This window comes from Phenylobacterium sp. (genome assembly GCF_041913825.1).
In the GTDB taxonomy this organism is placed as follows: Bacteria; Pseudomonadota; Alphaproteobacteria; order Caulobacterales; family Caulobacteraceae; genus Phenylobacterium.
This window is the reverse complement of sequence record NZ_JAYSEO010000009.1, coordinates 113,631-167,893: the sequence shown is the minus strand read 5'-3', so window position 1 is coordinate 167,893 and position 54,263 is coordinate 113,631. Positions and strand designations below refer to the sequence as shown.

General features: G+C 72.2%; 53 protein-coding genes (2 of these 53 cut by a window edge). 19 read left to right on the top strand and 34 right to left on the bottom strand.

The features are described 5' to 3' along the window. A protein-coding gene (locus ACE3Q8_RS09610; RefSeq protein WP_374470056.1) for a substrate-binding domain-containing protein crosses the window boundary here: on the bottom strand, window positions 1-996 show its 5' portion. It extends 81 nt beyond the left edge of the window; the window shows 996 of its 1,077 coding nt (coding positions 1-996); the start codon lies at window positions 994-996; the stop codon falls past the left edge of the window. Between the two features lie 87 nt (window positions 997-1,083). Beyond that, entirely contained in the window at window positions 1,084-1,863 is a 780-nt protein-coding gene (locus ACE3Q8_RS09605) for an ion channel (protein ID WP_374470055.1), read from the bottom strand. A gap of 125 nt (window positions 1,864-1,988) precedes the next feature. Here ACE3Q8_RS09605 and ACE3Q8_RS09600 point away from each other — a divergent pair, with 125 nt between their 5' ends. The 3 genes from ACE3Q8_RS09600 to ACE3Q8_RS09590 all read left to right on the top strand — a co-directional run bounded on the left by ACE3Q8_RS09600 (window position 1,989) and on the right by ACE3Q8_RS09590 (window position 4,940). Next, window positions 1,989-2,177, top strand: coding sequence for a DUF3008 family protein (locus ACE3Q8_RS09600; RefSeq protein ID WP_374470054.1), 189 nt, complete (start codon window positions 1,989-1,991; stop codon window positions 2,175-2,177). An 82-nt stretch (window positions 2,178-2,259) separates the two neighbouring features. Next, window positions 2,260-3,867: an MFS transporter gene (locus ACE3Q8_RS09595; protein ID WP_374470053.1), complete on the top strand. Its 1,608-nt coding sequence runs from the start codon at window positions 2,260-2,262 to the stop codon at window positions 3,865-3,867. Continuing rightward, complete coding sequence (locus ACE3Q8_RS09590; protein WP_374470052.1) at window positions 3,864-4,940, top strand: HlyD family secretion protein; 1,077 nt, start codon at window positions 3,864-3,866, stop codon at window positions 4,938-4,940. Before ACE3Q8_RS09595 ends, ACE3Q8_RS09590 begins: the two co-directional genes overlap by 4 nt. Before the next feature lie 6 nt (window positions 4,941-4,946). Here ACE3Q8_RS09590 and ACE3Q8_RS09585 read toward each other — a convergent pair whose 3' ends face one another. Both ACE3Q8_RS09585 and ACE3Q8_RS09580 read right to left on the bottom strand, forming a co-directional pair. Next, a complete protein-coding gene (locus ACE3Q8_RS09585; protein WP_374470051.1) occupies window positions 4,947-6,020 on the bottom strand; it encodes an acyl-CoA dehydrogenase family protein in 1,074 nt (357 codons plus the stop codon). After that, window positions 6,017-7,186: an acyl-CoA dehydrogenase family protein gene (locus ACE3Q8_RS09580; RefSeq protein ID WP_374470050.1), complete on the bottom strand. Its 1,170-nt coding sequence runs from the start codon at window positions 7,184-7,186 to the stop codon at window positions 6,017-6,019. Before ACE3Q8_RS09580 ends, ACE3Q8_RS09585 begins: the two co-directional genes overlap by 4 nt. A 120-nt stretch (window positions 7,187-7,306) precedes the next feature. Here ACE3Q8_RS09580 and ACE3Q8_RS09575 point away from each other — a divergent pair, with 120 nt between their 5' ends. The 3 genes from ACE3Q8_RS09575 (at window position 7,307) to ACE3Q8_RS09565 (ending at window position 12,991) form a co-directional block, all read left to right on the top strand. Continuing rightward, complete coding sequence (locus tag ACE3Q8_RS09575) at window positions 7,307-8,623, top strand: sorbosone dehydrogenase family protein (protein WP_374470049.1); 1,317 nt, start codon at window positions 7,307-7,309, stop codon at window positions 8,621-8,623. 114 nt (window positions 8,624-8,737) lie between these two features. Continuing rightward, on the top strand, window positions 8,738-10,543 hold the full coding sequence (locus ACE3Q8_RS09570) for a PAS domain-containing protein (protein WP_374470048.1): 1,806 nt from the start codon (window positions 8,738-8,740) through the stop codon (window positions 10,541-10,543). A gap of 63 nt (window positions 10,544-10,606) precedes the next feature. Further along, window positions 10,607-12,991, top strand: coding sequence for a penicillin acylase family protein (locus ACE3Q8_RS09565; protein WP_374470047.1), 2,385 nt, complete (start codon window positions 10,607-10,609; stop codon window positions 12,989-12,991). A gap of 25 nt (window positions 12,992-13,016) precedes the next feature. On the opposite strand, the gene ACE3Q8_RS09560 is transcribed toward ACE3Q8_RS09565, so the two are convergent. The 5 genes from ACE3Q8_RS09560 to ACE3Q8_RS09540 all read right to left on the bottom strand — a co-directional run bounded on the left by ACE3Q8_RS09560 (window position 13,017) and on the right by ACE3Q8_RS09540 (window position 19,187). Further along, complete coding sequence (locus tag ACE3Q8_RS09560; RefSeq protein ID WP_374470046.1) at window positions 13,017-15,575, bottom strand: TonB-dependent receptor; 2,559 nt, start codon at window positions 15,573-15,575, stop codon at window positions 13,017-13,019. Window positions 15,576-15,691: 116 nt separating this feature from the next. Continuing rightward, window positions 15,692-16,384: an SDR family NAD(P)-dependent oxidoreductase gene (locus ACE3Q8_RS09555; protein ID WP_374470045.1), complete on the bottom strand. Its 693-nt coding sequence runs from the start codon at window positions 16,382-16,384 to the stop codon at window positions 15,692-15,694. A 75-nt stretch (window positions 16,385-16,459) separates the two neighbouring features. After that, entirely contained in the window at window positions 16,460-17,632 is a 1,173-nt protein-coding gene (locus tag ACE3Q8_RS09550) for an acetyl-CoA C-acetyltransferase (protein WP_374470044.1), read from the bottom strand. A gap of 101 nt (window positions 17,633-17,733) precedes the next feature. Next, window positions 17,734-18,231: a GAF domain-containing protein gene (locus tag ACE3Q8_RS09545; protein ID WP_374470043.1), complete on the bottom strand. Its 498-nt coding sequence runs from the start codon at window positions 18,229-18,231 to the stop codon at window positions 17,734-17,736. 32 nt (window positions 18,232-18,263) lie between these two features. Beyond that, complete coding sequence (locus ACE3Q8_RS09540) at window positions 18,264-19,187, bottom strand: response regulator (protein WP_374470042.1); 924 nt, start codon at window positions 19,185-19,187, stop codon at window positions 18,264-18,266. A gap of 159 nt (window positions 19,188-19,346) precedes the next feature. On the opposite strand from ACE3Q8_RS09540, the gene ACE3Q8_RS09535 reads away from it, so the two are divergent. Next, window positions 19,347-21,338: a prolyl oligopeptidase family serine peptidase gene (locus ACE3Q8_RS09535; RefSeq protein ID WP_374470040.1), complete on the top strand. Its 1,992-nt coding sequence runs from the start codon at window positions 19,347-19,349 to the stop codon at window positions 21,336-21,338. A 4-nt stretch (window positions 21,339-21,342) separates the two neighbouring features. Here the strand turns inward: ACE3Q8_RS09535 and ACE3Q8_RS09530 are convergent, their stop codons facing one another. From ACE3Q8_RS09530 to ACE3Q8_RS09515, 4 genes are read right to left on the bottom strand one after another with little or no spacing between them, the layout of a single operon-like run. Then, window positions 21,343-23,148, bottom strand: coding sequence for an ATP-binding protein (locus ACE3Q8_RS09530; RefSeq protein ID WP_374470039.1), 1,806 nt, complete (start codon window positions 23,146-23,148; stop codon window positions 21,343-21,345). Window positions 23,149-23,199: 51 nt separating this feature from the next. Then, the gene (locus tag ACE3Q8_RS09525) at window positions 23,200-23,703 is read right to left on the bottom strand and encodes a hypothetical protein (protein WP_374470038.1); all 504 of its coding nucleotides are present in this window, start codon (window positions 23,701-23,703) and stop codon (window positions 23,200-23,202) included. Window positions 23,704-23,761: 58 nt separating this feature from the next. Beyond that, on the bottom strand, window positions 23,762-24,070 hold the full coding sequence (locus ACE3Q8_RS09520; RefSeq protein ID WP_374470037.1) for a hypothetical protein: 309 nt from the start codon (window positions 24,068-24,070) through the stop codon (window positions 23,762-23,764). Between the two features lie 24 nt (window positions 24,071-24,094). Next, window positions 24,095-25,714 (bottom strand): MBL fold metallo-hydrolase RNA specificity domain-containing protein, encoded by a 1,620-nt coding sequence (locus tag ACE3Q8_RS09515; protein ID WP_374470036.1) that lies wholly within the window; start codon window positions 25,712-25,714, stop codon window positions 24,095-24,097. 93 nt (window positions 25,715-25,807) lie between these two features. On the opposite strand from ACE3Q8_RS09515, the gene ACE3Q8_RS09510 reads away from it, so the two are divergent. Continuing rightward, a complete protein-coding gene (locus ACE3Q8_RS09510; protein ID WP_374470035.1) occupies window positions 25,808-26,416 on the top strand; it encodes an NAD(P)H-dependent oxidoreductase in 609 nt (202 codons plus the stop codon). A gap of 79 nt (window positions 26,417-26,495) precedes the next feature. Next, window positions 26,496-27,149, top strand: a complete 654-nt coding sequence (locus ACE3Q8_RS09505; RefSeq protein ID WP_374470034.1) for a helix-turn-helix domain-containing protein — start codon at window positions 26,496-26,498, stop codon at window positions 27,147-27,149. Here the strand turns inward: ACE3Q8_RS09505 and ACE3Q8_RS09500 are convergent. Next, the gene (locus ACE3Q8_RS09500) at window positions 27,146-27,481 is read right to left on the bottom strand and encodes a cytochrome c (protein WP_374470033.1); all 336 of its coding nucleotides are present in this window, start codon (window positions 27,479-27,481) and stop codon (window positions 27,146-27,148) included. The two genes, ACE3Q8_RS09505 and ACE3Q8_RS09500, sit on opposite strands and share 4 nt — an antisense overlap. Window positions 27,482-27,590: 109 nt before the next feature. Between ACE3Q8_RS09500 and ACE3Q8_RS09495 the strand changes: the two genes are divergently transcribed. The 6 genes from ACE3Q8_RS09495 to ACE3Q8_RS09470 are packed head-to-tail and all read left to right on the top strand — an operon-like array spanning window position 27,591 to window position 32,697. Then, entirely contained in the window at window positions 27,591-28,493 is a 903-nt protein-coding gene (locus ACE3Q8_RS09495) for a universal stress protein (protein WP_374470032.1), read from the top strand. After that, a complete protein-coding gene (locus ACE3Q8_RS09490) occupies window positions 28,469-29,575 on the top strand; it encodes an AI-2E family transporter (protein WP_374470031.1) in 1,107 nt (368 codons plus the stop codon). The genes ACE3Q8_RS09495 and ACE3Q8_RS09490 overlap by 25 nt, the downstream gene beginning before the upstream one ends. Beyond that, on the top strand, window positions 29,572-30,129 hold the full coding sequence (locus ACE3Q8_RS09485) for a DUF308 domain-containing protein (protein WP_374470030.1): 558 nt from the start codon (window positions 29,572-29,574) through the stop codon (window positions 30,127-30,129). Before ACE3Q8_RS09490 ends, ACE3Q8_RS09485 begins: the two co-directional genes overlap by 4 nt. A gap of 45 nt (window positions 30,130-30,174) precedes the next feature. Beyond that, window positions 30,175-31,659, top strand: coding sequence for a PAS domain S-box protein (locus ACE3Q8_RS09480; protein WP_374470029.1), 1,485 nt, complete (start codon window positions 30,175-30,177; stop codon window positions 31,657-31,659). Continuing rightward, entirely contained in the window at window positions 31,652-32,257 is a 606-nt protein-coding gene (fixJ, locus tag ACE3Q8_RS09475; protein ID WP_374470028.1) for a response regulator FixJ, read from the top strand. The genes ACE3Q8_RS09480 and fixJ overlap by 8 nt, the downstream gene beginning before the upstream one ends. A 53-nt stretch (window positions 32,258-32,310) precedes the next feature. After that, entirely contained in the window at window positions 32,311-32,697 is a 387-nt protein-coding gene (locus ACE3Q8_RS09470) for a response regulator transcription factor (protein WP_374470027.1), read from the top strand. Here ACE3Q8_RS09470 and ACE3Q8_RS09465 read toward each other — a convergent pair. The 11 genes from ACE3Q8_RS09465 to ccoN all read right to left on the bottom strand — a co-directional run bounded on the left by ACE3Q8_RS09465 (window position 32,694) and on the right by ccoN (window position 42,746). Beyond that, window positions 32,694-33,263, bottom strand: coding sequence for an NAD(P)H-dependent oxidoreductase (locus ACE3Q8_RS09465; RefSeq protein WP_374470026.1), 570 nt, complete (start codon window positions 33,261-33,263; stop codon window positions 32,694-32,696). The two genes, ACE3Q8_RS09470 and ACE3Q8_RS09465, sit on opposite strands and share 4 nt — an antisense overlap. Next, window positions 33,263-33,445, bottom strand: a complete 183-nt coding sequence (locus tag ACE3Q8_RS09460; RefSeq protein WP_374470025.1) for a hypothetical protein — start codon at window positions 33,443-33,445, stop codon at window positions 33,263-33,265. Before ACE3Q8_RS09460 ends, ACE3Q8_RS09465 begins: the two co-directional genes overlap by 1 nt. 68 nt (window positions 33,446-33,513) lie before the next feature. Next, window positions 33,514-34,890, bottom strand: coding sequence for an oxygen-independent coproporphyrinogen III oxidase (gene hemN / locus ACE3Q8_RS09455; protein ID WP_374470024.1), 1,377 nt, complete (start codon window positions 34,888-34,890; stop codon window positions 33,514-33,516). A 43-nt stretch (window positions 34,891-34,933) separates the two neighbouring features. After that, the gene (gene ccoS / locus ACE3Q8_RS09450) at window positions 34,934-35,095 is read right to left on the bottom strand and encodes a cbb3-type cytochrome oxidase assembly protein CcoS (RefSeq protein ID WP_374470023.1); all 162 of its coding nucleotides are present in this window, start codon (window positions 35,093-35,095) and stop codon (window positions 34,934-34,936) included. After that, window positions 35,092-37,260: a heavy metal translocating P-type ATPase gene (locus ACE3Q8_RS09445; protein ID WP_374470080.1), complete on the bottom strand. Its 2,169-nt coding sequence runs from the start codon at window positions 37,258-37,260 to the stop codon at window positions 35,092-35,094. The genes ccoS and ACE3Q8_RS09445 overlap by 4 nt, the downstream gene beginning before the upstream one ends. Then, on the bottom strand, window positions 37,257-37,751 hold the full coding sequence (locus tag ACE3Q8_RS09440; protein ID WP_374470022.1) for a FixH family protein: 495 nt from the start codon (window positions 37,749-37,751) through the stop codon (window positions 37,257-37,259). Before ACE3Q8_RS09440 ends, ACE3Q8_RS09445 begins: the two co-directional genes overlap by 4 nt. Then, a complete protein-coding gene (ccoG, locus tag ACE3Q8_RS09435) occupies window positions 37,748-39,244 on the bottom strand; it encodes a cytochrome c oxidase accessory protein CcoG (RefSeq protein ID WP_374470021.1) in 1,497 nt (498 codons plus the stop codon). The genes ACE3Q8_RS09440 and ccoG overlap by 4 nt, the downstream gene beginning before the upstream one ends. Further along, window positions 39,241-40,173 (bottom strand): cytochrome-c oxidase, cbb3-type subunit III, encoded by a 933-nt coding sequence (gene ccoP / locus ACE3Q8_RS09430; protein ID WP_374470020.1) that lies wholly within the window; start codon window positions 40,171-40,173, stop codon window positions 39,241-39,243. Before ccoP ends, ccoG begins: the two co-directional genes overlap by 4 nt. After that, complete coding sequence (locus ACE3Q8_RS09425; protein WP_374470019.1) at window positions 40,166-40,339, bottom strand: cbb3-type cytochrome c oxidase subunit 3; 174 nt, start codon at window positions 40,337-40,339, stop codon at window positions 40,166-40,168. Before ACE3Q8_RS09425 ends, ccoP begins: the two co-directional genes overlap by 8 nt. Continuing rightward, entirely contained in the window at window positions 40,336-41,073 is a 738-nt protein-coding gene (ccoO, locus tag ACE3Q8_RS09420; protein ID WP_374470018.1) for a cytochrome-c oxidase, cbb3-type subunit II, read from the bottom strand. Before ccoO ends, ACE3Q8_RS09425 begins: the two co-directional genes overlap by 4 nt. An 11-nt stretch (window positions 41,074-41,084) precedes the next feature. Beyond that, a complete protein-coding gene (gene ccoN / locus ACE3Q8_RS09415; protein WP_374470017.1) occupies window positions 41,085-42,746 on the bottom strand; it encodes a cytochrome-c oxidase, cbb3-type subunit I in 1,662 nt (553 codons plus the stop codon). Between the two features lie 133 nt (window positions 42,747-42,879). Between ccoN and ACE3Q8_RS09410 the strand changes: the two genes are divergently transcribed. After that, entirely contained in the window at window positions 42,880-43,146 is a 267-nt protein-coding gene (locus ACE3Q8_RS09410; RefSeq protein WP_374470016.1) for a hypothetical protein, read from the top strand. A gap of 28 nt (window positions 43,147-43,174) precedes the next feature. On the opposite strand, the gene ACE3Q8_RS09405 is transcribed toward ACE3Q8_RS09410, so the two are convergent. After that, window positions 43,175-43,561 (bottom strand): c-type cytochrome, encoded by a 387-nt coding sequence (locus tag ACE3Q8_RS09405; protein WP_374470015.1) that lies wholly within the window; start codon window positions 43,559-43,561, stop codon window positions 43,175-43,177. 5 nt (window positions 43,562-43,566) lie between these two features. After that, window positions 43,567-44,016, bottom strand: a complete 450-nt coding sequence (locus ACE3Q8_RS09400; protein WP_374470014.1) for a host attachment protein — start codon at window positions 44,014-44,016, stop codon at window positions 43,567-43,569. 171 nt (window positions 44,017-44,187) lie between these two features. On the opposite strand from ACE3Q8_RS09400, the gene ACE3Q8_RS09395 reads away from it, so the two are divergent. After that, window positions 44,188-45,042, top strand: coding sequence for a universal stress protein (locus tag ACE3Q8_RS09395; RefSeq protein WP_374470013.1), 855 nt, complete (start codon window positions 44,188-44,190; stop codon window positions 45,040-45,042). Here the strand turns inward: ACE3Q8_RS09395 and ACE3Q8_RS09390 are convergent. Next, window positions 45,032-46,036: a zinc-dependent alcohol dehydrogenase family protein gene (locus ACE3Q8_RS09390; RefSeq protein ID WP_374470012.1), complete on the bottom strand. Its 1,005-nt coding sequence runs from the start codon at window positions 46,034-46,036 to the stop codon at window positions 45,032-45,034. The genes ACE3Q8_RS09395 and ACE3Q8_RS09390 overlap by 11 nt on opposite strands. A 92-nt stretch (window positions 46,037-46,128) precedes the next feature. Between ACE3Q8_RS09390 and ACE3Q8_RS09385 the strand changes: the two genes are divergently transcribed. After that, window positions 46,129-48,798, top strand: coding sequence for a GNAT family N-acetyltransferase (locus tag ACE3Q8_RS09385; protein ID WP_374470011.1), 2,670 nt, complete (start codon window positions 46,129-46,131; stop codon window positions 48,796-48,798). A 45-nt stretch (window positions 48,799-48,843) separates the two neighbouring features. Here the strand turns inward: ACE3Q8_RS09385 and ACE3Q8_RS09380 are convergent, their stop codons facing one another. Then, window positions 48,844-49,713, bottom strand: coding sequence for an alpha/beta fold hydrolase (locus ACE3Q8_RS09380; protein WP_374470010.1), 870 nt, complete (start codon window positions 49,711-49,713; stop codon window positions 48,844-48,846). A 404-nt stretch (window positions 49,714-50,117) separates the two neighbouring features. Next, window positions 50,118-50,513, bottom strand: coding sequence for a hypothetical protein (locus tag ACE3Q8_RS09375; protein WP_374470009.1), 396 nt, complete (start codon window positions 50,511-50,513; stop codon window positions 50,118-50,120). On the opposite strand from ACE3Q8_RS09375, the gene ACE3Q8_RS09370 reads away from it, so the two are divergent. Beyond that, entirely contained in the window at window positions 50,512-50,910 is a 399-nt protein-coding gene (locus tag ACE3Q8_RS09370; RefSeq protein WP_374470008.1) for a hypothetical protein, read from the top strand. The genes ACE3Q8_RS09375 and ACE3Q8_RS09370 overlap by 2 nt on opposite strands. Here the strand turns inward: ACE3Q8_RS09370 and ACE3Q8_RS09365 are convergent. From ACE3Q8_RS09365 to ACE3Q8_RS09350, 4 genes are all read right to left on the bottom strand, one after another. Then, window positions 50,874-52,595: an MFS transporter gene (locus tag ACE3Q8_RS09365; protein WP_374470007.1), complete on the bottom strand. Its 1,722-nt coding sequence runs from the start codon at window positions 52,593-52,595 to the stop codon at window positions 50,874-50,876. The two genes, ACE3Q8_RS09370 and ACE3Q8_RS09365, sit on opposite strands and share 37 nt — an antisense overlap. Window positions 52,596-52,713: 118 nt before the next feature. Further along, window positions 52,714-53,223, bottom strand: coding sequence for a PaaI family thioesterase (locus ACE3Q8_RS09360; protein WP_374470006.1), 510 nt, complete (start codon window positions 53,221-53,223; stop codon window positions 52,714-52,716). After that, window positions 53,220-53,813, bottom strand: a complete 594-nt coding sequence (locus tag ACE3Q8_RS09355) for a TetR/AcrR family transcriptional regulator (protein WP_374470005.1) — start codon at window positions 53,811-53,813, stop codon at window positions 53,220-53,222. The genes ACE3Q8_RS09360 and ACE3Q8_RS09355 overlap by 4 nt, the downstream gene beginning before the upstream one ends. A 2-nt stretch (window positions 53,814-53,815) precedes the next feature. Beyond that, window positions 53,816-54,263 carry the 3' portion of an HlyD family secretion protein gene (locus ACE3Q8_RS09350; protein WP_374470004.1) on the bottom strand. 686 nt of this gene lie beyond the right edge of the window, so the window shows 448 of its 1,134 coding nt (coding positions 687-1,134); its start codon lies beyond the right edge, outside the window — the gene reads right to left on this strand; it ends in the stop codon at window positions 53,816-53,818.

The window sequence follows — 54,263 nt, the reverse complement described above, 5'->3', positions numbered from 1 at the left end:
CAGGCCGCGGTCCTGCAGGTAGCCGCCACGTCCAGCGGCCGCGTCGGACACGAAGGCCGTCACGTACTCGCGCAGCCCGGGCGTCACGCCGACGTTGGCCTTCTTCACGTAGATGTAGAGCGAGCGCGACAGCGGGTACTCGCCGCTGGAGATCGCCTCGAAGCTCGGCGCAACCCCCTCGACGGTGGCGGCCTTCACCTTGTCCATGTTGTTCTCGAGGAAGGAGTAGCCGAACACGCCGACAGCGTTCGGGGTCTTCTCGAGGGTCTGGACGATGGCGTTGTCGTTCTCGCCGGCGTCGACCCAGGCCCCGTCGCGGCGCAAGGTGTGGGACTTGGCCTTGAACTCGTCCTCGTTGCTCTTCTTCAGGGCGGCCATGGCCGGGACCTTCTCGGCGCCCTTCTCCATGGCGAGCTCGACGAAGGCGTCACGGGTGCCCGAGGTCGGGGGCGGGCCATAGGCCAGGATGCGCTCGTTCGGCAGGCCGGGCGCCACGGCGCTCCAGTTGGCGGCGGTGTTCTGGGCGAAGCCCGAGCCCTGCGGCAGCTCGGCGGCCAGCGCACGGTAGATCTGCTCACGGGTCAGGTTGAAGGTCGGCGCACCCTTGGCATTGGCGACCACGATGCCGTCGAAGCCGATCTTCAGCTCCACGATGTCGGTCACGCCGTTCGCCTGGCAGGCCTCGAACTCGGACTTCTTCATGGCCCGCGAGGCGGTGGCGATGTCCGGGTAGCCGGCGCCCGTGCCCGAGCAGAACAGCTTGATGCCGCCGCCGGTGCCCAGGCTCTCGACCTTGGCCGCCGTGCCGCCGGTGGTGCGGGCCACCGTCTCGGCCACGCGCGTGGCGAACGGGAAGACGGTGGACGAGCCCGCGGCCCAGACCTGGTTGCGGGCGCTGCCGCCGCCGCTGACCTGGCCTTCGGCCTTCTGGGCGGATTGCTGGCCGCAGGCGGTGAGCGCGACCGCCGCGGCGGTGAGGAGGAGAGTGAGTCGCATGGCTTGCTCCGGTTGTCCGGCCGCCGCTAACACCGGCATGTGACACTCCTGTGAAAATCCCTCCGCAGCGCTGGGGATTGGAGCGGCTCAGACCTCGTCGTTCGGGATGTTGAGCAGCACGCCGCACGCCTTGCAGTGCACCGCGTCCGGATCGTGCCGCATGAGTCCGCAGGAGGGGCAGGTGAAGCTCACCTTGTTGGGTCGGATCAGCGTCTGCGCCAGCCGCACGAAGAGGGTGATGCCGCAGAGCATGATGACGATGGTCAGCAGCTTGCCCCAGGCGCCCGGCAGGGTGATGTCGCCGAAGCCGGTGGTCGTGAGCGTGGTCACCGTGAAGTAGAGCGCGTCCACATAGCCGCTGATGCCGGGATGCTCGCGCGCGAAGCTGGCGTAGACGAACCCTGTGGCCACGAAGACGAAGGTGACCAGGGTGGCGAGCGTCTTGGTCGTCTCCTCCCAGCGGGTGTTGTCGAACCGCCGACCGACCGTCTCCCAGAAGAACTCGGAGTGGAAGAGCGACCACAGCCTGAGCACCCGCAGGAAGGCCAGGTTGAACAGCCAGTAGGGGAACAGCAGGGTGACCAGCACGAATAGGTCGATCCACAGGATCGGGCGCAGGAACCAGCGGCTGAGGCTCGGCGTGGCCAGCGCCCGCGCGCCGACGTCCAGCGCCAGCACGAAGGCCACCACATAGTCGACGATCAGGAAGACCGGGTACCCGCGCAGGAACGGGGCGGCGATGAAGAAGCTGATCAGCAGCAGGTCGATGACGATGACCCAGTAGCGGAAGCGGACCGCCTGGGGTGAGGCGCCATGGTAGAGCTCGCGCAGCCGCCCGCGCAGCCCCCGGTGGGCGGGCTCCTGCATGGCGGCGCTCGATGGGGTCAACGGCTGGTTCTCTCCCTCGCCCGCGGCATGAACCGCCGGGCCCTCGGCGGAGTTTCCGTCCCGGGCTGCGCAGTCATCGCGCAGCGCGCCTAGGAGGACAACCCATGCCCGCGAAATCCGCCGCCCAGCAGAAGGCCGCCGGCGCGGCGCTTTCGGCCAAGCGCGGCGATACGCCCAAGTCCAAGCTTAAGGGGCCCTCGAAGCACATGGCCGAGTCCATGAGCGAGACGGAGCTGGAGAAGATGGCCTCGACCAAGCGCAAGGGGAAGCCGGAGCACGCCGCGAAGAGCTGAAGCTTCTCAATTGTAAGTGGCGCGAACCGGGCGCTGCCCCCGGGGTTCAGGCAGAGCCTCCACCGCCACAGCCGAGCCCCGCTTGACCTCGCCCGCCCCACCCGCGCCGCCGGATGCGCCGCCCTACGACTGGCGCAAGGGCGTGGTGGCGGCCGCCATGTCGGTCCTGGTGGGCGTGACCCAGGGACTGGGCATCAACCTCGTCACCGCCAACCTGCCCGCGATCCAGGGGGCGCTGGGCGCCACGCCGGTCGAGGGCGCCTGGATCGTGGCCGCCTATATGGCCACCAGCGTCAGCGCCTCGGTCCTGCTGGTGAAGTTCCGCTTCCAGTTCGGCCTGCGGCTGTTCGCGGACCTCGGGCTCGGCCTGTTCATCGTCGTCACCGCCGCCCACCTGTTCGCCAACACCCTGGGCTCGGCCATAGCGGTCCGCGCCGCCCAGGGGATCGCCGCCGCCCCCCTCGCCTCCCTCAGCCTGTTCTACATGATGGGCGCCTTCCCGCCCGAGAAGCGCACCACGGGCGTGGCGCTCGGCATCGCGGCGAGCCAGCTCGGCGTGCCGCTGTCGCGGGTCATCTCGCCGGAGCTGCTGCAGATCGGCCAGTGGCACGGGCTCTACCTGCTCGAGCTCGGCCTGGCGTTGATCTGCTTCGCGGGCGTCGCCGCCTTCCGGCTGCCGCCCGTGCCCCAGGCCCTGAGGTTCGAGCGGGCCGACTTCGTGAGCTTCGCCCTGTTCGCACCGGGCCTGGGCCTGCTCGCCATCGTGCTCAGCCTCGGCCGGTTCGTCTGGTGGACGGAGGCGCCCTGGCTCGGCGTGTGCCTGGCGCTCTCCATCGTCTTTCTGGCGGCGGCCAACCTGTTCGACCTCCACCGCAAGCAGCCGCTGGTGGACGTGCGCTGGCTGAGCACGGCGGAGATGGTGCGGTTCGCGGTGGCCATCGTGCTGTTCCGGATCGCGCTGTCGGAGCAGACGGTCGGCGCGGTCGGCTTCTTCACGACGCTCGGCCTGGCCAACGAGCAGATGGCGACGCTGTTCTGGATCGTGCTGGCCTGCACGGTCGCCGGCTTCCTCACCGCCGCGCTGACGCTCAATCCCGAGCGGCCGCTCACTCCGCTGATGATCGCGCTGGTCATGATCATCGTCGCGGCGTGGACCGACGCCCACTCCACCGCCCAGACCCGGCCCGAGCAGATGTACCTGACCCAAGGCATGCTGGCCTTCGCCGGCGCGCTCTTCCTGCCGCCCGCCATGCTGTTCGGGATCAGCCGGGCGCTGGCCACGGGCTTCCAGCGCCTGGCCAGCTACGTGATGGTGTTCAGCGCCGGCCAGGCGCTCGGCGGGCTCGCCGGTACGGCGCTGCTCGGCACCTTCGTCACCTGGCGGGAGAAGTATCACTCGAACCTGCTGACCCAGGGCGTGACCCTCGGCGACCCCGAAGTGGTGCTACGCCTCCGCCAGCTTTCCGCCGCCTACGGTCGGGTGATCGCCGACCCGCAGTTGCGCTCGGCCGAGGCGCTGGCGCTGCTCCAGCAGCAGGCGACCCGGGAGGCCTACGTCCGCGCCTACAACGACGCCTTCGCCCTGGTGGCCGTCCTGGCCGCCCTGACGCTCGCCTGGATGCTGCTGCTCCGCGCCCGCGCCGTCCTCGAGCGACGCCGCGCCGTCACCGCCAACGAGGCCCCTGCATGACCGACGCCCCGCCAGATCCCGCTCCGGCCGCCCCCGCGCCGCGCCGCCGCTCGCGCGCGCTGATCCCGGTGACGGTCATGGCGGCGCTGGGCGTGCTGCTGGTGCTCTACGCCTGGCGGCTCCCGCCCTTCCGCAGCGCGATCCAGAGCACCGAGGACGCCTACGTGCGCGGCCAGGTGACGGTGATCAGCCCCAAGCTCGACGGGTATGTGGCGGCCGTGCAGGTGCAGGACTTCCAGCAGGTCGGGCCGGGGCAGCTCCTGGTCCAGCTCGACGACCGCATCCCGCGCCAGCGGCTCGCCCAGGCGCAGGCGCAGCTCCACGCCCAGGAGGCGCAGCTCGCCAACTCCAGCCAGCAGCAGCACGCCGCCCAGGCCCAGGTCGCGGAGGCCGCGGCCGGGGTGGCCAGCGCCCAGGCGGCGCTCGCCCGCGCCCAGGCCGAGCTCAACCGCACCAACACCCTGGTCCGCGAGGGCTGGGCCTCGGCCCAGCGGCGCGAGCAGGCGCTGGCCGCGCAGCGCCAGGCCGCCGCCGGCGTCGCCCAGAGCCAGGCGGCCCGCGCCGCCGCCCAGGAGCAGGTGACCACCACCGTCGTCGGGCGCGGCGGCCTTGAGGCCCAGGTGGAGAACGCCCGCGCCGCCGTCAGGCTGGCCGAGATCGACCTGCAGAACACCCGGATCGCGGCGCCCCAGGCTGGCCGGCTGGGCGAGGTGGCGGTCCGCGTCGGGCAGTACGTCACGCCGGGCGCCCAGCTCATGTCGATCGTGCCGTCGCAGGTCTGGATCGTGGCCAACATGAAGGAGAACCAGATGGCCAATGTCCGGGTCGGCCAGCCGGTGACCTTCCGGGTCGACGCCCTGCAGGGGCGTCGGCTGCGCGGTCACGTGGAGCGGATCTCGCCGGCCGCCGGGTCGGAGTTCGCGGTGCTGCGGCCGGACAACGCCACCGGCAACTTCACCAAGGTCGCCCAGCGGATCCCCGTCCGCATCCGCATCGATCCCGGCCAGCCGGACGCCGCGCGGCTCAGCCCCGGCATGTCCGTGGTGGTGAGCATCGACACGTCGGCGCGCTGAGCGGGCTCAGGCGGCGACCAGCCCCTGGGCCCGCGCGGCGGCCTCGCGCACCCGCTCGGGCCCGCCGAGCAGTTGACGGTTCAGGCCGACGCGCTTGAACCAGTAGTGCAGGCCCAGCAGGTCGGTGATGCCCATGCCGCCGTGCACCTCGGTGGAGGTCCGGGCGACGAAACGGCCGATCTCGGCGAGGTGCGCCTTGGCGTGCGCCGCCATCAGCGGGGCCTCCTCCGGCGCGTGGTCGAAGGCGTAGGCGGCGTACCAGACCAGCGCGCGGGCCGGCTCCAACTCCGCCGCCATCTCGGCGCAGAGGTGCTTCACGGCCTGGAAGGAGCCGATGACCCGACCGAACTGCCGCCGCTCCTTGGCGTAGGCCACCGCCTTGTCGAGCATGGCCTGCGCCGCGCCCAGGGTGTCGGCCGCGAGCATCACCCAGGCGGCGTCGCGCAGGCGATCCAGGCTGGCGCCGGGCCCGAGCGGCTCGGCGGGTGTGTCGGCGAACGCCACCTCGCTCAGCCGGCGCGTCGCGTCGATGGTGCTCATCGGCTGCGGCTCGGGGGGGCGCTCCACCAGGTGCAGGGCGCCCGAGCGGTCCGCGACGATCAGCAGGCCGGCGCCCGGCGCGTCGACGACGAACAGGGCCCGGCCGCTCAGCCGCCCGCCCTCGGCGGTGACCCCCGCGCCGTCGCGCGCGCCGGCCACGGGCTCGGAGATCGCCACGCCGGCGATCGCCTCGCCGCTGGCCAGCCGCGGCAGCCAGCGGGCCTGCGCCTCGGCCGGGCCGCCCCTGAGGGCCAGGGGGGCCAGCACCGCCGCGCCGAGGAACGGGGCCGGCGCCACGGCCGCGCCCAGCGCCTCCGCCGCCAGCGCGGCCTCCAGCAGGCCGAGCCCCAGGCCGCCGTGCGCCTCCGGCACGAGCAGTCCAGGGAGGCCGAGGTCGGCGAGGCCGGCCCAGACGTCCGGCGCCGTCGGCTCCTCGTGGTCGGCGAAGCGCCGCACACGCTCCAACGGGGCAAGCTCGGTCAGCGCGCGGTTGAGGCTGTCCTGCAGCAGCCGCTGGTCCTCGGAGAGGGCGAACCTCATGCGGTCACCTTGGCGCTGGGCTCGCGCGGCAGGCCCAGGCCCCGCTCGCCGATGATGTTCTTCTGGATCTGAGCGGTCCCGCCGCCGATGATCAGGCCGAGGTCGAACATGTAGTTCCACTGCCAGCGGCCCTTGGCCCGCAGGTGCGGCCCGTCGTGGTAGAGGACTCCGAGCTCGCCCAGAGCGTCGATGGCCAGCGCCGCGATCTGGTGGTTCAGCTCGCAGCCCTGCAGCTTCACGACCAGCCGGGCGAGACCCGCGGTGTCGTCGGTCATGACCCGCAGGCCGTTGAACTTCATGGCGAACACCCGCGCCTGGAGCTGCATCAGCCGGTCGCGGAAGACCGGATTGTCGATGATCCGCTCGCCGTCGACCGTCTCCTCGCGCATGAGCTGGATCAGCGCCTCGAGCCGCGCCTCGGTGGCGTTCGGATCCCCCAGCATCCCGCGCTCGTGCTTGAGGGTGGTGTTGGCGACGAACCAGCCCCGGCCGCGCCCGCCGACCACGTTCGCCTGGGGCACCCGGACATCGGTGAAGAACACCTCGTTGAACTCGGCCCCGCCGGTCATGGTCTTCAGCGGCCGGACCTCGATGCCCGGCGTGTCCATGGGGATGAGGACGTAGCTGATGCCCTCGTGCTTCGGCGCCTGCGGCTCAGTGCGGACGAGGCAGAACATCATCTGCGCCTGCTTGGCCGTGCTCGTCCAAATCTTGCTGCCGGAAATGACGAAGTCCTCGCCGTCCTCCACCGCCCGGGTCTGGAGGCTGGCGAGATCGGACCCGGCGCCCGGCTCGGAGTACCCCTGGCACCAGACCACCTCGCCCCGCAGGGTCGGGCCGATCCAGCGCCGCTTCTGCTCCTCGGAGCCCACTTCGAGCAGGGTGGGGACCAGCATCGAAACGCCCTGGTTTGCGATGCCCCGCGGCGCGCCGGCGCGGATGAACTCCTCGGCGATGATGCGGGCCTTGAGCACGTCCGGCTCCGCGCCGAAGCCGCCGTAGGCCTTCGGAATGGTGCGGGCGGCGTAGCCGTGCTCGATCAGCAGCCGCTGCCACGCGAGCAGGTCGCGGGCCTGACCGGCCTCGTACTCGCCCGCGTGTGCGGCCAGGAACGCGCGCACCTCGTCCCGGAACGCCGCCTGATCCGGCGTGAGCCTCAGGTCCATGGTTGTCCTCCCGCGGCGCAGCCTGGACCCTCCGCGGGCCGCCGCGCAACGGCGCCCTGGCGTCACCCGTGAAACCGGTGAAGCTTGCCGGAGGTTGAACCCGCCGAGGGAGATCTTTCCATGCGCACCGCATCGCTGCTGGCCGCCGTGGCCGCCATGGTCCTGGCCGGCTGCTCGAGCCCGGGCTCGTCGGACCCGCTGGTGGGCTTCGGTCCCAATCCCGAGCTGCCCGCGCCGCGCAAGAGCCTGCTGCCGCAGGTGGGCGTGCCCGAGGTGGTCGGCTGGCCCTCGGGCGCCGCGCCAAGGGCGCCGGCGGGCTTCACGGTGACGCGGCTGGCAGAAGGGCTGTCGCACCCGCGCTGGCTGTACGTCCTGCCGAACGGCGACGTGCTGGTCGCCGAGTCCGGCCCGCCGCCCAAGCCGGAGTCCGCGCAGGACAAGGGAGTCCGCGCCTTCTTCCAGAGGATGCTGATGAAGAAGGTCGGCTCCGCCGTGCCGAGCGCCAACCGGATCAGCCTCCTGCGCGACGCCGACGGCGACGGCGTGGCCGAGGTGAAGCAGGTGTTCGCCCGCGGCCTGAAGAGCCCGTTCGGCATGACCCTGGTCGGCGGCACGCTCTATGTGGCCAATGCCGACGGGGTGGTGAGCTTCCCCTACGCCCCTGGCCAGATGTCGGCGCCCGGCCCGGGAACGCCCGTGTTCAGCCTGCCGGGCGGGCCGGTGAACCACCACTGGACCAAGAACGTGGTGGCGAGCCCCGACGGCGCGAAGCTGTTCGCCACGGTGGGCTCCAACTCCAACATCGGCGAGCGGGGCATGGAGGCCGAGCGGGGCCGGGCCGCCATCTGGGAATACGACATCGCGTCCGGTCGCAGCCGCATCTTCGCCAGCGGCATCCGCAATCCCAATGGCCTCGACTTCGAGCCGACGACCGGGGCCATGTGGACGGTCTCCAACGAGCGGGACGAGATCGGCCCGGACCTGCCGCCGGACTACCTGGCGCGCGTGCAGGAGGGCGGCTTCTACGGCTGGCCGTGGAGCTACTGGGGCAAGCACGCGGACGAGCGCGTGAAGCCCGCCCGGCCGGACATGGTCGCCAAGGCGATCCAGCCGGACTACGCCCTGGGCCCGCACACCGCCTCCCTCGGCCTGACCTTCTACGAGGCGGAGCTGTTCCCGCCGCCCTATCGGGGCGGAGCCTTCATCGGCCAGCACGGCTCCTGGAACCGCAAGCCGCTGAACGGCTACCGCGTCGTGTTCGTGCCGTTCGCCGGCGGCCGGCCGCAGGCCCCGGCGCAGGTGTTCCTGACGGGTTTCCTGAACGCCGAAAACAAGATCCAGGGCCGGCCCGTGGGCGTGGCGGTGGACGGCCGCGGCGCGCTGCTGGTCGCCGACGACGTGGGCGACATCGTCTGGCGCGTGGCGCCCGCGCGATAGCCACGGCGGCGGCGCGCCGGATCGGGCCGCGTACGCCTTGACCCCGGGCCTCGACGCGGGCGATGCACAACCGGAGCGGGGTCTTGACCGGGATTTCGCGCAGGGGGCTGCCAGTTGATCCGGCGTCTGACCGAATTCGACCTCCCGAGCCGTCTGGCGGCGTGGGCGCCGCGGCTCGCGACCGAGCTCGGCCTGGCCGTGCTCGCCACCGCCGTCGCGCTCAGCCTGCGTGCGGCGCTGGAGACCCTGACCCCGGGGATCGTGCCGTTCGCCCTCTCCTATCCGGCGGTGCTGGTGGCCACCATGCTGGCCGGCGCCCGGGCGGGGCTCGCCACCCTGGTGCTGAGCGGCGCCGGGACCTGGTACTTCTTCATGGAGCCGCGGTTCAGCTTCGCGTTCGGTTCGCCGGCCCATCCGGTGAACCTGATCCTGTTCCTGATCTCCAGCCTGCTGGTGGTCATCGTCGCCGACGCGTACCGGGGCTCGGCCCTGCGGTTCGCCGCGGAGAGCGAGGCCCAGCTCCGCGAGCGCGAGGGGCTGCTGGCGGCGCTGCGGGAGTCCCAGGCCCGGCTCGACCTCGCCACCTCGGCCGGCCAGGTGGGCGTCTGGGATTGGCGGCTGACCACCGGCGAAATGATCTACTCCGCCGAGGCGCGGGCGATCTGCGGCCTGCCGGCGGACGCGCCGCTGGACATCGAGACGATCCGCGCCCTGACCCACCCGGACGACGCGGTCTGGACCCAGCCGCAGACCGAGCGGGCGCTCGACCCGGCCATCCGCGAGGAGACGCCCTACGAGTACCGGATCATCACTCCGGCCGGCGAGGAGCGCTGGCTGCTGGCCCGCGGCCGGGCGGTGTTCCAGGAGCGCGGCGGCCAGACGGTGGCCACGCGCTACATCGGCACCTTGCAGGACATCACCGCCCGCAAGCGCGCGGAGACGGCGCTGGCGCAGTCCGAGGCGCGGCTCCGGCTGGCGGTGGAGGCGGGCCGAATGGCCGCCTGGCAGCTCGATTTCCGCAAAGGCGCCCTCGCCCACAGCCCGGAGCTGAACCGGATCCTCGGCTTCGCCGAGGACGCCCGGCCCACGGTGGAGGAGATCAACGCCCGGTTTCTTCCCGGCGAGGTGGAGCGGATGCAGACGGCGGCCCGAGCGGCCATCGACCGGCGCGACCGTTTCTTCGAGGCCGAGCACCAGTACCGCCTGCCGAGCGGCGAGGTCCGCTGGCTGCTGGTACGCGCGGAGTTCCTGATCGCGCCGGACGGCCAGGCCCTGAGCTCGGTCGGCGTGCTTCTGGACATCACCGAACGCAAGCACGCCGAGGAGCGGCTGAAGCTGCTGGCCCGCGAGGTGGACCACCGCGCGAACAACCTCCTGGCTGTGGTGCAGGGCACGGTCAGCCTCAGCCGGGCGCCGGACGCCGAGACGCTGAAGGCGGTGATCGTCGGCCGGGTGAACGCCCTGGCCCGGGCCCACCAGTTGCTCGCCGCCGCCCGCTGGGAAGGCGCCGACCTGCGCCGGCTGGTGGAGGAGGAACTGCTCGCCTTCAGCCTCGGCGAGACCTCACGCGTGGACATCGTCGGCGACGAGGTCGCCCTGCCGCCGGCCGCCGCCCAGGCCATCGCCATGGCGCTGCACGAGCTGGCCACCAACGCGGCCAAGTATGGCGCGCTCTCTTCGCGCGAGGGACGCGTGCGGGTCGCCTGGGAGCGGCTCGACGGCCGGCTGAGGATCCGCTGGGAGGAGAGCGGCGGGCCTCCGGTGACCCAGCCGACCCGGCGGGGCCTGGGGACGAGCATGCTGCAACGTGCGCTGGACGGTCCGCTGCGCGGCGAGACAAGGATGGAGTGGCGCCCGGAGGGCCTGCTCTGCGAGCTGGAGCTGGCGCTCAAGCCGGCGGAGGACGAGGCCGAGGCCTAGCGGCTTGCGCCGCCCGCGCCTTCAGCCACTAACTGTCAGGATAAGGACGATCGGGGGAGCGCGATGCGGGGCAGGATCATGGGCTGGGCGGCGCTGCTGGCGGCGTTGGCCGGGCCGGCGGGCGCCGAGCTGACGAGCGCGGTGCGGCGCGAGGCGCAGCCCGTGGCCGGGCTGCAGCAGCCCGCCGAGATCCTGGTGGATCGCTGGGGCGTGCCGCACATCTATGCGAAGAGCGCCCGCGACGCCTTCTTCCTGCAGGGCTGGAACGCCGCCCGCGACCGGCTCTGGCAGATCGACCTCTGGCGCAAGCGCGGGCTCGGACGCCTCTCCGCCAGCCTTGGCCCGGCTTATGTGGAGCAGGACCGCGCCGCCCGCCTCTTCCTCTATCGCGGCGACATGGCGGCCGAGTGGGCGGCGTACGATCCCGTCGGCCGCGAGGCGGTGGAGGCCTTCGCCGCAGGCGTGAACGCCTTTGTGGCCGAGGTGAACGCCGGGACGAAGCCGCTGCCCGTGGAGTTCCGCCTGACCGACAGCCGGCCCGAGGCGTGGGCGCCGGAGGACATCCTGCGGATCCGCAGCCACGCGCTGGTCTCCAACGTCGCCTCGGAAGTCGCCCGGGCGCGCACGGTCTGCGCCGGCGGGCTCGCCGCCGATGCGGTGCGCCGCCGGTTGGAGCCGGAGCACACGCCGCAGGTCCCCCGCGGCCTGGATCCCTGCGAGATCCCCGCGGACGTGCTGAAGGACTACCTGCTGGGCACGGGGCCGGTCAGCCTCGCGCCGCTAGCCGGCGGCAAGGCGGCGCCGGGATCAGGCGACCTGGCGCTCGCCCGGCACATCGAGGCGACCAGCGCGGAGGGCTCCAACAACTGGGTGATCGCGCCGTCGCGCACGGCCACGGGCCGGCCGATCCTGGCCAACGATCCCCACCGGCCGGTCGGCGTCCCCTCGCTGCGCTACATCGCGCACCTGGATGCGCCGGGGCTCTCGATCATCGGGGCGGGCGAGCCCGCCCTCCCCGGCGTCTCGCTCGGGCACAACGGCCAGGCGGCCTTCGGCCTGACGATCTTCTACATCGATCAGGAGGACCTCTACGTCTACGAGACCCGCGGCGACGCCTACCGCTACAGGGGCGGCTGGGAGCCCATGCGGGTGGTCCGCGAGACCATCCCGGTGAAGGGCGAGGCGCCGCGCGAGGTGGAGCTGCGCTTCACCCGTCACGGGCCGGTGCTGAAGCAGGACGTCGACAAGGGCCGGGCGTTCGCCCTGCGGACCATCTGGAACGAGCCGGGGCTCGCCGGCTACTACGGCTCCTCGCGGCTCTGGCGGGCGAAGACCTGGAGCGACTTCCAGGCCGCCCGGGACCGGTGGGGGGCGCCGCCGCTGAACCTGGTCTGGGCCGAGGCCGGCGGGGGGATCGGCTGGTCGGCGGCCGGCCGCACGCCGGTCCGGCCGAACTGGGACGGCCTGATGCCCGTGCCCGGGGACGGCCGCTACGAGTGGAACGGCTTCCTGGCCGACGGCGGCCTGCCGGCCGTCCGCAACCCGGCCGAGGGGTTCTTCGCCACCGCCAACGAGATGAACGTGCCCGCCGAGCCCGCCTATCCGCGCGCGGCGCGCAAGCTCGGCTTCGAGTGGGCGGACCGCACCCGCGCCACCCGCATCCAGGACGTGCTGGCCGCAACGCCGAAGGCGACGCTGGCCGACTCCATGGCGCTCCAGACCGACGATGTCAGCGCCCAGGCCCGCCGCGGACAGGCGCTGCTGGCCCCGCTCGCCTCGGACAATCCGGAGGTCGGCCGGGCGCTGGCCCTCTTGAAGGCCTGGGACGCGCGGGAGGGCGTGGAGAGCGCGCCGGCGGCGATCTACGAGACCTGGGCGGTGAAGCACCTGGCCCGGGCGGTGGTCCGCGCCGCGACGCCCGAGGCGGCGCACGGCCTGATCGGCGCAGGCGCGCCGGACCCGGCGCTGCTGTGGCTGGAGCGCCAGCCGCGCAAGGTGCGCGACCCGATCCTGCTGGCCAGCCTTCGCGCCGCCCTGGACGAGCTGAAGGGGCGGCTCGGGCCCAACATGGCGACCTGGAGCTGGGGCCGGCTGCACCAGGCCCGGTTCGAACCGGCGGTGGCCGTGCTGGCCGACCCGCAGCTCGCCGAGCAGATGAGCATCGGCCCGGTGCAGGTGGGCGGCTCGGCCTCCACGCCCCGGGCCGCGAGCTGGCGCGCCGGCGACTTCCGCCAGACGGCCGGGGCGTCGGTCCGGGTCGTCGTGGACGTGGGCGCCTGGGACAATTCCATGGCCGTGAACACGCCAGGCCAATCCGGCGATCCGTTCAGCCCGCACTACCGCGACCTCTTCCCGCTGTGGGCCGCCGGGAGCTACTTCCCGCTGCGGTTCACCCGCGAGGCCGTGGAGCGCGAGACGGAGTCGGTGCTGACGCTGACGCCGCGCTAGCCGCGCGGCGTCAGCGCTTGCGGCCCTACTGGAAGCGCCAGGTGAGGCCGACGCCCCACATCCGCGGCGGACCCGCGATGAAGGTGGGCAGGCCCAGGGTGTCGCCCGTGTTGCCCGCGTCGAGGATGTAGTCCTCGTCCGTCAGGTTGGTGGCGAACGCCTCGAGGGTCAGCGGCGCGAAGCGCGCGTCATAGGCGACGCGCAGGTTCAGCAGGCCGTAGGCGTCCTGCAGCTCGTCCTGCACGTTGTCGGCCACGAAGACGTTCGGCGGCTGCTGGAAGCCCGGCAGGTCGTTGCTGTCGTCGAAGTAGACCTTGGACTGCCAACTGTAGCTCGGCCGCACCGAGACCGAGCCGCCGGGCGCGTCGAAGGTCCAATCGGCGGCCAGCGACAGGCTGTGGTCCGGCGACAGGCGGAAACGGTTGCCGTCGTAGGCGCCCCCGTCGAACCGGGCGTGGTTGTAGGCGTAGGTGGCGTAGAGGTTCAGTCCGGGCGCGGCGGCCCACTCCAACTGCCCATCGAAGCCGTAGGCCTTGGCCTCGCCCGCGTTGGTCACCACGAACAGGGTGCCGCGCTGCTCCACGGTCTGGAAGTTGTCGTAGTTGTAGGCGAACACCGCGGTGTCGAGGCGGACCCGCCGGTCCAGCAGGGCGAACTTCCCGCCCAGTTCGTAGCTGTCCACCGTCTCGGCCTCGACGGTGGAGAACCGCACGGGGCCGCCCGGCTGCGACGGCCCCTGCGCCGCCAGGACGTCCGGCCGGCGGCCACGGGCGTAGGAGGCGTAGAGGTTGGCGTCGTCCGAGAGCTCGTAGCGGGCCACGAGGCGCCAGGTGACGCCCTCGTCGGTGAGGTCGGCCTCGCTCGCCTGGCCGTCGCCGGCGGTCGGCTGATAGGTCAGGCCGAACTGCGGTAGCTGGGCCGCCGGGATCTGCTGGACGAAGGGGGACTGCAGGGCGGCGAGGATCGCGTTGGCCTGGGCGAGGCCCTGGGGCGTGCCGGACGCGGCGAGCTGCGCCGCGCCGATTGCGCCGCCCAGGACGCTGCGGCCGCCGACCACGCGCGTGGCGAAGCCGGTGGTCTTCTCGTCGCGTGTGTAGCGGACGCCGGCCGAGACCTCGAGCCGCTCGGTGAGGTCGGCGGTCACGTCGGCGAACAGGTCGAAGGATTCCAGGTCGCTGGTGCTGGAGGATTCCTCGCCGTGGTCGGCGCGGAGGTTGGCCGCGATGGCGCGGGCCTGCGCGGGCGTCAGGACGGCGCGGCCGCCGCTGAGCTGGCCCACCAGACCCTGCACGAGGGCGCCCGTGAAGGCGGTGTTGGCGAACAGCGCCGCCGGGGCCGGCGTCGTCGCGGGCAGACCCATGCCCGCCGCGCCGCCATTCAGTTGGCCGGTGAGAACGGCCAGGCCGATGCGTTCATCGAACTGGAGAGGGACGCGCTGGTCGTCCTCGGCCTTGAAATAGCCCACGCCGGCGAAGCCGCGGAGACGCCCGCCGTTGTCGAAGTTCACCCTGAACTCCTGGCTCCACTGCTCGCCGTCCGCCTCGTTGAGGCCGGTGAGGATCGGCAGGGCCAGGCCATCCGGATCGAACACCTCCTTGGTGTCGTAGCGGCGGAAGGCGCTGATCGAGTTGAGGGTCAGGGCGTCGCTGATCTCGAAGCTCACGAGGCCGGTGGCCCCGCTGACCACCCGGTCGACGCCCAGCTTCATGCCGCCCTGGAAGTTCGGCGGCGCGACGAGGGCGGCGGGGCTCTGCGGACGCAGATCCGCAAGCACCGCGCCGGTTTGCGGATCGGCGGGCGAGAACCGCCCGCCCCGGAAGGCGGTGCCGGAGGGGTGGTCCTCCTGGTAGTTGACGATCAGATCGGCGGTCAGCCGATCGTTCGGCTCGAAGCGCAGCGCGCCACGGATGGCCGCCGTGTCGATCGACTGGAAGTCCTCACCGCCCAGCGCGTTCTCGACGTAGCCGTCGCGGGTGCGGTACCGGCCGGCGATGCGCACCGCCAGCACGTCGTTGATCGGCGCGTTGACCGCGCCCTCGACGCGCAGCAGCGCGTCGCTGCCGCCTTCGAGGGTGGCGTAGGCCTCGGGGCCCGCCACGCTCGCCTTGCGCTGGATCAGGTTCACGCCGCCGATCAGGGCGCCACGGCCGAAGAGGGTCGACTGCGGCCCCTTGGCCACCTCGACCCGCTCCAGGTCGAACAGCTCCACGTAGGACGCCTGGGCCTTGGAGATCGACACGCCGTCCTGGAACACCGACACCCGGGCCTCGGCGAAGGAGTCGGTCGAATCCGAGGTGATGCCGCGCATCACGAAACCCGGGTTGTTCGGCGACTGGTCCTGCACCTCGAAGCCGGGCGTGAACAGCGACAGGTCGGCGAAGTCCTGGACGCCCAGCTCCTCGAGCCGCTCGGCGCCGTAGGCGGTCAGCGAGATCGGCACGTCGATGGCCTGCTGTTGCTGCTTCTGGGCGGTGACGACGATCTCCTCGACCGACTGGCCGTCCTGGGCCACGGCGGACCCGGCCGCCAGCGCGAACGCCGCGGCGCTCGCCGCGGCCAGCAGCCGCGCGCGTGTGTGGTGCATGGAACTATCCCCTACGCAGAGTGCGTGAGCTGCGCCCTACGGCGCGTCTGCGACGGAGCCATGACAGAGAAGGGTTTCCAGGTGATCACCGTTCACCCGGACAGGGGCGCGGCGGCTCAGACCCGGCCGGTCACCGGCACCAGCGCGCCCGTCACCGCCCGCGCCGACTCGCCGGCCAGGAACAGGATCACGGCGGCCAGGTCGTCGGGGGCCACCCAGGCGGCGAAGTCGGCCTTGGGCATGTCGGCGCGGTTCGCCGGCGTGTCGATGATCGAGGGCAGCACGGCGTTGACCGTCACGCCGTCGGCCTTGAGTTCCTCCGCCAGGGCCTGGGTCAGGCTGTGCACGCCGGCCTTGGCGGCGGCGTAGGCGCCCATGCCGAGCCCGGCCTTCAGCGCGGCGGCCGAGCCGACGTTGACGATCCGCCCCGCGGCGCTGCGCTTCAGGTGCGGGATGGCGGCGCGGCTGGCGTTGGCGGCGGTGAGCACGTTCAGCCGGTGCATGGCCGGCCAGCTCTCGATGGAGCCGTCCTGCAGGGTCTCCCAGGTGAAACCGCCGGCGATGTTGAGCAGGGCGTCGACGCCACCCAAGCGGTCGGCGGCGGCGTCCAGCGCCGCGCCCGCCTGCACGGCGTCGGTGAGGTCCACCCGCGGCAGGACGAGGACGTCGTCGCCGGCGGGCGACCCTGGCGGCGGCGCGGCCGCGAAGTCGATCAGCGCGAGCCTGGCCCCCTGCCCCGCCGCCGCCTTGGCGACGGCCTGGCCCAGCACCCCGAAAGCCCCGGTGATGACGATGACCCGGCCCGACATGACTTGCCTCCAGAAACGAGAAACGGCCGGGGTCTCCCCCGGCCGTCCCTCAAAACCGCATTTCGCGGAGCGGGGCTAGAGCCGCTCGACGATCGTGACGTTGGCCATGCCGCCGCCTTCGCACATCGTCTGCAAGCCGTACTTCTTGTTCCGGTTCTTCAGCGCGTAGAGCAGCGTGGTCATCAGCTTGGTGCCCGAGGCGCCGAGCGGGTGGCCGAGCGCGATGGCGCCGCCGTTCACGTTCAGGCGCTCCGGGTCGGCCTTGGTGGTGTTGAGCCAGGCCACCGGCACGGACGCGAAGGCCTCGTTGACCTCGAAGAGGTCGATGTCGTCGATCGACATGCCGGCCTTCTTCAGGGCGCGCTCGGTGGCCGGGATCGGGGCTTCCAGCATGATCACCGGGTCGTGGCCAAGCAGCGACAGGTGGTGGATGCGGGCCATCGGCGTGAGGTTGTGCTCCTTCAGCGCCTTCTCCGACACGATCATCACGCCGGACGCGCCGTCGCAGATCTGGCTGGAGGTGGCCGCGGTGATCCGGCCGCCCTCGCGCAGCAGCTTCACCCCGCGCATGCCGTCGATGGAGACGTCGTAGCGGATGCCCTCGTCGCTGTCGTGACGGGCGGCGTTGCCCTCGGCGTCCTTGCCGTCGACGGCGATGATCTCGTCCTTGAAGGCGCCCGCCTGGGTGGCCGCGATGGCGCGTTGGTGCGAGTGGTAGCCGTACTCGTCGAGCTGGTCCTTGGTCAGGCCGTACTTCTCGGCGACCATTTCGGCGCCCATGAACTGGCTGAACTGGATGTTGGGGTAGCGCTCCTCCATCCGCGGGCTCTTCGGCTGGCCGAAGCCTTCCTTGAACGGCAGGCTGACCGACAGGCCCATGGGCACGCGGGTCATGCTCTCGACGCCGGAGGCGATGACGATGTCCTGGGTGCCGCTCATCACCGCCTGGGCGGCGAAGTGCAGGGCCTGCTGGGACGAGCCGCACTGGCGGTCGACGGAGGTGCCGGGCACGCTCTCCGGCAGCTTGGAAGCCAGCACCGCGTTGCGCGCGATGTTGGTGGCCTGCTCGCCCACCTGCATCACGCAGCCCATCACCACGTCCTCGACGGCGGCCGGATCGACGCCGGTGCGGTCCACCAGCTCGTTCAGCACCACCGCGCCCAGGTCGGCCGGGTGCCATTCGCGCAGGCGGCCGCCCTTGCGGCCACCGGCGGTGCGGGTTGCGGCGACGATATAGGCCTCAGCCATCTCAGAAGCTCCTCAGGTCTCGGGCGCGGAATCCCGCGCGTCGAAACAGATGTATGAGCCCGACGCTGCGTAAGCCAACGGGGATGCGGGAGACGCGTCCGCTAGTGGGCGAAGGTCCTGAGGAGGATGCGCTCCAGCCACTCGGCGTCGAGGGCGTCGAAGGCGGCCGGACGCTCGGAGTCGACGTCGAAGACCGCGATGAGCTGGCCCTGGCTGTCCACCACCGGCACCACGATCTCGCTGGCCGAGCGGCTGTCGCAGGCGATGTGGCCGGGGAAGGCATGGACGTCCGGCACCACCTGGGTCTGCCGGGTGCGTGCGGCGGCGCCGCAGACGCCGCGGCCGAAGGCGATGCGCAGGCAGCCCAGCGTCCCCTGGTAGGGGCCGACCACCAGCTCGTCCGGCTTCCCGGGATCGACCACGTAGAAGCCGGTCCAGAAGTAGTCCTCGAAGGTGTTGGCCAGCATGGAGGCGACGGTGGCCATCCGGGCGACGAGGTTCGGCTCGCCCTCCAGGACGGCGGCGATCTCCTCGGCGACGGCGGCGTAGCGCTCGGCCTTTTGCGCCGGCAGGGTCTTTTCGTTGAAGGCTTCGGCCATGGGCGGGGGTTTAGCCGCGCCGGAGCCGGCGGTCACGCCGCCTTGTTGGCCCGGATGATCTTCTGCTTCACCACGGCGGCCAGGTGGCTGACCAGCTTGGCCGCCTCGCGGGCGTCCTCGGGCCCCATGTCCAGCAGGTTGCCGATGGCCTTGAAGTGGATGTCGAGAACCTGCGGCTCGCAGGTCTCCGGCCCGCCCATGGCCTCGGTGTATTCCATCAGCAGCTTGGAGGCGCGGTCGACCATGTTGTCCCGCACCTGCCGGGCGCGGAAGCTGGTGTGCTGCATCACCCGGTAGGTCATCTTCAGCGTCTCGCGGTCGACCCCGCCACGCACCTGGATCAGGCGGCGGAGCGCCTCCAGCTCGACGCTGATCGTCTCGCGCGTGGCCGAGCGCTCCACAGAGTCGACCACCTCGTCGGGGTCGGTCATCCGCCGCAGCGGGCCGGAGTAGCTGAGCTCCACCCGACGGCGGCGGTCGGGGCCGATGTAGGCCTCGCTGACGATGAACGGGCGGGGCCGGGTCAGCACCATCTCGATGCGCGAGAGCAGGGCCGCGGGCGTGAACGGCTTGATGACGAACTCGTTGACCCCGGCCTTGCGCGCCTCCTCCACCTCGCGCTGCGAGCGGTGGGCGGTGACGATGATCACCGGCACTTCCGGGTTCGGGACCCGGCGATCGGGGGTGACGGCGGCGCGGCGGATCGAGCGGGTCAGCTCCAGCCCGCCCATCACCGGCATGTTCCAGTCGGAGAAGATGACGTCCGGGTCCCAGCGGGCCAGCATCTCGCGCGCCCGCAGGCCGTCCTCGGCGAAGTCCACCGCCCCCACGCCGCCCGCACGCAGGACGTCGCCGATGAGCCGCTGCACATTGGCGTTGTCGTCGACGATCAGCACGTTCAGCGACGCGAGATCGTCCGGGCGGAGGCTGGCGCTGGGCAGGGCGCGGCGGGGCATCGGGAGAACTCTCGGAACTCGAGCTCGGAGATTGACGCAACGCGGTTGACGGGCCGTTTATTCGCCCTCGGATTCTTGTCGCTGGTTGGGGGTTTTCGGATGCGTCTGGGCTTGCTGGTTTCCGCTGCGCTCGCAGCGGTTGTGATGGCGTTTGCGCCGGTGTCAGCGCAGGTTGCGGACGGCCCGTCCCGCCTGTTCACGGCCCGCGACCTGTTCGGGCTTCGCGCGGCCTCCGACCCTCAGATGCGGCCCGACGGCGGGATGATCGCCTACGTCCGGATCACCTACGACATCATGACCGACGCCGGCCGCCGGTCGATCTGGCTGGTGGACCCGCAGACCGGCGCCCAGCAGCCGCTGGTGGCCGACGAGGGCTCCAGCATGACGCCGCGCTGGTCGCCGGACGGCACGCGTCTGGCCTATGTCGCCGCGGCGGCCGGCGGGCCGCCGCAGCTCCATGTCAAGTGGATGGCCACCGGCCGCTCGGCCCGGGTCGCGACCCTCGAGCAGGCGCCCAACGACATCGCCTGGTCACCGGACGGCAAGACGCTCGCCTTCACCATGCTGGTGCAGGACGACGGCGCCTCGCTGGGCGCGCCCATCAAGCGCCCCGAGGGCGCTAAGTGGGCCGAGCCGCTGAAGGTGATCGACCGGATCACCTACCGGGCCGACGGCGCGGGCTATCTGAAGCCCGGCTACCGCAAGCTGTTCGTGGTCAGCGCCGACGGCGGCTCGCCGCGGCAGGTCACGTTCGGCCGGTTCGACGACCAGGGGCCGATCAGCTTCACCGCCGACGGCCGCTCGGTGCTCTTCGCCACCAACCGCGCGGAGGACTGGGAGCGCGATCCGCAGGAGAGCGAGATCTACCAGGTCGCGATCGCCGACGGGACGCTCACGAGGCTGACCAACCGCGTGGGCCCCGACTTCGCCCCCACCCTCTCGCCCGACGGCTCGAAGATCGCCTACGTCGGCTACGACGACGAGCGGCGGCGCGGCTACGAGAACCAGAGGCTCTACGTCATGGACCGGGACGGGCGGAACCGCCGGGTGCTCACCGGCTCGCTCGACCGCAGCGTGGGCCTGCCGCAGTGGGCGCCGGACGGCCGGTCCATCTACGTGGACTACACCGACAAGGGGATCACCAAGGTGGCGCGGGTCGGCCTCGACGGACGGCTCGAGACGGTCGCCACCGGCCTGGGCGGCGGCTCGATCGACCGTCCCTACTCCGGCGGGGAGTTCTCGGTCGGCCGCGGCGGCGTGGTCGCCTACACCGAGAGCACGCCCGAGCGCCCGGCCGACATCGCGGTGACGCGCGGCGGCCGCGTGCAGCGGCTGACCCGGCTGAACGACGACCTGTTCGCCGGCAAGACCCTGGCGCGGGTGGAGCACCTGCCCACCGTCTCCAGCTACGACAAGAAGCCGATCGACGCCTGGATCGCCCTGCCCCCGAACTTCGATCCCTCGAAGAAGTACCCGCTGATCCTCGAGATCCACGGCGGGCCGTTCTCGGCCTACGGGCCGAGCTTCTCCACCGACGTGCAGCTCTACGCCAAGTCCGGCTATGTGGTGGTCTATTCCAACCCTCGGGGCTCGACCTCCTACGGCGAGGCCTTCGCCAACGAGATCGACCGCAACTATCCGAGCCACGACTACGACGACCTGATCAGCGTCGTCGATGCGGCCATCGCCAAGGGCTACGTGGACCCGCAGCGGCTCTACGTGACCGGCGGCTCGGGCGGCGGCGCGCTCACCGCCTGGATCGTCGGCAAGACGGACCGTTTCAAGGCCGCGGCCACCCAGAAGCCGGTGATCAACTGGACGAGCCAGGTGCTCACCGTCGACGGCTACACCTTCATGGCCCGCTACTGGTTCGGGAAGATGCCGTGGGAGGATCCGCAGGGCTACTGGGCGCGCTCGCCGCTGTCCCTGGTCGGCAATGTGAAGACCCCCACCCTGGTGGTGGTCGGCGAGGAAGACTACCGCACCCCGCCCTCGGAGTCCGAGCAGTACTTCCAGGCGCTGCAGTTGCGCGGCGTGCCCACCGCCCTCGTGCGGGTGCCGGGCGCGAGCCACGGCGGCCTCACCGCCCGGCCCTCGCAGTCGGCGGCCAAGGCCGAGGCGATCCTGGCCTGGTTCGAGCGCTACAAGTAGCCGCTCAGGCCGCGCCGGCGGAGACCTCCGCGTCCTCCGCCGGCGTGGCGGCGCCGTCGCAGGCGTCGACGATGGCCTGGAACAGCGCCATGGCCTCGATCGGCTTGGCCACATGCCCGTCCATGCCCGCGGCGAGGTACTGGGCCACCTGATGGCTCATGGCGTTGGCGGTGAGCGCCACGATGGGCGTGCGCGGGCGGCGGGTCTCGCGCTCGCGGGCCCGGATCCGTTCGGCGGCGGTGACGCCGTCCACCCCCGGCATCTGGATGTCCATCAGGATCAGGTCCCAGTGCGACGTCTCCCAGGCGTCCAGCGCCGCCTGGCCGCAGTCCACGACCACCGGTTCGACGCCGAGCTGGTGCAGCAGGGTCTTGAGGACGAGCTGGTTGACCGTGTTGTCCTCGGCGGCCAGCACCCGCAGGCCGAGCGAGGCGCGCTGGTTCGGCGGCGGCGGCGCGTACTCCGCCACCATCCGCTCCTCGCCGACCCTCTGCAGCGGCACGCGCAGGGTGAAGCGGGAGCCCTTGCCGAGCTCGCTCTCCACCCGCATCTCGCCGCCCATCAGCACCGCCAGCTCGTGGCAGATGGCGAGCCCCAGGCCCGTGCCTCCGAAGCGCCGCGTGGTGGACGAGTCAAGCTGATCGAACTTGGCGAACAGCCGCTGGAGCCCCTCCTCCGAGATGCCGAGGCCGGTGTCGGCGACGCTCAGCGCCAGCAAACCGCCGTCCAGCCGGGCGGTGACCCGCACCTCGCCGGTTTCGGTGAACTTCAGGGCGTTGGAGATCAGGTTGTAGAGGATCTGCCGGATGCGGGTCGGGTCGCCGAGGTAGCGGCCCCGCGCCGGCTCCACGTCGACGCCGAACGACAGCCCCTTCTTGTTGGCGAGCGCCGTGAAGGCCGAGTGGGCGCCGCGCACCACCTCGGCGAGCTCGAACTCGATGGTCTCCAGCTCCAGCCGCCCGGCCTCGATCTTGGAGAGGTCCAGGACGTCGTTGAGGATGGCGAGCAGCGCCTCCCCCGACTGCTGGATCACCGACAGCCGCTCGCGCTGGACCGGCGTCAGTTCGTCGGCCGACATGGCCTGGGCCATGCCGAGCACGCCGTTCAGGGGCGTGCGGATCTCGTGCGACATGGTCGCCAGGAAGGTGCTCTTCGCCGCGTTGGCCGCCTCGGCCGCCAGCTCGCCGGCCTCGGCCCGGGCGCGGGCCTGGCGAAGGGCGCTCCGCGAGCGGTCGAGCATCCTGCGGGAGAGATGGAAGAAGTTGCCGCAGCTCACCGCCGCCGCCAGGGCCGCGACCGTCGCCATGGGCGTGCGGGCGGTCCAGACGAGGTCGGCGGCGATCCAGATCAGCACGCCCACATAGGGCGTCAGCAGGAGGCGGAACAGGCCGAGGCTCGAGTAGTACTGCAGCAGGACGTAGGTGGCGCCCAGGAAGGCGATGGTCAGGGCGAAGGTGCCCGCCACGGCATAGCCGGACTCCCACAACGCGATGATCATGACGCATTGGACGAGGCCGCTCAGCACGCTGTTGGCGTTCAGCGCCAGCCAGAGGCGCCGGGCCCAGGGACCGTCGCCGTGCCGGTCGATTGCGCCCATCAGGGCGATGCTGGCGAACAGGCCGCCCCAGACGGCGATGACCCAGAGGCCGGTCCACAGCGGGGAGACGTAGAAGGCCGCCACCGCGACCACGGCGATGCTGCTGATCACCCGCGGCACCACGTTGCGCGCCGAGGCGGCATAGAGGCTGAGGCCGCCGGACTCCTCCTCGTCCTCCGGGCCGGGCCGGCCGGCGCTCCAGGATCCCTCCAAACCAGCCTCCCGTAACATCGTTGTCTTGACGGGAGGATTGCGGTTAGCAGGTTAACTGTAGGTCAAGCGGCCGCCTTCCAGGCGAAACTTCGAGGCGAGCACGCAGCGCGGCGCTCCTCCCTCGGTTGAGACGGTGGCGGGCTGGCCGGGGCCGGCCTCGAACCGGCGCTCTCCGCCGGGCGCGGTGACCCGCAAGACCCCCGGCCCGGTGAACTGACAGACCACATGGGAGGAGAAGCTGCGTCCGGCGTTGTCGGCGACCATCTGGCAGCTCACGTGGCCGTGGCGCCTGGCTATCACCACGCCCTCGAACTCGAACGCCTTGGGGGCCTTCAGGCCGCGGGCCCTGAACTCGGCCTCGCTGAGCTCCGGGCACGGCGGGCCCTGGACGTCCCAGGCCTTCGCCGTCTCCACCGCCGCCTCGCGCCGGCCGAGCCAGTCGCGCACCTCCCAGGCCGCGAAGCCCGCGAGGCCCACCAGGACGAAGCCGCCGGCCAGCAGGGCGTAGAGCCGGGCCGGTCGGCGCCGGGGCCGCAATCCATAATCGACGCCCATCGGCGGCCCTCCGAGACTACAGGCGTAAGATGCCCGCTCGGAAGGCCGCTGTGAAGCCTCAGGCCGACTTGCGGTTGGCGCGGGCCAGCAGGCTGATCAGGGCGGCGGCGGCGGTGATCGCGGCGGCGGCGGAGGCGATGGGGTGCTCGCGCACCTCATTGGCGGCGCGCTCGGCCAGGGCCTTGGCCCGCGGCTTCGCCTCGGCGGCCAGACGTTCGGCGGCCAGGGCGACCGTCTTGGCGGCCTTGGCGATCGCGTCCTCGGTTTCCTCCGAGGCATTCTCGGCGGCCTTCTTCAGGGCGTGGGCGACGTCTTCGAGGGTGTCTTCGACGTCGTTGGCGATCTTCTTGGTCAGCGACTTGCTCATGGGGGCTCCTTCGGCTTTGCGCGCCTACTCGGCCACGGCGGGCAGAGCTTCACCTTGACCGCGATCAACCGCGACCTCCCCCGCAAGCCGGCGCAGCAGCGCCTCGCGCTCGGCGTCCGACCCCGCCGCGTCCAGCCGTTCGTCGAGGTCGAGGAGCAGCCGGGCCCGCAGGTTGTGCCAGTCCGCGCCGCCGGCGGCGGCGGACGCCAGGCGCTGCGGCTGCGGCGCGGGCGCGGCGCTGCGGCGTCCCAGGCGGAAGCGGCCGTCGAGCTCGGGGATCGTCACCTGCTCCGGCGGGAATCCCTCGGCCACCAGCCGCTCGCGCATGGCCGCAAGCGCCTCGGGCTCCCCATGCGCGAGGAAGACCATGCCCGAGACCGGCCGCCGGGCCTTGGCCCAGGCCGCCAACCCGGCGGCGTCGGCATGACCGGAATAGACGTCCATGGAGCGGATCCGCGCCCGCACCTCGATGTCCTCGCCCTGGATCTTCACCCGGCGCGCGCCTTCGACCAGCAGCCGGCCGAGCGTGCCGGACGCCTGGTAGCCAGGCAGCAGCACGGTGGCGCGGCGATCCCAGAGGTGGCGCTTCAGGTGCTTGCGGATGCGGCCCGCCTCGCACATGCCGCTGGCCGCCATCACCACCCGCCAGCCGCCGAGCTTCTCCAGCTCGTCGCTCTCCCACGGCTCGCGCAGGAACTTCAGGCGGCCGCTGTCGCGCAGCTCGGAGAACGGGTTGCGGCCGGCGTCACGATTCCAGCCCCGCTTCTGGAAGACCTCGGTGGCCTCGATGGCCAGAGGCGAGTCCAGGAAGATGTCGGTGGGCGGGATCTCGCCGCTCTCCATGAGGGCGAGCAGGTCCACGAGCAGTTCCTGCGAGCGCTCCACGGCGAAGGCGGGGATGAGCAGCGGCCCGCCCGCGGCGTGGGCGTCGCGCAGCTCCTGGCCGAGCAGCCGCCGGCGCGCGGCGGGATCGAGCGTCGGCCGCAGGCGCGCTCCGTAGGTGGACTCCATGATCAGGTGGTCGACGCCGGCCGGACCCTGCGGATCGGGCGCGTAGTCCCGGCCGCCCGGTCCCACGTCACCCGAGAACAGCAGGGTCACCGGCCCCTCCTCGGTCGCGACGCGCACCTCGATCGACGCCCCGCCGAGGATGTGCCCGGCCTCCCAGTAGACGGCGGTGATCCCCGGGGCGACCTCGACCTCGCGGCCGAGCTTTGCTGGCCGGAACAGCTCCATGGTCCGCTCCGCGTCGCGGGCCGTGTAGATCGGCTCCACCGGGTCGCGCCCGCGCCGCTGATTACGGCGGTTGAGCTGACGCACCTCGCTCTCCTGGATGTCGCCGGCGTCGGGCAGCATCACCGCGCACAGCTCGCGCGTGCCGGCGGTGGCGTAGATCGGCCCCGCGAAACCGGCGCGCATCAGCTTCGGCAGCAGGCCCGAGTGGTCGATGTGGGCGTGGGTCAGCAGGACGGCGTCCACCGCCTGGGCGTCGAACGGGAAGGGCTGGTAGTTCAGCGCCTTGAGGGTCTTGGAGCCCTGGAACATGCCGCAGTCGACGAGGACGGTGGCGCGGTCGGTCTTCAGTCGGGCGCAGAAGCCGGTCACGCAGCCCGCCGCGCCATGGAAGGTGAGGTCGATGGTCATGCTTCGCGCTTGCGCCGCCAAGCCCCTGGCCGCCCTGACAAGGATCAAAGCGGCCCTGCGCGGGACATGATGCTCTCATCTGCGGAGGCCGCCATGAAACACGCCGTCATCTTCGCCCATCCCCGCTCGGACAGCTTCACCGCCGCCGTGGCGGGCGCCTACGCCGACGCTGTGCGCGAGCTCGGCCAGGAGGCCGCGGTGCGGGACCTCTACCGCCTGGGCTTCGATCCTTGCCTGAAGGCCGCGGAGATCCCCGGCCCTGGCGGCTACACGCCCGCGCCCGATGTCGCCGCCGAGCGGCGGCTGCTGGACGACGTGGACGTCTTCGCCTTCGTCTACCCGCTGTGGTTCAACGCCCCGCCGGCCATGCTGAAGGGCTATGTGGACCGGGTGTTCGGCATGGGCTTCGGCTTCGAGCCGGCCCCGGGCGGGACGCAGTCGCTGCTCGACGGCCGGCGGCTGATCAGCTTCACCTCCTCAGGCGCGCCGGAGGACTGGGTCCGCGACACCGGCGCCATGGCGGCGCTGCAGACGCTGTTCGACCATCACCTGGCGGGCGTCTGCGGCCTCAATGTCGCCGACCACGTCCATGTGGGCGGGGTGGTTCCGGGCATCACCCAGGAGTGGATGGACGAGATCCTGGCGGGGGTCCGCGCCACGGTCCGCCGCAGCTTCGCGGACGCCGAGCCCGCGCTTACGTAGAACTACTTAGGGGAACGCCCCGAATTTAGGGCGCGGGAGGCGCATGGCACCTCTTGGTCATCGGCAACGGAGTCCCCCGATGACCCTCGCTTACCCCCTCGACGATCACCGCGCGCAGGTCCCCGCCGCGGACATCACCGACCTGATGGACCGGGTGGGCGTGCGCATGAGCTTCGCGCGCAACGAGGAGATCTACGCCCAGGACGACGAGGTCGAGTTCCTCTATCGGGTCCTCTCCGGCTCGGTGCGGACTATCCGCCTGACCAGCGACGGCCGCCGGCAGGTGGGCGACTTCTACTACGCCGGCGACCTGTTCGGCCTGGAGACCGGTCCGGACCACCGCTTCTCGGCCGAGGCCCTGTCGGATTGCGTGGTGCTGGTGGTGAAGCGCTCCACCGTCCGCTCCATGGCGGGCGACGCCGTGCTCGACCGCGCCATCCTGCAGGCCACCCACCGCGAGCTGGAACGCGCCCAGGCGCACCTCCTGCTGCTCGGCCGCAAGACCGCCCAGGAGAAGGTGGCCGCCTTCCTGCTGGCGCACGCCGAGGCCTGCGAGGCCGACGCCATCGAGCTGGCCATGGGCCGGCAGGACATGGCGGACTACCTCGGCCTGACCATCGAGACCGTCTCGCGGATGCTGACCCAGCTCCAGTCGCAGGACATCGTGGAGTTCCCCTCCACCCGTCGCTTCCGGGTCCGCAAGTGGGAGCGCCTGGAAGAACTGGCGGACTAGCCGCCCAGGCTCTCCACATAGGCGGCGATGTCGGCCGCCTCCTCCCGGCTGATGAACACCGGCGGCATCTCGTAATGGCCGTTCCGGGAAATCTCCGCGAGCCGCCGCTCGAGCTGCAGCGAGGTGAACCGCAGGCGCAGGTCGCGGAACGCCGGGGCCGCTCCGTTGCGGGCCCCGCCTTCCGGGCCCACCGCATGACACCCGTTGCAGGCCCGCCAGGCGAACTGCGCGCCGCGCTCGGCCGCCGACGCGGGCGCCCGGCCCGGACCGGACCCCGTCGCACAGGCGGCGACGAGCGCGGACAGGGCGGCGATCAGCAGGGTGCGGCGCATCTTGAACCTCGTGCGTATCGCTCCGGGAGAGTGCTGGCCCTGGCGAGCGGCGCCTTGACCAGGGTCAACCGCGGGCGCCTCCGTACCGCTACTTAGGGATGCCTCCCGAATGACGGCGCCCGACGTCCTCGGCATGATGTCCCCGCACAGGACGAGGCCCGCCATGAGCTTCCAGGATCTTCTGCTGCCGCTGACCAGCTATCCCGACCCGACGCCGGAGGCGGCTCTGGCGGGCGGGGCGGCGATCGCCCGGCGGGTCGGCGGCGAGCTCACCGCGCTGGTGTTCCGCGCCGACATCAAGGCGCCGCGCAATCGGCTGGCCAACCTGCTCATCGGTATGGACGCCCTGGCGCGCGAGGAGGAGGCGCGCAGCGAGACGCAGGCGCAGGCGACGCTCCAGGCCTTCGTCGCCGCCGCCGCGCGCGAGGGCCTCGCGGCCCAGACCCTTGTCGAGCAGGTCCCGCTGTTCCTCGAAGGCGAGCGGGCGGCCGAGCAGGCCCGCACCCGCGACCTGTCCCTCGTGCCGGTGGGCCCCTCCGTCCTCGCCGACGTCTCCCTCGCCGAGGCGGTGCTGTTCGGATCCGGCCGGCCGGTGCTGGTCTATCCCGAGGCGCTGCCCCTGACGCCGGCCGACCGCTTCGGGACGGTCGCGGTGGCCTGGGACGGCGGCCGCGCGGCCGCCCGCGCCGTGGCCGACGCCCTGCCCCTCCTGAAGGCGGCGGGCGAGGTGCGTGCGGTCGTGGTGACCGACGAGAAGCCGGCCGCCCGCCCCGGCCTCGCCGCACCGCTCGTGCGCCACCTGCAGGCGCACGGCGTCGAGGCCCGCGTCGACGAGATCCCGGCCCAGGGCGAACCCATCGGCCGGGTGCTTCGCGCCTACGTGGCCGGCAAGGGGATCGACCTCCTGGTGATGGGCGGCTTCGGCCATTCCCGGGCCCGCGAATTCGTGCTCGGCGGCGCCACCGCCAACCTTCTCGACGCTCCGCCGTGCCCCGTTCTCCTGGCCCACTGAGCCGCGCCGCCGAGGCCGCCGGCGAGGCGCGCGCCCGGCTGTGGGAACGCTCGGATCTGAGCTTCCTGCAGAAGGCCCTGATCGCCGCCGCCCTGCTGGGCATCGCGGCCCTGGTCGTGCGGCTGGCGGACGTGCTGCTGCTGGCGTTCGGATCGGTGCTCGTGGCCGTCCTGCTGCACGCCATGTCCGCGCCGCTGATGCGCCGGACCCGGCTCGGCCGCCGCAGCGCGTTGACCCTCGCCGTTCTCGTGCTCACCGCCGCGCTCGCCCTCACGCTCTGGCTGTTCGGCCACGAGGCCTCGGTGCAGCTCGCCGCCCTGGCCCAGCTCGTGCCGGTGGCCTGGGCAGGGCTGGAGCAGAGGCTCACCGGCTCGCCGCTCGGCGGCTATGTGCTGGACAACCTCGAGCGCCTGGCTCACGCCGACGGCCTGCTGATCTCCGTCGGCCCGCAGCTCGTCCGCCAGCTCACCGGGGCGGCGGCGGCCGGGGTGATCGTCTTCTTCGCCGGCCTCTACCTGGCCTTCCACCCGAAGACCTACATCGGCGGGCTCCTGCGGCTCGTCCCCGTAGCCGCGCGGCCGCGTGCGGCGGAGATCGTGTCGAGCTGCGGCCTCGCCCTCGACCGCTGGCTGGTGGGCCAGTTGGTCTCCATGGTCCTGGTCGGCGTCACCACCGGCGTGGGCCTGTGGCTCGCCGGCGTCCCCTCGCCGCTGGCGCTCGGCGTGCTCGCCGGGCTCGGCCAGTTCATCCCGGTGGTCGGTCCGGCCGCCGCCATGGCCCCGGGCCTGCTGATCGCGCTCGCCCAGGCGCCGGAGACCTTCGTCTGGGCCGCCGTGGTCTATGTGGCCGCCATGCAGGCGGAGGCCAACGTCATCACCCCGCTCCTGCTGCGCCAGATGGTCGAGCTGCCAATGGCGGTGACCCTCTTCGCGGTCCTCGCCATGGGCGTGCTGCTCGGTCCGCTGGGCGTGCTGTTCGCAACGCCGCTCGCCGTGGTGGCCTATGTGCTGGTGCGGATGATCTATGTGGAAGGCGTGCTCGGCGACCCGATCGCGCCCGGACCTGCGGAGGCCTCGCCATGACCAGCCACGCCGAACTCCATCCGTTCGGCCCCGTGCGCCTGCGCCGCGGCCAGCTCCTAGCGGCGGGCGTCGCCATGACCCTGCTGGGCGCGGCGGCCCCGCTCTTTCCCCGCGAAGCGACGCTGGCCGTCGGCGCGGCGGCCGGCTGGCTGGTGTGGCTCGCCGGCGCCGTTCTGCTGGGCGTCTCGCTGCTGTTGCTGCCGAAGTGGCTGTACCTGACCGGCGTCGTCGCGAGCCTGTTCATCACCGGGGTGGGGGTCTACCTGACCTTCCAACCGGCCACCGGCGCGCTGGCCGCCGCCCTGCTGCTGGCGGCGGTGTTCGTGGCCGACGGCAGCCTGGAGCTCGCCATGGCGCTGCGCCTGCGGCCGCTCAAGGCCTGGCGGTGGATGCTGGCCTCGGCGCTAGCCAGCCTGGTGGCCGCCGGGCTAATCGGGCTCGGCCTGCCCGAGCGGAGCACGGCCTCCATTGGCCTGCTGCTGGGACTGGCCTTCGTGACGACCGGCCTCGGTCTGGTCGCGGTCGCCCTGACCCGCCGGCCGGACGAGGCCTGAGCCGCCGGGTTGCATGGCGAAGGCTTCGGCCCTACCGCTGGGGCGATGATTCCCGCGTTCAACGCCTCGCGCCTCGGCCGGGCCGCGCCCTACGGGGTGGCGGCGGTGGCGACACTGGGATGCGCGCTGGTGCGGCTGGCCCTGGAGCCGTTCTTCCACGAACGCTCGAGCTTCATCCTCTTCGTGCCCGCCCTGATGCTCAGCGCCGGCGTGGGCGGCTTCGGCGCGGCGATCGTCGCCACCCTGCTCAGCGTCGGCGTGGCCTTCGGCTTCAGCGGCCAGGCGCTGCTGACCGATCCGGCCAACCTGGTGGGCCTCGTGGTCTTCGTGCTGCTCGGCGTGGCGAGCGGCATCGCCGGCTCGCACATGGCGCGGGTGGGCCGCGAGACGGCGGCCGCCGTCGAGCACCTGGAAGAGCGCGAGGCGCACCTGCAGTCGATCCTCGACACCGTGCCGGACGCCATGATCGTCATCGACGAGCACGGGGCGATGCAGTCGTTCAGCGCCGCCGCCGAGCGACTGTTCGGCTGGAGCGCCGCCGAGGCGATCGGCCGGAACGTCTCCATCCTGATGCCCAACCCCTACCGGGACGCCCACGACGGCTACCTCCACCGCTACCTGGACACCGGCGAGCGTCGGATCATCGGCATCGGGCGCGTGGTGGTGGGCGAGCGGCGCGACGGCTCGACCTTCCCGATGGAGCTGGCGGTGGGGGAGATGCGCTCGGGCGAGCGCCGGTTCTTCACCGGGTTCGTGCGTGACCTCACCGAACGCCAGGCCACCGAGCGCCGGCTGCAGGACGTGCAGTCCGAACTGGTCCATGTCTCGCGCCTCACGGCCATGGGCGAGATGGCCTCGGCCCTGGCCCACGAGCTGAACCAGCCGCTCTCGGCCGTCGCCAACTACGTGAAGGGCAGCGTCCGCCTGCTCGACCAGGAGCCGGTGGACAAGGCGAAGGTGAAGGGCGCCCTGACCAGCGCCGGCGAGCAGGCGCTGCGCGCCGGCCAGATCATCCGCCGCCTGCGCGACTTCGTGGGCAAGGGCGAGGCCGAGCGGCGCATCGAGAGCCTGCCCCAGCTCCTCGAGGAGGCCGGCGCGCTCGCCATGGTCGGCGCGAAGGAGCGTGGCGTGCGCCTGCGCTTCGCGATCGACCGGCGGGTGGACCTGGTGCTGGCCGACAAGGTCCAGGTCCAGCAGGTGGTGCTGAACCTCATGCGCAACGCCATCGACGCCATGGAGGAGAGCCCCCGCCGCGACCTGGTGGTCGCCGCCCGGCCGGTGGACGAGGAGATGGTCGAGGTCTCGGTGACCGACACCGGCCCCGGGGTCAGCCCCGAGGTGGCCGACCAGCTCTTCCAGCCGTTCATCACTACGAAGCAGCAGGGCATGGGCGTGGGCCTGTCCATCTCCCGCACGATCATCGAGGCCCACGGCGGCCGCATCTGGGTCGAGCCGAACCCGGCCGGAGGGGCGATCTTCCGCTTCACCCTCATGGCCGCGCCCGAAGGGGAGCTTACCGACCGTGACTGACATCCTGGTCCATGTGATCGACGACGACGAGGCCATGCGGGAGTCGCTGGGCTTCCTGCTCGACACGGCCGGCTTCGCCGCGCGCACCTACGAGTCCGCGGTGGCCTTCCTGGAGCACGCCCACGACCTGGCCCCCGGCTGCATCGTCACCGACGTTCGGATGCCCGAGATGAACGGGCTCGAGCTCGTGCGCCGGCTGAAGGAGCGCGGCGTGGCCCTGCCGGTCATCGTCATCACCGGCCACGGGGACGTGCCGCTCGCGGTGGAAGCGATGAAGGCCGGGGTGATCGACTTCCTGGAGAAGCCGTTCGACGACGAAGCCCTGCTGCAGGCGGTCCGTTCGGCCGTCGACGCCCAGGAACGCGAGGACCAGCAGCAGGCCGAGAAGCGCCGGTTCGAGACCATGCTCGAGGGCCTGTCGCCGCGCGAGCAGGAGGTGCTGAGGGGCGTGATCGCCGGCAAGCCCAACAAGGTCATCGCCTACGAGCTCGGCATCAGCCCGCGCACCGTCGAGGTCTACCGGGCCAATGTGATGACCAAGACCGGGGCTTCCGGCCTCTCCGAACTGGTGCGGATGGCGCTGCTCGCGGGCTTCTGAGCCGTTTGCTCTGGATCAAGGCGGGGGCGCGGCCGGCCTATCATCCTGACGGGATGCTCACGCGCCCGCCTCCCTCGCCCGAGAGCCCGCTGGTCATCATCGTCGACGACGATCCCGCCGTGCGCGGCGCCCTGGCCTTCGCGCTGGAGCTCGACGGCTTCCAGGTGGACGCCTTCGGCACGGGCGAGGAACTGCTGAGCCGCGAGCTTCCGGACCACGACACCTGTCTGGTGCTCGACGAGCGCCTGCCCGGCATCGGCGGCCTGGAGGCGCTGGCCCGGCTGCGCGGCCGCGCCGTGGGCCTCCCCGCCCTGCTGATCACCAGCAACCCGAAGGCCGCCACCCGCCGCGCGGCGGCGGCCGCGGGCGTGCTGATCGTCGAGAAGCCGCTGATCTGCGACGAGCTGACGGGATCGATCCGCGCAGCCCTGCGTCCCTAGGCGGCGCGCCGACCGAGCGTGCGGGCGAGCAGCACGGCGCGATCCTGCCGCCCCGCGCCGACGCCGCCGACGAAGGTCTGCCGCACGGGGCGCATGCCGCTCACCCAGAAGACTCCCCTGCCCACCGCCCGCGCGCCGAACGCGCCGAACAGCAGCCGGAAGACCGGCGCCGGCATGCCCATGGTGACGATCATCCGGACCGAGCGGCCCTTCAGCAGGCCCTGCATCGGTCGCTCCTTGCCGAGCGCGAAGCCATATCGGAACACCTGCTCGAGGAAGGCCTTGAACAGCGCCGGCGCGCCGCCAAGCCACAGCGGGAGGATCACCACCAGGTGCTCGGCCCAGGTCACGTCGAGCTGCGCCTGTCGGATCGGCTCCGGCGGCGGCTCCTGCTCGAAGGCGACGGCCGAGCGGATCAGAGGGAAGTCGAGGCGGCCCACATCGATCCGGCGGACCTCGTGGCCCGCCGCGGCCGCGGCTTCGGCATAGGCGCGGGCGAGCGCCGCGCAGAGGCGTTCCGGAGCCGGATCGGGATGGCCGTTGATGACCAGGACCCGGCGGGGCATCAGGCGGCGCGCCGGGTCGGCAGCTTCGGCGGCGCCGGCTCCTTCGCCTGGGTCACCTCCATCTTGCCGGCCGGCGGCTTGCGGCCGAAGGCCGAGCGCAGCCAGACGGCGCCGAGCACCAGCATGAAGACGGCGTAGGCGGCAAGGATCAGGGTCAGATAGGCCAGATTGGCGGCGCTCATGGTCTCCTCCACTGGACCGAACAGTCGCTCAGGAGGCCGCGCCGCGCCTTGATGGCGATCAACCGGCGTCAGAGCGCCTTGGAGTGCCGCCCGCCCTGAGGCTCGAAGTAGGCGTCGAACACGGCGCAGACCGAGCGCACCAGCGGCCGGCCGGGCTCGGTCACCCGCACCTGCGCGCCCTCGAGGCGCACCAGGCCGTCGGCGACGAAGTCCTGCAACCGGGCGCGGGCGCCGGCGAGATCCGCGTCGGCGCGGCCGTGGCGGGCGCAGACGTCCGCCAGGTCCACGGCGAGGTCGCACATCAGCCGCTCGATGATCTCCGCCCGGAAGCGGTCGTCGGCGGTCACCGCCACGCCGCGGGCGATCGGCAGCGCGCCTCCGGCGAGCGCCGCGCGCCAGCCGAGCTCCTGGGCGACGTTCTGGACATAGCCCTGCGGCAGCGAGCCGATCGCCGAGGCCCCCATGCCGATCAGGGTCTTGGCCTGGTCGGTGGTGTAGCCCTGGAAGTTGCGGTGCAGGCGGCCCTTAGCCAGGGCGACGGCGAGTTCGTCCTCCGGGACGGCGAAGTGGTCGAGGCCGATGCGGACATATCCCTCCATGGCCAGCCGCTCGGCGGCGGCTTCCGCCTGCTCGAGCCGCTCGGCGGGGCCGGGCAGCGCGGCCTCGTGGATGAGCTGCTGGTGCGCCTTCATCCAGGGCACGTGGGCGTAGCCGAAGAGCGCGATGCGCTCGGGCCGCAGCGCCAGGATCGCATCGACAGTGGAGAGCGTGTTCTCCACCGTCTGGTGCGGCAGGCCGTACATGAGGTCGAGGTTGATGGAGTTGACGCCCGCCCGCCGCAGCCAGCCGACGGCCGCGGCGATCTCGGCGAAGGACTCCTGCCGGTTCACCGCCCGCTGCACGGCCTTGGACAGGTTCTGGACGCCGAGGCTCGCCCGGTTCAGCCCGTGGCCGCCGGCGGCGCGCACCCAGTCCTCGGTCAGCACGGCGGGGTCCAGCTCCGCGGCGATCTCGGAGCCCGGAGCGATGTCGAACGTCCGGCCGAGCGCCGCGAAGATGGCGTCGAGCTCCTGCGCGTTCAGCATGTTGGGCGTGCCGCCTCCGAAATGGATGGCGTTGGCCGGCAGCCGGCCCGGCAGCGCCGCGGCCAGCAGCTCGATCTCGCGCAGCAGGTGCTGGACGTAGTCCCCCACCGGCTCGTGCCGGTTCACCGCCCGGGTGTTGCAGCCGCAGTACCAGCAGAGGCGGGCGCAGAACGGTATGTGCAGGTAGAGCGAAACCGGCTCGTGCGCCGGCAAGGCCGCCAGCCAGCCGCCGTAGGTCTCGGCCGTCACCAGGGGCGTGAACTGGAGCGCGGTGGGATAGCTCGTGTAGCGGGGCGCGCGCCCGTCGTACTTGGCGATAAGCTGGGCCTGGGTGAGCGGGGCGTCGACGATGGCGGTCATGCCTCCCCTTGCCGCGCGCCGGTCCGGGCCGCCGTGATCCAGATCAAGGGCTGGGGCGGTCGTCCTCCGGGTCGTCCACCAGGATGCGCGCGGCGTCGCCCTGCGGATCCTCGTACTGCCCGGCCTTGAGCGTCCACCAGAAGGCGGCCACCGCCAGCAGGCCCAGCGCCACCGAGAAGGGGGCCAGGAACAACAGGATCGTCATGGTCTGCGTCCCATCCTGAGCGCGTTGAGCGTCACCGCCAGGGAGGAGCCCGACATGGCGAGCGCCGCCACGAAGGGGTTCACCAGCCCCAGCATGGCCGCGGGCCCGGCGACGACGTTGTAGAGCGCGGCGAAGCCGAAGTTCTCCAGGGCGCGCCTGCGGGCCGTGAGGGCGACGTCGTAGGCGCCGGCCACCGGCATCAGCCCCTCGCCCGAGAACACCAGGTCGGCGGCGTTCTGGCTGGCCTCCAGGGCCGTGCCAGGGGCCATGGCGGCGTGCGCCTTGGCGAGCGCGGCGGCGTCGTTCAGGCCGTCGCCGACCATCAGCACCTTGCGGCCGGCCGCGGCGAGCACGTCCACGGCGGCGGCCTTCTCCTGCGGCGTCAGGCCGGCGCGCCAGGCCTCGATCCCGGCGGCCTCGGCGGCGGCGGCGACCGGGCCGTCGAGGTCGCCCGACAGCACCTCGACCGTCAGGCCGCGGGCCTTCAGCGCGGCCACCGTCAGGGTGGCGTCGCGGCGGAGCTGGTCGGAGAAGCGGAAGCGGACCTTGGTGTCCCCCTCGAACCCGAACCACAGCTCGGTCTCGCCGGCGCCGCGGCCCTCCACGCCCACGAAGGCGGCGCGGCCCAGGCGGGCGCGGCGGCCATCGACGACCCCCTCGACGCCCTGCCCGGCGTGCTCCACGACCTGCTCGGCCACGGGCCCCTCCCCCGCCGCCTCGGCGAGCGCCTTGGCCAGCGGATGGCGCGAGGCGCGGGCGAGCGGCGCGGCCATGGCGACCGCGGCGGGCGCCGGGTCGATGAGGCGCGGGCGGCCTTCCGTCAGGACGCCGGTCTTGTCGAAGACCACGTGGTCGACTTCGGCGAGGCGCTCCAGCGCGGCGCCGGACTTCACCAGCACGCCGCTGCGGAACAGGCGGGAGGAGGCCATGATCTGCACGGCGGGCACGGCCAGGCCCAGCGCGCAGGGGCAGGTGATGATCAGCACGGCGACCGCGCGGATCAGCGCCTCGCGCGGGCCGAGGCCCAGCGCCCAGCCGCCCACGAAGGTGAGCGCGGCGGCGGTGTGCACCACGGGCACGTAGATGGCGGCCGCCTTGTCGGCGAGCTGCACGTACTTCGACTTGGACTGGGCGCCGGCCTCCACCAGCCGGGCGATGGCGGCGAGCGCGGAGTCCTCGGAGCGAGCCAGGGCGCGCAGGCGCAGGACGCCGGACAGGTTCATGGCCCCGGCGCGGCAGACCGCGCCCTCCCCCACCGGCGCCGGCGCGGTTTCGCCGGTGAGCAGGGCGTTGTCGAGCTCGGAGGCTCCGGCCTCGATGCGCCCGTCCACAGGGATCCGCTCGCCCGGGCGGACCAGGACGACGTCGCCGGCCAGCACCTCGCCGAGCGGCTTCATGTGCTCGTGGCCCTGCCCGTCCAGCACCGCCGCGCGGGGGGCCTGCATGGCCAGGAGGTCGCCCGCCGCGCTGCGCGCCTTGGCGCGGAGCTGGTGATCCAGCCAGCGGCCGATCAGCAGCAGGAACAGCAGCGAGACGGCGGCGTCGAAGTAGGCGTCGCGGCCGTTCAGCAGGGTCTCGGAGAAGCTGATGACCAGGGTCAGGATCACGCCGATCGAGATCGGCACGTCCATGTTGGCGCGGCGCGCCTTCAGCGAGCGCCAGGCCGACTGGAAAAATGGCATGCCGGCGAAGATGGCGCACGGCGCGCCGACCGCGCCGGACAGCCACATCATCACCTGCTTCGTGGCCGGGCCGAGCTCCTGACCGAACAGGCCGGCCCACAGCGGCACCGAGAACATCATGGTGTTCATGGCGCCGAAGGCCGCCACGGCGAGCGCCAGGATCAGCCGGCGGCCCTCCTTGTCGTGGGCGATCTTCGCCTGACCGGGATCGTACGGCGTCGCGGGATAGCCGAGCGCGTCGAGGGCCGCGATGACGGCCGCCGGGTCGCCGGAAGCCGCCTTGAACCCCACCGCCAGCTTGCCGCTCGTCAGGTTCAGGCGCGCGGTTTCCACGCCCGGCAGGGCGGCCACGGCCTTCTCGATCTTCGCCAGGCAGTTGGCGCAGCGGGCGCCGCGGACCAGCAGGTCGACGCTCGCCTTGCCGTCCTTGCCCCTGGCCAGGAAGGCGGAGAAGTCCGCCCCGCGGGCCGTGTCATAGGTCAGCGCCACGTCAGCCTCCGCTCGGCGGTGAACAGCCGGCCCTGCGCGTCGCGGGCTTCGGCGGTCATGTCCCACGCGCCTTCGATCGCGCCGGTGGTGGCCTCGTATCGGCCCGGCGCGGTGCGCTGGAAGGTGAGCGTCCGGCGACCGGCCTCGGTGGCGGGCCGCTCGAGCTTGCCGGTGACGGTGAGCCCGCCCACGGGCGCGCCCTCCCGGTCCTGGACCAGCAGTACGACGACCCCCGGCTCGGCGTCGGCCGCCGCTCGCCAGCCGAGCTTGGCCTGGGCCTCGAGCTGGGCGATCCGCTGGTTGTAGAGCAGGCCGTCCTCGTAGGGCGTCACCGACACCTGGCCGGGGAAGGTCTTCAGGGCCAGGACGGTGAACCAGGCGTCGAAGCCGATGATGACCGCGAAGAAGGCGACCATCCCGGCCAGCACGTGCCAGCCCCGGACGCGGAACCCGGGCTTGGCCGGGACGGAGTGGATGGCGGTCATGGGTTGGCGGCTCCGGAGAGGAAGGTGGTCTTGGTCCGGCGCGTCTCGCCGGCGGCGCGGATCTCGAAGGCGGCCGGCATGTTCGGCGCGGCGATGCGGCCGGGCTCGGCGGTCACGAAGACGCGCACCGCGGTGACCTCGTTGGGCTCGGCGGTGACCACCAGCGGCCGGTCGGCGGGGTGACCGGGGCTCTTCACCCGGGCGCCGGGCACGCCGGCGAAGTCGATCCGCACGGTCTGCGGCGCGAAGGTCCGGTTCGCGATCTTCAAGGTGTAGCCGTTGCGGATGGCGCCGTCGTGCAGGCGCACGAAGGTTGGGTTGCGGTCGCGCAGCGCGTGCAGCTCGAACTTCGGCCGCGTGGCCAGGCCGAACAGCATCAGCGACGAGACCAGCACCAGCGCCACGGCGTAGTAGACCGTCCTCGGCCGCACGAACTTGTAGCGGGGGGTGGCCCCCTTCTGCCGCTCGGCGACGGCGGAGTCGGTGTCGTAGGCGATCAGCCCCTTGGGCCGTCCGACCTTCAGCATGATCTCGTCGCAGGCGTCGATGCACAGCGCGCAGTTGATGCACTCGAGCTGCGGGCCGTTGCGGATGTCGATGCCCATCGGGCAGGCGACGACGCACTGGCGGCAGTCGATGCAGTCGCCGCGGCCGGTCCAGTCCTGGTTCTTCTTGTGCGGCCCGCGGGGCTCGCCGCGGTCGTAGCGGTAGGTCACCTGCAGCGAGTGGTGGTCAAGCATGGCGCCCTGGATCCGCGGCCACGGGCACATGTAGGTGCAGACCTGCTCGCGCATGGATCCGGCGAAGACGTAGGTGGTCGCGGTCAGCAGGAAGCAGAAGATGTAGGCGGTGGCCGGCGCCTGGCCGACCCAGAAGTCGGCCAGCAGGGTCGGCGCGTCGTGGAAGTAGAAGATCCAGGCGCCGCCGGTGCCGAACCCGATGGCGAGCCAGGTCAGGTGCTTGCCCACCTTGCGCCACAGCTTGTTGAAGGACCAGGCCGAGGCGTCCAGGCGCATGCGCGCGTTGCGATCGCCCTCGAACAGCCGCTCCACGTAGATGAACAGGTCGGTCCAGACGGTCTGCGGACAGGCGTAGCCGCACCACAGCCGCCCGAACAGCGCCGTCACCAGGAACAGCGACAGGGCCGAGATCACCAGCAGGCCGGTGATGAAGTGGACTTCCTGCGGCCAGAGCTGGATGTCGAAGAAGTAGAACCGGCGGCCGGCGAAGTCGACCAGCACCGCCTGGTCCGGCAGCTTGCCCGGCCGGTCCCAGCGGATCCACGGCGTGACGTAGTAGATGGTCAGCATCACCACCAGCAGCGCCCATTTGAGGGTGCGCCACTTGCCGTGGACCAGCTTCGGATAAATCGGGGTCCGCGGCTTGTAGAGGCCACCGCCCGCGCCCTTCTTCCGAACCCGCTCGGCGGCCGAGACCGGAGCCTCGCGGTCGGCGGGCTCCGGCTTCGAGACGCGGTCGATGACGACGGTCATCTGCCCGCGCCTCCGGCGGCGGCCGGTGCGGCCGGGGCTTCGGCGACGGTGTCGTCGGCCCCGCCGGCGTTGGCGTGGATGTAGACGGCCAGCGCCTTGATGGTCTCCGGGCTGAACCGCGCGCCCCAGGTGGGCATGACGCCGTTGCGGCCGTTCCAGATCTGGTCGTGGATGGCCTTGCGGTCGGAGCCGTAGAGCCACTCGGCGTCGGTCAGGTTCGGCACGCCGCGAGCGGCGTCGCCGGTCCCGGCCGGACCGTGGCAGGCGGCGCACTGGTCGGCGAAGGTCTGGCGCGCGCGCTCGACCGCCGCCCCGTCCGCCTTGCGGCCGGAGATCGCCATGACGTACTCGGTCAGGTCGGCCACCTTCGGCTCGTCCAGCATCTGGTCGCGGCCGAACGCCGGCATCACCGTCTCGCCGCGGGTCTGGGCATGGCCGGCGCGGACGCCGACCTCGATGGTGTGGCGGATGTCCTCGAGCGAACCGCCCCAGAGCCAGACGTCGTCGCGCAGATTGGGATAGCCCGCCCGGCCCCCGCCGCCCGCCCCGTGGCAGGTGGCGCAGTTGTCGCCGAAGACCGAGTTGCCCACCTGCAGGGCGTAGGCCTGCAGTTCCGGATCCTGTTCGATCTGCTGCAGGGAGGCGGTGCGGAGCTTGACCTCGCCGGCCCCGCGTTGGGCCTTCAACGCGGCGAGCTGGCGGCTCACCTCGGCGCGGTCGGACTGGCCGAGCAGGCCCTTGGTGTAGCCGCTGATCCCCGGCCAGGCCGGCATCAGCACCCAGTAGACCGCCGCCACGGCGATGCTGCCGTAGAACACCCACAGCCACCAGCGGGGCAGCGGGTTGTCCAGCTCCTTGATGCCGTCCCACTCGTGCCCGGTCGTCTCGACGCCCGAGTGTTCGTCCATTTCACGTTTGTGGTCAGACATTGTCGCTCTCGTCCTTCTCGAGCGGCAGTTGGGCGAGGCGCCTGAACGCCTCCTTGTGCTTGGGGAGCAGGGCGTAGATCACGCCGGCGGCGAAGATCGCCGCGAAGTAGATCGTCCCGCCCTGCTGGGCGAAGGTCGCCACGGTTTCGTAAGAGACGCCGCTCATCGCAGGTTCTCCGGGCTCTCGGCCTTGTAGGTCTTGAAGTCGACCATGGTCCCGAGGACCTGCAGGTAGGCGATCAGCGCATCCATCTCGGACAGCTTCTCGGGATTACCATCGAAGTCCCGCTGGGCGACCTTGTCGCCGTAGCGCTTGCGCAGGTCCGAGCTCGCGCCGGCGAACGGGTCCACCTGCGCTTCCAGGTCGAGCTTGGCGTTCTGCAACTGCGCGTCCGAGTAGGGCACGCCCACCTTGCGCAGGGCCGTCAGCTTGGCCTCGATGGCCCGGTAGTCGAGCTCCTTCTTCGCCAGGAAGGCGTAGGGCGGCATGTTGGACTCGGGCACCACCGAGCGCGGGTTGGTCAGGTGGTCCACGTGCCAACTGTCGGAGTACTTCTCGCCCACGCGGGCCAGGTCAGGCCCGGTGCGCTTGGAGCCCCACTGGAACGGGTGGTCGTACATGCTCTCGGCGGCGAGGCTGTAGTGGCCGTAGCGCTCCACCTCGTCCCGCAGGGGACGCACCATCTGCGAGTGGCAGACGTAGCAGCCCTCGCGGATATAAATGTCGCGGCCCGCCTGCTCGAGCGGGGTGTAGGGACGGACGCCCTTCACCTTCTCGATCGTGCTCTCCAGGTAGAAGAGCGGCGAGATCTCCACGAGCCCCCCGATCGACACGACGATCAGGATCCCGATGACGAGCCACAGAGAGTGGCGTTCGAACTTTTCGTGACGCTTCCACATGTGCGGAGCCCTTACTCAGCCGCCAGCATGGCGGGGGCGGGCGTCGCCGTGGACTGAGCGTCCGCCACGGCGGAGCTCGGCATGCGGATCGTACGCCACAGGTTGTAGGACATGATCACCGCGCCGGAGAGGTACATCAGGCCGCCGATGGTGCGGATGACGTTCTCGATGTGCTTGGCGGCGACGGTTTCGACGAAGGAGTTGGCCAGGAAGCCCTGCGGCGTGTACTCGCGCCACATCAGGCCTTCCATGATGCCGGAGACCCACATCGCGGCGATGTAGAGGAGGATCCCCGTCGTCGCGATCCAGAAGTGCCACTCTACCATGCGGTTCGAGTAGAGCCGGTCCTTCTTCCACAGCCAGGGCACGAGGCAGTAGACCGCGCCGAAGCTGATGAAGCCGACCCAGCCCAGCGCGCCCGAGTGCACGTGGCCGATGGTCCAGTCGGTGTAGTGGCTGAGCGAGTTGACCGCCCGGACCGACATCAGCGGCCCTTCGAAGGTCGACATGCCGTAGAAGGCGATGGCGACCACCATCATCCGGACAACCGGGTCGGTGCGCAGCTTGTCCCAGGCGCCCGACAGGGTCATCAGGCCGTTGATCATGCCGCCCCAGGAGGGCATCCACAGCATGATCGAGAAGGTGGCGCCCAGCGTCTGCGCCCACTGCGGCAGGGCCGTGTAGTGCAGGTGGTGCGGGCCCGCCCAGATGTAGATGAAGATCAGCGACCAGAAGTGGACGATGGACAGCCGGTACGAATAGACCGGCCGCTCCACCCGCTTCGGGACGAAGTAGTACATCATGGCCAGGAAGCCGGCGGTCAGGAAGAAGCCCACCGCGTTGTGGCCGTACCACCACTGGGTCAGCGCATCCTGCACGCCCGCGAAGGCCGAGTAGCTGCGGGTCTCCAGGAGACCCACCGGCATGGCCAGGTTGTTGACCACGTGCAGCAGGGCGATGGTCACGATGAAGGCCAGGTAGAACCAGTTGGCCACGTAGATGTGCGGCTCTTTGCGCTTCCAGATCGTGCCCAGGAAGACGAGCAGGTAGGCGACCCAGACCACAGTCAGCCACAGGTCGACGTACCATTCCGGCTCGGCGTACTCGCGGCTCTGGGTGATCCCGGCCAGGTAGCCGGTGGCGGCCAGCACGATGAAGAGCTGGTAGCCCCAGAAGACGAACCACGGCCACACCCCGCCGGCCAGCCGGGCCTTGCAGGTCCGCTGGACCACGTAGAAGGACGTGGCGATCAGCGCGTTGCCGCCGAACGCGAAGATGACCCCCGAGGTGTGCAGGGGCCGCAGGCGTCCGAAGTTCAGGAAGCCGTAGTCCGGGAAGTAGAGCTGGTTCGGCCAGGAGAGCTGGGCGGCGATGACCACGCCCACCAGCAGGCCGACGACGGCCCAGAACATGGTGGCGATCACACCGGCCCGGACCACGCCGTCTTCATAGCGGTTGGGGTCCTGGCGGAACCGGTCGTGGCCGAGGCCGGCGGAAATCACCAGGAACGCCAGGGTGAAGGCGCCGGTGAAGATCCAGCCGTGCAGGCGGAACAACGGGTCGGGGCTGAACGCGGTCATCAGGACCGAGCCCAAGGCCGCCACACCCGTCAGGATGTATAGGAGGAGGACGTTGAACGGCGCTTCGTCCGGCGTGGCCGCTAACTGGTTCATGAGCCCGTTTTTCTGGGTGGCTTGAGAGATGCTCCCCCGTTTGCCGCGGGCGCCCCAGAGTCGCCTTGATCCACGTCAAGGCGTCCGGAGCGGCGGCGGGCGATCAGTCGGCGCATCATCGAAAGGGCCCGCCATGCGCCGCACGAACGATCCGTCTAGCGACAGCTTCGCCCGCCTCGGCGCGGCGACGGCCGGGGTCGTGCTCCTGGCTTCGGCGGCGCTCGCCGCCCGGCTGGCCTGGCAGCACATGGCCTTCCTGGGCGAGATCTGCGGCACGTCCCTCACGGCCCCTCACTGCGGCTGGTGCGCCGCCGCCGCGGCGCTGACCGCCGCCGGCCTGACGAGCCTCGGCTGGGCCGCCTGGCCCGCCCGCAAGACCCTGCGCATCCGCAGCGAATAGGCCCGCCCCTACCCCTTACGCCGGCCGCTCAGCAGGGGGCCGTGGCGATGCACGGCGTCATTTCCATTTTGCGCTGGGTCGCATGGTCGGCGCGCGCGACCGCCTCGATGTAGCTCAAGATGGCGGCCGCCTCGCTGCGGGTCAGCACGATCCCGGACATGCCGTAGCGACTGTGCCGTTCGCCGCTCGCAGCCGTGTGCTGCAGGCTCTCGGGGGTGTGCAGGCCATCCAGCATCCAGAAGGGGGGCGCGCCGCGATGTGGGCTGATCTGGGCGGGCCCCGCCCCATGGCAGCCGGCACAATACTTCTGCGCCAGCCTGCGGCCTTCCTGGACCTGCGGCGACGCGGCTTGGTCAGGCACGGCGGCGCCGCCCGCCAGGACGGCGAGCAGCGCCAGGACGGTGAGTCTCGTCACAGGGATCAGGCGCGGGCGCGAGCCAGGCGCAGGTGGTTGCGGATGGCCTCGGCGTCGTCCTGCAGGCGGTTGTGCGCGTCGGTCGTCTCGACCATCGCCAGCACCGCCTGAGGCAGCTTCTGGCGGAGCACGCCGAGAGCATGCGGCGGCGCCATGATCACGAGGCGCTCGAACGCCTTGCGGCGGGCGGCGACGTCGATCCTCTCGGCGGCCCGGCCAAGGAACCGCGTCTCCGCTTCCTGCGCCGGCGGAGTCTCGCGGTCGCCGTGGCGACCCTGGCCGGCGCGCTCGTGCACCGTCGCGGCGTGCGCGTGCGATCGCGGCCGGTCGTGCTCCTCGGTCCGCAGCGCCTCGCCCGACAGCTCCCGCACCTCGCCGGCGCGGCGACGCTCCTCGAAGACCCGCATGTGGGCGCCGTCCGCGGCGACGATCCAGGTCACGCCTTCATCGATCATGTCTGTCTCCCGATTGATGGCGCAGCATGGGCAGGCCGCCCCGGTGAAGCCCTGACCTGCGTCAAATCGCGGTCTGAGCCGCCTCCGTACGGCTACTTAGGGCGGGATGCGGAATGTCCGGCCGCTTCGGCCGGGCGCAGGATGGGGGCCCGACGCGAAGGAGCCGCCCCCATGCCGCGCACCGCCGACACCGCGCCCAGCCTCACCAGCCTGCTCGTCCACGCCGAGCCCGGCGCCGCAGCCACGCTGCGGGTGCGGTCCGCCGCCGAGCTCGCCCGCCGCTCGGGCGCCCGGCTGATCGGGCTTGGCGCGGCGGCCCTGGAGCCGCCGCTGGCCTGCGATCCTTACACCGGCCAGCTCGTCGCCGAGCTGGTGACGCAGATGGCCGGCGCCCTCGAGAGCGAGATCACGGCCGCCGAGGCCGCCTTCCGCCGCGACGCGGCCGCCGCCCCGGAGGTCGAATGGCGCTGCGGCCAGGCGATGCCGAACGCCGCCCTGGCCTGCGAGGCCCGCGCGGCGGATCTGGTGGTCATGTCGGCCGCCGAGGGGCGCCAGGCGAGCGGCTACCACGCCGCAGATCCCGCCCAGGTGGCGCTGACCGCCGGGCGGCCGGTGCTGGTGGTCCCGGAGGCCGGCGCCCCGCTGGAGGCGCGGCGGGTCGTTATCGCCTGGAAGGAGACGCGCGAGGCGCGGCGCGCGGTGGCCGACGCCCTCCCCTTCCTGGCCGCGGCCGAGGAGGTGCTGGTGCTGGGCGTCTGCGAGGCCGCGGCCGCGACCGCCGTGCTGGCGCAGGCGCGGGACGTGGCCGACGCGCTCAGCCGCCGCGGGATTGCGGCCCGGGCGAGCGTGGCGACCGGGCAGGAGACGGACGTCGCCCGAACGCTGGACGCCCAGGCCGCCGCCCTCGGCGCGGATCTGATCGTCGCCGGCGCCTATGGCCATGGCCGGGCGGCGGAATGGGTGTTCGGCGGCGTGACCCGCGACCTGCTGAAGGCGCCGGCGCGCTACCTGCTGCTCAGCCACTAGGCTCCGGTACGAGCACCGCCGCGCCCGCGAAGGCGCCGCTCCGCAGGTGCTCGAGGGCCGCATTGGCGTCCCGGAGCGGATAGGTGGTGACGTGCGGCCGCACGCCGGCCCGCGCGGCCAGCGGCAGGTACTCGACGGCGTCCCGGCGGGTCAGATTGGCCACAGAAACCAGCCGCCGCTCTTCCCAGAGGATCGAGTAGGGGAAGCTCGGGATGTCGCTCATGTGGATCCCGCCGCAGACCACCGTCCCGCCCTTCCGCACGGCCCGCAGGGCGAGCGGCACGAGATCGCCCACCGGCGCGAAGATGATCGCTGCGTCGAGCGGCTCCGGCGGGGCGTCCTCCGAGGCTCCCGCCCACGCGCACCCAAGGGCGCGCGCCAGGTTCTGGGCGGCGGCGTCGCCGGCCCGGGTGAAGGCGTGGACCTGCTGGCCCTCGTGGAGCGCGAGCTGCGCCAGGAGGTGGGCCGCCGCGCCGAAGCCGTAGAGCCCCAGCCGCGCGACGGGCCCCGCCTCGGCCGCCTTGCGCCAGCAGCGGTAGCCGATCAGGCCGGCGCACATCAGCGGCGCGGCTTCGGTGTCGGAGAGTCCGGCCGGCAGGGGGAAGCTGAAGTCCGCCCGCGCGATCACCGTGTCGGCGTAGCCGCCGTCGCGGGTCCAGCCGGTGAACCCGGGCGCGTCGCAGAGGTTCTCCCGCCCCTCGCGGCAGTAGCGGCATCGGCCGCAGGTGTCGCCCAACCAGGGCACGCCGCGGCGCTCGCCCAGGGCCACGCCCGTCACGCCGGGTCCGATGGCGTCCACCACGCCGACGATTTCGTGCCCCGGGATCACGCTGTCCCGCCGCGGCGGCAGCTCGCCATCCACCACGTGCAGGTCGGTGCGGCAGACGCCGCAGGCCCGGACCCGCAGGCGCAGCTCGCCCGGTCCCGGCTGTGGGTCAGGGCGCGCCTCGCAGCGCAGCGGCTCGCCGACCGCCTGCAGCACCATTCCGAACATCGGGACCTCCCGCCGGAACCCGTAGTGCGCCACAGTGGTCCCGCGTTGACGGGGGTCAAGGCGCCCCGCGGACCCGAAAGCCACCTACGCCCATGACGACGCGCAATCTCGACGCCCTCTTCCATCCGCAGGCCATCGCCCTGATCGGGGCGAGCAACACGCCGGGCTCCGTGGGCCAGGTGATCGCCCGCAACCTGCTGAACGCCGGTTTCGCGGGGCCGGTGCTGCCGGTGAATCCGCGGGCTTCGTCGGTGGGCTCGTCGCTCGCCTATCCCTCGGTGGACGCCCTGCCGCGTCCCGTCGACCTGGCGGTCATCGCCACGCCCGCCCCCACCGTGCCCGGACTGATCGGCGAGCTCGGCGCCCGCGGCTGCCGCGCCGCGGTGGTGATCAGCGCCGGCGTGACCGGCGAGCTGCGCCAGCAGATGCTCGACGCCTCGCGGCCGCACCTGCTGCGGATCGTCGGCCCCAACTGCCTGGGCTTCATCTCGCCGAAGGTGGGCATCAACGCCAGCTTCGCGCACCTGAACCCTGCGCCTGGCGGCCTCGCCCTGGTGGCCCAGTCGGGGGCGATCTGCGCCGCGGCGCTGGACTGGGCGCAGGCCCGCGGGGTGGGCTTCAGCCACGTGATCAGCATCGGCGACGCGGCCGACGTCGATTTCGGCGACCTGCTCGACTACCTGGCGCTCGATCCCGACACCAAGGGCATCCTGATCTACCTGGAGAGCATCACGGACGCGCGGAAGTTCATGACCGCCGGCCGGATCGCCGGGCGGGCCAAGCCGGTCGTGGTGATCAAGGCGGGCCGCACGAGCGCGGGAGCGGCGGCGGCCTTCAGCCACACGGGCGCGCTCGCCGGCGCCGATGCAGTCTACGACGCCGCCTTCCGCCGCGCGGGGATGCTGCGGGTGGGCGGCCTGCGCGAGCTGTTCGACGCGGTGACGACGCTGTCGGCCGGCCTTCGGGTGCACGGAGACCGGCTGGCCATTCTGACCAACGGCGGCGGCGCCGGCGTCATGGCCGCCGATGCGCTCGCCGACCGCGGCGGCCGCGTGGCCGAGCTCGCGCCGGAGACCATCGCCGCCATCGACCGCTTCGCGCCGGGCAACTGGTCGAAGGCCAATCCGGTGGACATCCTCGGCGACGCCAAGCCCGTGCTCTACGGCCAGGCGCTGGAGGCCCTGCTCGCCGACCGCGAGAACGACGCCATCCTGGTGATGAACTGCCCGACCGCGGTGGCCTCCTCGACGGAAGCCGCCCGGGCGGTGGTCGCGGCCGCCCCGCCCCGGCCGTTCGGGCGGCCGATCCTGACCTGCTGGCTGGGCGACCACGCGGTGACCGAGGGCCGGCGGCTGTTCGCGGGCGCCGGCCTGCCGAGCCACGAGACGCCGGACGAGGCGGTCCGCGCCTTCATGCACCTGGTGGACCACCGCCGGAACCAGGAGCTGCTGATGCAGACGCCGGCCGACCGCCCGCCCCGGGCGGCCGACGCGGCGAGCGTGCGCCAGATCATCGACGCCGCCCTCGCGGAGGGCCGCCTTGTGCTGACCGATCCCGAAGCGCGCGCGGTGCTGAAGGCCTACGGCCTGCCGGTGGTGCAGGACCGCACGGCGCGCAGCCCGGCCGAGGCCGCCGCCGCGGCCCGCGAACTCGGCGGGACGGTGGCGCTGAAGATCCTGTCGCCGGACATCAGCCACAAGTCCGACGTGGGCGGCGTGGCGCTCGAGCTGCACGGCCCCGCCGACGTGCTGGAAGCCGCCGAGGCCATGCTGGCCCGTGTGCAGGGGGTCCGGCCCGAAGCGCACATCGAAGGCTTCGTGCTCCAGCCGATGATCGACCGGCCGCACGCCCACGAGCTGCTCTGCGGCGTCGCCCAGGATCCCACCTTCGGCCCGGTGGTGCTGTTCGGCCACGGCGGGGTGACCACCGAGGTCCTGAAGGACCGCAGCATCGGCCTGCCGCCGCTCAACGACGTGCTGGCCCGCGACATGGTCCGGCGGACGCAGGTCGCCAAGCTGCTCTCCGGCTTCCGCGACCGGCCGGCGGCGGACGTCGGCGCCATCGCCGACGTGCTGGTCACGCTGGGGGAGATGGCGAGCGGCATCCCCGAACTCGCCGAACTGGACATCAACCCCCTGCTCGCCGACGAGCAGGGGGTGCTGTGCCTGGACGCCCGGATCCGCTTGCGGGCGCCGGGCGCCGCGGCGACGGCGCGCCCAGCCATCCTCCCCTATCCCCAGGCGCTGGAGCGCACGGTGACGCTTGAGGGCGGCGGCGACCTGCTGGTCCGGCCGATCCGGCCGGGCGATGCGCCGCGCATCGAGGACCTGATCGACCGCTCCACCCCCGAGGACGTGCGCCTGCGCTTCGCCTCCGGCTTCCGCCACCTGCCGCCCGGCTGGGCCGCGCGCCTGTCGCAGATCGATTACGACCGGGAGATGGCCCTGGTGGCGCAGAACGCCGACGGCGAGATCCTGGGCGTCAGCCGGATCGTTGGCGACCCCGAAGGCGAGACCGCCGAGTTCGCCATGATGGTGCGCAGCGACTGCCAGCACCGCGGCCTGGGCGGCCTGCTGCTGCGGGCGGTGCTCGATCACGCCCGGGCGCGGGGTATCAAGGAGGTCTGGGGCGACGTGGCGCGCCACAACGACCGCATGCTGGAGCTGGCGGAGAACCTCGGCTTCGGCCGCCGGGCCGGCGAGGACGTGGCCCGCGTGAAGGTGGTCAAGCGGCTGGACGTGGCGCCGCAGCCGGTCGCCTGAGGCGGAAGGGACGCCGGACCGGCCGGCCCGGCGTCCCCGCCCCGCTCAGGTCGGTTCGAGGACGGCCTCGGACCGGGCCCGCTGCCCCACGGCCTCCTTGAAGAAGGCCAGCAGGTCGGCGTTGACGATGTCGGCGTGGGTGGCGGCCAGGCCATGCGGCAGGCCGGGATAGATCTTCAGCGTGCTGTTCTTCAGCAGCTTGGCGCTCTTGGGGGCGGAGGCGGCGATCGGCACCACCTGGTCGTCGTCCCCGTGCATCACCAGCACCGGGATCTCGATGCGCTTCAGGTCCTCGGTGAAATCGGTCTCGGAGAAGACCCGGACGCAGTCGTAATGGCCCTTGATGCCCCCCATCATGCCCTGCAGCCACCACTTGTCGATCAGGCCCTGGTTCACCTTCGCGCCGGGGCGGTTGAAGCCGTAGAACGGCCCGGCCGCGACCTCGCGGTAAAACTGCGATCGGTTGTTCAGCGTGCCGTCCCGGATACCGTCGAACACCTCGATGGGCGTGCCCTCCGGATTGGTCGGGCTCTTCAGCATCACCGGCGGGATCGCGCCCAGGATGGCCGCGCCGGCCGCGCGGTCCGTCCCGTGCCGGCCGAGGTAGCGGATCACCTCGCCGCCGCCGGTGGAGTGGCCCACGTGGATGGCGTCCCGCAGGTCCAGCGCCAGCACCAGCTCGCGCAGGTCGTCGGAGTAGGTGTCCATGTCGTTGCCGGACCAGGTCTGGCTCGACCGGCCGTGGCCGCGCCGGTCGTGGGCGATGACCCGGTAGCCCCGCTCGGCGAAGAACATCATCTGGACGTCCCAGTCGTCGGCCGTCAACGGCCAGCCGTGGCTGAACACGATGGGCTGTCCCGAACCCCAGTCCTTGTAGAAGATCTGGGCGCCGTCCTTGACCGTGATGGTGGGCATCGAAGTCCTCCTTCAAGGGAGTGCTGCAGAGGCGGCGCGCGCCCCGGGTGTAAGCTTCGCTGGCGGCGCCGCCGCGCGCCGGCGGGCCGGGTCACTCTGAGCCATGCTGCGGGGCGCGACCGCTTCGCCGCCCCCCCGGGCGAGCCTCTGCGTCCGCGAAGCTGAGCCTGACCTGCGCGGCCGAGGGCCGCAACAGCGACGAACGGCTATCAGGCGGATGTGAAGGATTGTCGGGCGCAGCCGGCGGCCGGCGCCGAAAGAAAGAGCGCCCCCGCTCGGATCGGGGGCGCTCCGCCAGTCCACCCGTTCTCCGGGGGGTGGAGATCCGCTGGGACTGTGCTCGACGTCGGCAAGCATGGCCCCCGCGGGCCGGCCGCGCCTTGCGGCAGATCAAACGCCGCCGCTCAGCGCCGCTTGGCGGCCTTCGGCCGCCGTCCCCGCGCCAGCGCAAGGGCCGTAAGCCCCAGGAGGCCGGAGACCACGAGCACCCCGGCCGCGGCGTGCGCACGCCGGCCGGCGTGCACCACGTATCGGTGGAAGTGGGTCTCGTCCGCCCCCCACCAGCTCCCCGAGGGCTTGTGGAAGCCGTGGCGCGGGTGGGCCTCGGCGGCCTCACGGGCGAGGTCCGCGGCGTCGGCGGCGGTCCGCCCGGTGACCACCGCTTCCGTCTCCGGCGCCACGGCCTGCGGGTCGTCGCTCAGCCGCCAGGTCTCGCGCGTCACGTTGAACACGCGGCCGAGCGTTGATTTGCGGGACAGCGGCGTCTTGCGCCTGAGGAAGCGGTCAGGTGTGCTGGTCATGGGCAACTTCGGCTGGATCTTTCCTCAACGCACGAACGGCCGCCTCGACGCCGCCGCAGTTCCGTCCTACGGCCCGGCCATGCGACCCTTTCTCGATCTCGTGGGCGCCTCCGGCGCAACCTACCGCTTCCGTCTCTGGCCGGAGAACGAGCCCCACGTGCCGATCGCCGGGAACTACGCCTTCGTCCGCGAATCGGACGAGGGCGCGGTCGAGGTGGTCGTCCTCGGCGCCACCGAGGACCTGTCGCAGGCTCGCGCGGCGCTCGCCCGGTCGCAGCGGCGCGGCCCACTGCAGGTCTACACCCGCCTGAACGTCGCGCGCACCACCCGCGAAGCCGAGCACGCCGACCTCGCCGGGGGCTACGCCTCGGCCCGCGCCGAACCCCCGGTCGGCTGAGCCCCGTCCGCGGCGGCGCGACGCGCGGCCCGCCCGGCCCGCGCCCCCGCCCCGCGCGCCGGCACCCCCAGACGCCCGAGGCGGTCGAGCAGGCAGGCCGCGGGGGCCTCCGCCTCGCGCCGCGCCGCACCGCCGGGCGGCTGAGCCCCGCCCGCGGCGGCGCGCGGGGCGTCGCGCCCGGCCCGCGCCCGCTCCACGCGCTCCTGCACCCGCAGACGGCCGTGGCGTTCGATCAGGCTGGCCGCGGGGAACTGCGGCCTCAGCCCGCGCACGGGCGACAGGTTGCGCACGCCCCGCCGGGTCTCGCCGACGATCTCCTGAACCAGGATGCGCCGCCGCACGGTCCCCTCCTCCTGAAGGAAGGAGAGCCGGTGCAGGGCGTAGAGGCCGATGATCGCCGAGATCAGGAAGAAGAAGTCCCAATGGCTGACGTGGAGGCCGAAGAACTCCGAGACGCCCGAGGGATCGCGCCAGAGGATCTGGAAGCTCAGCTCGCGTGCGGCGTAGAAGTCCGCCGTGATGCCACCGAGGATGGGCGCCATGCCCGCCGCCGCCGAGGCGATCAGCGAGTTGGCCGCCAGGTAGGAGGTGGCGGCGTGCCGCGGCGCGAGCTTCAGCGCCGCCGCCCCCGTGGCCAGGTTCACGCCCGCCGATGCCATGCCCATGAAGGCGTGCAGCACCGATAGGTAGACGATCAGGCCCAGCCGGTCCTCGAATTCGGAGGCGAAGACCATGGCGGCGATGGCCAGAAGGAAGGCCGGCGCGGCGAGGTTCAGCACGGACTTGTTGGAGAACCGGTCCGACAGCCTGCCCCACATCCGCAGGACCACCAGGTTCGCGAACTGGCTGACCACGGTGAAGGTCATCACCCAACCCATGCCGAGGCCGAGCTGCTGGACGAAGTAGACGGTGAAGAACGGCGTCGCCGAGTTCACCGCGAACTGCCAGCTCGCCATGAAGCGGATCAGCGTGCGGAAGTTGGGATCCTTCAGCGGCGCCTTCAGCAGCTTCCAGAGCGTCTGGCGCGGCGCGGCCTCCGGCATCAGCGGCTCGGGCACCATAGAGAGGCGCCAGGTGCTGATCGCGCCGGCCACGAAGCCCGCGCCGTAGAGCAGCATGAACACCGAGCCGTCGCCCTCCCCACGGGCGGCCTTCTGCGACTGCATGGCGAAGCCGGCCGCCAGGCTGCAGAGCATGCCGATCGCCGTGGCGAAGATGGTCCGTCGCGCGAAGAAGCCGCCGAGCCGCCGCTCCGGGACGAGGTCGCGGATCCAGGAGTTCCAACTGCACGCGCAGACCGCGTTGAAGGCCGTGTGGACGATCTCGAGCACGATCAGGATGCCGAGCGCCAGGCGCTTGTCCGGGATCAGCGGCAGGATGGCGAAGATCGGCAGGGTCGCGCGGGCGACCACCAGGGCCACGATGCTGATCTGGCGGCGCGCGCGCAGCCGCTCGACCAGGCTGACCGCCGGCGCCTGCAGGATCTGGGTCCACAGCGGGATCGCCGCCAGCAGGCCGATCACGGCGTTGGTGGCGCCCAGCCAGAGCGCCAGCGCCACCAGCACCACGCCGGAGTTCAGCGCCCCCACCATGGTGGCGAAGGTCGCGTCCCACATGAGGTTGCGAAGGCCCCGCCTGAGCTCGGCCTCGTTCACGTGCGGCTGAGGGGCCAGCATGCCTGCCATGGCGGCCTCTTCCATCGATCCGGGGTAGGCCCCACGAACAGACGGGCCGGCGGCTTGTTCCCCCGCGAACCATGGTTTGCCGACCCTGTCCGGGCCCGAGCGGCCGACGCCGTTCGCGCTAGCCGCGGATCGCGAAATTGCCCACGGCGTGGGCGCATAGCGCGCCCCGGGCGTCGCGGACGTCCCCTTCGGCGTAGGCGGTCTGCCGACCGTGATGCAGCACCCGGCCCTCCGCCCGCACGAGGCCGGAGCGCAGGCTGATGGGCCTCAGATAGCTGACCTTCAGGTCGAGGGTGACCACCCCCTGCCCGTGTTCGACCACCGTGTGCACCGCCGCCCCCAGCGCGTTGTCCAGCAGGGTCGCGGCCACCCCGCCGTGCAGCATGCCGGCCAGGTTCTCGAGGTCCTCGCGCGGCTCGAGCTCGAACACGACCCGGCCGGGCTCCACCTCGCCGATGGCGAAACCCACCACGCGGGCCATGGGCGGGGGCGGAAGCCGGCCGGCCTTGATCCCCTCCAGCATCTGCAGGCCGGAGAGGCCGGCGAGCTCGGCTCGAAAGGGCTGGGGCGAGGCCCACTCGATGGTGCGGGTCCGGAGCGCCCCGTCGGCGCGGGCGGCGAGGCTCATCGGGCGGCCTCCAGCCCGAGCCGGCCGAGGATCCGGGCCCGCGCGTCGCGCAGCATCGCATAGGCGCGCTCGTCGTCCGGCTCCGCGCGGGCCAGGGCGAGCGCGCCCACCAGCTCGGCCACCAGCGAGGCGGCGTCGTCGGCGGCGTGCTCGCGTCCCGTGGCCGACAACAGCCCGGCCAGCCGGTCCTCCAGCGCCGCCACGCCCGAGGCGAAGACGGCGCGGGCAGGGTCCGGCAGACGCGGCGCATCGGCGCTCAGGAACGGCAGCGGGCATCCGGCCGTCCGCGTGTCGCGGTGCGCAGGCGACAGGTAGAAGCCGATGTAGTCGACCAGCGCCTCGCGGGGGCCGCGTCCTTCCATCGACTGGCCGACGCGCTCGGCGCTCTCCCGGAACATCTGCCGGATGCCCTCGGCGATCAGCTCGTCACGCGACTTGAAGTGGGCATAGAAGCCGCCGTGGGTCAGGCCCGCCTTGCCCATGACGTCGGCCACGCTGACCCGGTGCGGTCCGTCCTGGCGGATCGCCCGGGCCGCCTCCTTCAGCACCCGCTCGCGCGTGCGCTCCTTGTGCTGCGCGTCGTACCGCATGCTCAGCGCTCCTCTTCCGGCCGAACAAGGTCGACCGTGACAGTGGAGGACAGCCCGGGGCGCAACTGCGCCAGCTCGGCCTGTCCGGGCAGCAGCCGGATGCGCACGGGCACCCGCTGCACGATCTTGGTGAAGTTCCCCGTCCCCGGCTCGAAGGGCAGCAGCGAGAATTGCGAACCCGAGCCCGGCGCGAAGCTCTCCACCTCCCCCTTCAGCACGCGGCCGTGCAGGGCGTCGATCTTCACCTTCGCCGGCTGTCCGGGCGTCATCCGCGCCACCTGGGTCTCCTTGAAGTTCGCGGTCACGTACAGCGAGCGCAAGGGCACCACGGTCATCAACCGGCTGCCGGGCTGCACATAGTCGCCGACCTCGGCCTGGCGATCGCCGACCACGCCGTCGATCGGCGAGACCACGAGGGCGTGGCGCAGGTCCTGTCGGGCGAGGTCGAGG

Coding starts and splice junctions, on each gene's coding strand:
- ACE3Q8_RS09605 (WP_374470055.1), bottom strand. CDS start 1,863: ATGCAGGAGCCCGCCCACCGGGGGCTGCGCGGGCGGCTGCGCGAGCTC.
- ACE3Q8_RS09600 (WP_374470054.1), top strand. CDS start 1,989: ATGCCCGCGAAATCCGCCGCCCAGCAGAAGGCCGCCGGCGCGGCGCTT.
- ACE3Q8_RS09590 (WP_374470052.1), top strand. CDS start 3,864: ATGACCGACGCCCCGCCAGATCCCGCTCCGGCCGCCCCCGCGCCGCGC.
- ACE3Q8_RS09585 (WP_374470051.1), bottom strand. CDS start 6,020: ATGAGGTTCGCCCTCTCCGAGGACCAGCGGCTGCTGCAGGACAGCCTC.
- ACE3Q8_RS09580 (WP_374470050.1), bottom strand. CDS start 7,186: ATGGACCTGAGGCTCACGCCGGATCAGGCGGCGTTCCGGGACGAGGTG.
- ACE3Q8_RS09575 (WP_374470049.1), top strand. CDS start 7,307: ATGCGCACCGCATCGCTGCTGGCCGCCGTGGCCGCCATGGTCCTGGCC.
- ACE3Q8_RS09565 (WP_374470047.1), top strand. CDS start 10,607: ATGCGGGGCAGGATCATGGGCTGGGCGGCGCTGCTGGCGGCGTTGGCC.
- ACE3Q8_RS09560 (WP_374470046.1), bottom strand. CDS start 15,575: ATGCACCACACACGCGCGCGGCTGCTGGCCGCGGCGAGCGCCGCGGCG.
- ACE3Q8_RS09555 (WP_374470045.1), bottom strand. CDS start 16,384: ATGTCGGGCCGGGTCATCGTCATCACCGGGGCTTTCGGGGTGCTGGGC.
- ACE3Q8_RS09550 (WP_374470044.1), bottom strand. CDS start 17,632: ATGGCTGAGGCCTATATCGTCGCCGCAACCCGCACCGCCGGTGGCCGC.
- ACE3Q8_RS09545 (WP_374470043.1), bottom strand. CDS start 18,231: ATGGCCGAAGCCTTCAACGAAAAGACCCTGCCGGCGCAAAAGGCCGAG.
- ACE3Q8_RS09540 (WP_374470042.1), bottom strand. CDS start 19,187: ATGCCCCGCCGCGCCCTGCCCAGCGCCAGCCTCCGCCCGGACGATCTC.
- ACE3Q8_RS09525 (WP_374470038.1), bottom strand. CDS start 23,703: ATGGGCGTCGATTATGGATTGCGGCCCCGGCGCCGACCGGCCCGGCTC.
- ACE3Q8_RS09520 (WP_374470037.1), bottom strand. CDS start 24,070: ATGAGCAAGTCGCTGACCAAGAAGATCGCCAACGACGTCGAAGACACC.
- ACE3Q8_RS09515 (WP_374470036.1), bottom strand. CDS start 25,714: ATGACCATCGACCTCACCTTCCATGGCGCGGCGGGCTGCGTGACCGGC.
- ACE3Q8_RS09510 (WP_374470035.1), top strand. CDS start 25,808: ATGAAACACGCCGTCATCTTCGCCCATCCCCGCTCGGACAGCTTCACC.
- ACE3Q8_RS09505 (WP_374470034.1), top strand. CDS start 26,496: ATGACCCTCGCTTACCCCCTCGACGATCACCGCGCGCAGGTCCCCGCC.
- ACE3Q8_RS09500 (WP_374470033.1), bottom strand. CDS start 27,481: ATGCGCCGCACCCTGCTGATCGCCGCCCTGTCCGCGCTCGTCGCCGCC.
- ACE3Q8_RS09495 (WP_374470032.1), top strand. CDS start 27,591: ATGACGGCGCCCGACGTCCTCGGCATGATGTCCCCGCACAGGACGAGG.
- ACE3Q8_RS09485 (WP_374470030.1), top strand. CDS start 29,572: ATGACCAGCCACGCCGAACTCCATCCGTTCGGCCCCGTGCGCCTGCGC.
- ACE3Q8_RS09480 (WP_374470029.1), top strand. CDS start 30,175: ATGATTCCCGCGTTCAACGCCTCGCGCCTCGGCCGGGCCGCGCCCTAC.
- ACE3Q8_RS09470 (WP_374470027.1), top strand. CDS start 32,311: ATGCTCACGCGCCCGCCTCCCTCGCCCGAGAGCCCGCTGGTCATCATC.
- ACE3Q8_RS09465 (WP_374470026.1), bottom strand. CDS start 33,263: ATGCCCCGCCGGGTCCTGGTCATCAACGGCCATCCCGATCCGGCTCCG.
- ACE3Q8_RS09460 (WP_374470025.1), bottom strand. CDS start 33,445: ATGAGCGCCGCCAATCTGGCCTATCTGACCCTGATCCTTGCCGCCTAC.
- hemN (WP_374470024.1), bottom strand. CDS start 34,890: ATGACCGCCATCGTCGACGCCCCGCTCACCCAGGCCCAGCTTATCGCC.
- ccoS (WP_374470023.1), bottom strand. CDS start 35,095: ATGACGATCCTGTTGTTCCTGGCCCCCTTCTCGGTGGCGCTGGGCCTG.
- ACE3Q8_RS09440 (WP_374470022.1), bottom strand. CDS start 37,751: ATGACCGCCATCCACTCCGTCCCGGCCAAGCCCGGGTTCCGCGTCCGG.
- ccoG (WP_374470021.1), bottom strand. CDS start 39,244: ATGACCGTCGTCATCGACCGCGTCTCGAAGCCGGAGCCCGCCGACCGC.
- ccoP (WP_374470020.1), bottom strand. CDS start 40,173: ATGTCTGACCACAAACGTGAAATGGACGAACACTCGGGCGTCGAGACG.
- ACE3Q8_RS09425 (WP_374470019.1), bottom strand. CDS start 40,339: ATGAGCGGCGTCTCTTACGAAACCGTGGCGACCTTCGCCCAGCAGGGC.
- ccoO (WP_374470018.1), bottom strand. CDS start 41,073: ATGTGGAAGCGTCACGAAAAGTTCGAACGCCACTCTCTGTGGCTCGTC.
- ccoN (WP_374470017.1), bottom strand. CDS start 42,746: ATGAACCAGTTAGCGGCCACGCCGGACGAAGCGCCGTTCAACGTCCTC.
- ACE3Q8_RS09410 (WP_374470016.1), top strand. CDS start 42,880: ATGCGCCGCACGAACGATCCGTCTAGCGACAGCTTCGCCCGCCTCGGC.
- ACE3Q8_RS09400 (WP_374470014.1), bottom strand. CDS start 44,016: ATGATCGATGAAGGCGTGACCTGGATCGTCGCCGCGGACGGCGCCCAC.
- ACE3Q8_RS09395 (WP_374470013.1), top strand. CDS start 44,188: ATGCCGCGCACCGCCGACACCGCGCCCAGCCTCACCAGCCTGCTCGTC.
- ACE3Q8_RS09390 (WP_374470012.1), bottom strand. CDS start 46,036: ATGTTCGGAATGGTGCTGCAGGCGGTCGGCGAGCCGCTGCGCTGCGAG.
- ACE3Q8_RS09385 (WP_374470011.1), top strand. CDS start 46,129: ATGACGACGCGCAATCTCGACGCCCTCTTCCATCCGCAGGCCATCGCC.
- ACE3Q8_RS09380 (WP_374470010.1), bottom strand. CDS start 49,713: ATGCCCACCATCACGGTCAAGGACGGCGCCCAGATCTTCTACAAGGAC.
- ACE3Q8_RS09370 (WP_374470008.1), top strand. CDS start 50,512: ATGGGCAACTTCGGCTGGATCTTTCCTCAACGCACGAACGGCCGCCTC.
- ACE3Q8_RS09375 (WP_374470009.1), bottom strand. CDS start 50,513: ATGACCAGCACACCTGACCGCTTCCTCAGGCGCAAGACGCCGCTGTCC.
- ACE3Q8_RS09365 (WP_374470007.1), bottom strand. CDS start 52,595: ATGGCAGGCATGCTGGCCCCTCAGCCGCACGTGAACGAGGCCGAGCTC.
- ACE3Q8_RS09360 (WP_374470006.1), bottom strand. CDS start 53,223: ATGAGCCTCGCCGCCCGCGCCGACGGGGCGCTCCGGACCCGCACCATC.
- ACE3Q8_RS09355 (WP_374470005.1), bottom strand. CDS start 53,813: ATGCGGTACGACGCGCAGCACAAGGAGCGCACGCGCGAGCGGGTGCTG.